Origin of the sequence: Brevibacterium sp. LS14 (assembly GCF_012027885.1) — a bacterium.
GTDB lineage: Bacteria > Actinomycetota > Actinomycetes > Actinomycetales > Brevibacteriaceae > Brevibacterium > Brevibacterium casei.
The window spans coordinates 1-57,671 of sequence record NZ_SJXG01000030.1 but is presented as its reverse complement, the minus strand read 5'-3'; the positions used below and the strand labels follow the sequence as shown (position 1 = coordinate 57,671).

The following is a 57,671-nucleotide window of genomic DNA, read 5'->3' as shown; positions in this document are numbered from 1 at the left end:
GGTCGAGGTAGAGGCCGACGATGTCGTAGACCTTCTCCACGAACAGCGGGTCGTTAGAGAGCTTGAATCCGTCCGCCTGGTGAGGTCTCAAACCGAACGCCTTCCATACCCGTCCGATCGTGGACTTCGACAGTCCGGTGCGCTCGGCCATCTTCGCCCGCGACCAATGCGTCGCGTTCGCGGGCGTCGACTCCAGCGTCGCGACCACGACATCCTCGACCTGCTCCGCAGTGATCGTCGCCGGGCGCCCCGGGCGAGGATCATCAACGAGACCGTCCAGACGGGCCTCCACGAACCGAGAGCGCCACTTCGTCACCGTGGGATCCGAGCAACCCACCAACGCGGCCACGTCCTTGTTCGACATGCCATCCCCACACGCCAACACGATCCGCGAGCGCAACGCGAGCGCCTGAGACGACTTACGACGCCGAGTCCAGCGCTCAAGCTGCTCCCGCTCCTCATCCGTCAGGATCAGTTCGGCCTTGGGTCGTCCAGTTCGCGCCATACTCCAATCCTACAACTTACAGACCGAATTTAAGGCGCAGGACACTAGGTCACCAGCATCAACTCACGTAGTCCGCAGCATGCTGGCGGAACGCTACTCTGGCCCCGAGGTGGCCACGTTTCACGTGGAACAAGGTGCACAACTCGAACATAGCTCGGACTCGTCTTGGCGTCGAACATAGGTCCAGCACATCATTGACTCGGTTTCACGTTAAACAGTGATGTCAACAGACATCCAGCCCAAGTCGCCATAGATTCCCCTAATCAAAGTTCCAGAACCACATCCCCACGAGATCTCCCGGCGTCGCTACCGACACCGTTTCATTCTGGACGCTTGGTCTCCTTCGTTTGACGTATAGGAGGATCTGGTTTCACGTCAAACGCACCGTGTTCCCTCTCTGAGATCCACGTCTGCCAGCTCACAGGAGTACGTCTAACAGCCGACGCTTCACGGAAGAACCATGAGTACAGGAGCGAAAGACTACAGCCCTCAGTCCCAATCCTTCGTCCGTGCCGACGATTGCTCAACCAATGACTTCAGCTGAATCCCGCGGTTCCGGACTTCAACAATGTCGTCCACTTGAACAGATCGACCGACCTGGGACGACTCGGTACCCTTTGGACGTTAATGATCTTTGCCCTCCCCACTAGCGTGCCCCGACAGACATTTACCCGACTCCACGTGCGTTTCACGTGAAACGCTGGTGTTGACGATCACTAAGGAAAATCGCCTGCGGTCAACCATGTTCGTCGCTGAACTTCGCGTTGATCCAAGGGTTTCCCATTGCGCCGGGAAGCGGGCCGCTGACTCGATCCCAACCGATGTTAGCAGCGCAGCACGTACATGCGCATTCGCATCTGAAAACTCATCTGAAAAGTGCACAGCGATCATTGACGAGCCAGCACGTTCACCAGCAACGGGCGGTGTGAGGTTGGCGCAACGTTTCACGTGAAACGGGCAGCAGAGAAGGGCAGATCATGCGCGAAGGAACAAGCAGATACCCGCCTACCAGTTCAATCGGGCGCTTCAAGGGGACTAGCGAACCGAGGATAGCAAGAAGACTACGGGTTCTAGCCAGCATTCGATGGTTTGAAGCGTGCGGGTGCCCGGGTCCGGACCCGATCTTCTGGCTTCATTCGATGCCTTCAACCACATCAAGTATTCTTCGCCTCCGCGGGAGGCCGGGCCCCGGGGAGGACCAGTGAAGACTGCTTGGTGGGCTGATCGATTTCGGCTTGGCGGATGATCGCGATGACATACCTTTAGAATCACCAAGATACTCGTGGAACTCGAAAACGTGCGTGGCCGGCCGTTTCACGTGAAACCAAGAGTAGAAATTGATGCGACTGGTCAGCCTCCACCAGTGCCAGCAATCCTCGTTTCTCGCGACACGCCAAGAAACTCGGTCTTCAGTCTTCGTTTCACGTGAAACGCCGCCCGGCCACGCCTACCAGCGCTCATCGCCTTCATCCAGCAGTCGAGTTGACCGGACATAAGCGGGTGGAGATCAAGCGCCAAAAAGTAGGCAGGCATGAAAAAAGACCGAACTCCATTGAATCCACGGAGAACGACCACTCATCCCACCAAATTCGGTACCAAGAATGCTGCGGCGCAATCGAACCTCGATTTCGTGCGTTCTGAGCTCAATAGTCCACCTCCCGTTTCACGTGAAACACCCTGTTCCAGTTTCACGTGAAACCTCGAACGAGTCATCCTCGAAGATCCCGAACTGGACGAGCCGGACAGAAACCTTCATTACGTCGCAATTTCATCCGACAGCGGTCTAGAACGAATCACCGGCTTCTACCGAAAGTGGAACAACCGAAAGAAGAACTAGGTCGACACGTACACCTGTCGCCTCACACTTCCGAGCCATATCACCGGGCGAATGGACCGCACAAGAAGCTGAAACCGTCGTCGAGTTGTTACAACGATGAAGTTTCCTCTGGGAAAACAATGTCGCCTTAATTCAAATGCGTTGATTGCTCTCGCTTGAGCGTCACGTTTTACGTGATACGAGAGTCTGATCGACACTACGCAGTTTGTGTGACAAGACCGTGAGTCAGTGCATCCAAGTTTCACGTGGAACATACGTACCTCCGCTTCAGGGCGAAGTGCATCAATCGGACCTCATGAAATGCCCTAGTCGAGACCACCTGATACGGGGGACATGGTGTTCAGCCGCATGACACTGAGAATGCCGTGACCGCAGGAGTTCCATCATCGTAGGCGCGAATCTGCGCAATTTGTGTCACCGGCAGCCCAAACAACGTGCTTTCAGCCGGTTTCGACGCAAAGATCAACGACTTCTGTAAAGACGAATACTTACGGGCCGCGGTAACGTTTGAACAACCGCGAGCGAACCGACCCTGCCATCACTCGACTCGGCATCGGCAGTCCCGCGGTAACCAGAGAAGTTCCTCTGACGAGTGGGCTTCGAATCAGAGGAAGATACTGAGCGACCTATTCGGGGGACTTGACGCCGAGAAGGGCGAGGATGCGGTCGAGGTCCTCCTGATTGGCGAACTCGACGCTCAGCTTGCCCTTGCGCTTGCCGACGGTGATGTTGACCTTCGTATCGAGACGATCACCCAGACGCTCGGCAACCTCGATGAACTCGGGCGCCACACGCGATGTTGCACGTGAAACATTCACCGAGTCGCCGCGGTTGAGGAGCACAACGGCTTCCTCAGAGGCACGCACAGAAAGACCCTCGGCGACTATTCGCTGAGCAAGGACTTCCATCTGCTCCGGATCCTTGAGACCGAGGATAGCGCGAGCGTGTCCGGCCGAGATCACGCCGGCTGCGACGCGACGCTGAACCAGCGGTGGGAGACGAAGCAGGCGCAGGGTGTTCGAGATCTGCGGACGGGAACGTCCGATGCGCTCCGACAGCTCCTCCTGCGTGCAGCCGAAGTCCTCGAGCAGCTGGCCGTAGGCAGCCGCCTCTTCGAGAGGGTTGAGCTCGGCACGATGGAGGTTCTCAAGCAGTGCATCGCGGAGAAGGTCCGTGTCCTCGACATACCGGACGATCGCAGGGATCGTCTCCAGACCGGCTTCCTTCGTCGCACGGAGTCGACGCTCACCCATGATGAGCTCGTATCGCTCGGCCTCACCGGGCTTCCGGCGTACGACAACAGGCTGGAGCACACCGATCTCGCGAATGCTGTGAACGAGTTCAGCGAGCTGATCCTCGTCGAAGACGGTCCGCGGCTGACGAGGGTTCGGATCGACGAGAGCGACGTCGATCTCTCCGAATGCCGTATCCGGGATCGAATCGACTCCCGACGCTTCAGCAACGCCGTCCGCCTCATCATCGGCGTCGTTGACGGCTGCGGCATCGCCGGATCCATCGTCGCCCGACGTGATCGCAACGTCTACTACATCAGTAGTAGACATTCCGGTGTCACTCGGCTGGCCTGCCGGTTCCTCAGCCGAGGCCTCTGTCTCCGGGCCGGCGTCCGCGGCAGCCTCGTCGTCGCTGAATCCCCTCGAGGTGTAGACACCAGGATGGTCTTCACGGACGTCGTCGTTCGGTGCAGTGAGGTCAACGGCGCTGGTCTCCTCGACAGCTGATGCCTGCTCAGCCGCCACCGCAGACTCCGCAGTCTCGGAGGTCGCGGGCTCGACGGACGAGCGCTTCGCCGCTGGGGACGCAGTCTTGGAACCCGACGCCTTCGCTCCGGCCGTCTTCGTCCCTGCCGCCTTCGCCGCGGATCCCGACTTCGACGTCGTGGATCCAGTGGCCTTGGACGCTGAGGACTTGGAGGCTGCGCCCTTGGCAGCAGCGGTCTTCGCACCCGCAGCCTTGCTGGCTGCGCCAGTCTTACCGCCTGCGGCCGCCTTGCCCGTCGAGGACTTCGAGGCGGCACTCTTCGTCGTTGAACTCTTCGCCGATGTGCCGGCCTTCGAACTCGCGGTCGACCGAGACCCACTCTTCGCCTGCCCGGCGCCTGACGACTTCGCCTCCGAACCCTCAGTTGCCGACTTCGGCTTGCGACGCCTCGAGGACTGCATCGTCGCCGCAGGGTCGGTACGCCGACTGCGCCCAGCCTTCGTCTCCTCACCGGCACCACGGGACTGTTCGTCGGCATTGCCGCCGGAGAAGAACACGTCGACAGGGCGATCGTTCGACGCAGCATCGGGAATGAGCGCTCCGAGACCTCGCCCCAGTCCGCGCTTCTTGCGTTCAGCCACGTTCCACTCCTCGGTTCGCGATTTCCTCAGCGGCTTCCAGGTAGGACAGAGCGCCGCTGGAATGAGGATCATAGGTGATGACAGTCTGTCCGTAGCTCGGCGCCTCGGAGATCCGCACAGATCGCGGAATCGCCGTCCCCAGCACTTGCTCCGGGAAGTGAGAGCGGACGTCTTCGGCGACCTGGGCGCTGAGGTTCGTGCGACCGTCGTACATCGTCAGGAGGATCGTCGAGACCGAGAGCTGCGGGTTGAGGTGCTTCTGGATGAGCTGGATGTTCTTGAGCAGCTGGCTCAGTCCCTCGAGCGCGTAGTACTCGCACTGGATCGGGATGAGCACTTCGCGCGCGGAGACGAATGCGTTGACGGTGAGCAGCCCCAGGCTCGGCGGGCAGTCGATGATGACGTAGTCGACGCGGTCCCCGGCCGCCGCTCGCTCCTCGAGGTAGAGTCCGAGCGACCGCTGCAGCCGCTGCTCGCGGGCGACGAGGGAGACGAGCTCGATCTCGGCACCGGCGAGGTCGATCGTCGCCGGCACGCAGACCAGGGTCTCGAAGTCCGGTGCCTGCGCCACAGCATCCCGCATCGGGACATCGTCGATGAGCACATCGTAGATGCTCGTGACGTCGGAGTAGTGGTCGATGCCGAGTGCCGTACTCGCGTTCCCCTGCGGGTCGATGTCGATGACGAGGACGTTGAGGTTCTGCTTCGCGAGTGCACCGGCGATGTTCACGGCGGTCGTCGTCTTGCCGACGCCGCCCTTCTGGTTGGCGATGGTGAAGATGCGAGTCGAATCGGGTTTGGGGAAGCTCACCTGTGCCAGTCGGTCTGCGCGACGGTTGTCGCGAGCGATCGCGGCACCTATCGGAGACGACTCGTCCATGATCGGCATTCGGCGCACTCCATCATCCATCGGGTTCACAAAGCTACTGACAGCCTAAACCAATTTCAGTTCGTTCTATTTCTTCGCTATTTCCACAACGCGGCTGGGGGTTTCGAGGATCCCCCCGTCGACGAGGTGGACCGTCGGCTGCCCGAAGCGGTACCGCTTGAGCAGCTTCTTCGCCTTGACGAGCTCACTGTCGACCGAGGCCCCCTTGAGGGCGAGGATGCGCCCTTCGGGACCGATGACCTCGTGCGTCCATTCGACGAGGGTGGCCATCGCCTTGACGGCCCGCGCGGTGACGACGGTGAACATCTCCTCATCGACGAGGTCCTCGACCCGAGCCCTGACGATGCGGACGTTCTCAAGGCCGAGGTCGTCGACGACCATCGTCAGCCAGTCGACGCGACGCTCCATCGGCTCGATGAGCACGACGGTCGCCTCAGGTCGCATGAGGGCGATCGGAATCCCCGGCAGACCGGCCCCGCTGCCGACGTCACCGACGACGTCGTCATCGCCGACGAACTCGGCGACCACCGCGCAGTTGAGGATGTGCCGCGACCACAGCCTGTCGAGTTCACGCGGGCCGATGAGGCCCCACTCGATCCCGGTAGTCGCCAAGTGCTCGACATAGCGCTGGGCGAGGGGGAACGCCTCACCGAAGTACTCCTCGGTTCCGGCCGGCGGAACCTCGACCTCCGTCAGGTCAGTCATCAGCGGGACGGACGACGACATGACGTCCGTCGCCCTCGCCTTCCGACTCGGACACGAGTCCGGCCTTCGCCACCTGATCGTGGATGATCTTGCGTTCGAAGCTGTTCATCGCCTTGAACGCGAACTCCTCGCCGCTCTCCTTGACTTCGGCGATGGCGTCCTCAGCCTTGCGGATGAGTTCGTCGCGCCGGCTCGAGCGGTAGCCGTCGATGTCGAGCATAAGCCAGGACCGCTGGCCCGTGCTCGTCTGCACGGCGAGACGGACGAGCTCCTGCAGCGCACCGAGGGTCTTGCCGTCACGGCCGACGAGCGTGCGCAGGTTCGAGTCGTCCTCGTCCTCGCAGACGATGGACAGCTGCGCCCGGCCGTCGGCGACGTCGATGTCGATGTCGCCGTCGATGTCGGCGATGTCCATGAGCTCTTCGAGATAATCCGCCGCGATCTCGCCCTCTTCCTCGAGGAGCTCGGCACGGGTCGGCTTCGCAGCCTTGTCGTCGATGGCTTCTTCTGACATGTCCTACCTCAGCGCTTCTTGTTCTTCTTGCGGTTCTTGCTCACGGGCTGCTGACGCTGACCGGTCGGCTTCGGTGCCTCGACGGTGGTCTGCGCAGACCCCTTGATCTCTGCCGACGGAACGGTCTTGCCCTTGCGCGCCTTGCGCTCGAGCATCTCCTTCTCGGCCTTCGACCCGGGTGCCGGCATGTTCCTGATGACCATGTGCTGCTGGACCATCGTCCAGGTGTTCGACACGAGCCAGTAGAAGAGGACGCCGAGCGGGAAGTAGATTCCGCCGACGCCGAAGACGACGGGCATGATGTAGAGGAGCATCTTCTGCGACTGCATCATCGGGTTGGCCATCGCGGCCTCCGACATGTTCTTCGCCATCATCTGCTTCTGCGTGATGAACATCGTCGCAGCCATGATGATGATGAGGACCGCGGTGAGCACCTTGACGGTGATGCCCGGATCCATGAACGTCGCCGAGAGGGAGACGCCGAAGACCGAGGACTCCTCGGCCTGCTGGGCGAGCTCCTGGGTGAGGCCGCCGATCGCGTCGATCTTGCCCTCAGCCACGTTCTGCATGTTGTGGATGACGCGGAAGAGCGAGAAGAAGATCGGCATCTGCACGAGGAGAGGCAGACACGACGCCCACGGGCTCGTCTTGTTGTCGCGGAACAGGGCCATCTGCTCCTCGGCCATCGCCTGGCGCGAGTACTGGTCCTTCTTGCCCTTGTACTTCGCCTGCAGACGCTGGATCTCAGGCTGGAGGAGCTGCATCTTCCGCTGGGCCCGGATCTGGTAGACGAAGAGCGGAATGAGCAGTGCGCGGATGACGACGGTCAGACCCGCGATCGAGAGCACCCAGGTCCAGCCGTTGGCTGCGGGCAGACCGAGTGCGGTAAAGATGTCATGGAAGATCGCAAGGATCCAAGCCACTACCCACTGCAGGGGGTAGAGCAAGCTGTCGATCCAGTCCATTCAGTTCTCCTCGTTGCAACGATCCATCACGATCGTTCATTGTGCCATTGTTGTCAGTCGGTCGCGACACGGGTGCGGACGCGGATCTCTCGGCTCGTATCAGGCCCTCACGGACGCTCGCCCCGCATGCCGGCATCAGCGTCATGGAGCATCTGGGACCGGGCTTCGCGGGCTGAGCCGGGAACATGGTCCACCCCGCCGTGGGAGAACGGATTGCACCTCAGCACTCGCCACCCAGTTAACACCATTCCCTTGAGAACTCCGTGTATCTCGAAGGCCTCGAGGCCGTACATCGAGCAGCTGGGATAGTACCGGCAGACCTGTCCGTAGAGCGGAGAGACGACCACCCGATACGCGCGGATGAACCACACGAAGGGCATCCTCGGTGCGATGCGGACGAACCACCACAGCCCCGGCCAGAATCCGGCCGGACGCTCGGGCACCTCGGATTCATGTCTGAGGTCGTGTTCGGCGTCCACGGTTCTGCTTCTTCCGGGCCTTCCCGATGAGGTCGTCCACCTCGGTGGCCAGCTGGGAGTACTCCGCCTCCGCGGCGTTCGGCAGCGCCCTGACCACGAACAGGCTCCCCGTGCCGAATTCGTCCAGCCGGGGCCGGACGATCTCCCGCAGCCGGCGTTTGACCCGGTTGCGCGTGACCGCGTTGCCCACGGCCTTGGATACGATGAAACCCACGCGCGCGGCGTGGGAATCATCAACGTCTCTCAGGCTGTGCGCCATGAGGTGGTCCGAGCGCACGCGGACACCGGCTCTGAAGACTCGTCTGAAGTCGTCGCCGTGCCGGAGGCGGTGCGCATCCGGAATCACATTCAGGCCGAGACTTCGGAACGTCCCTTGCGACGACGCGAAGCCAGGATGGCGCGGCCCGCGCGGGTGCGCATACGCAGACGGAAGCCGTGCTTCTTGGCGCGCTTGCGGTTGTTGGGCTGGAATGTACGCTTGCTCACTTGAGGTCTCCGATTTCTAGATCGCGGATGAACGCCTGAAGCGTTCTCACAAAAAACGGCGGTGCGAGTCTCGACCGCCGAGCACTCCTGTGCATGAGAGCTATACAGAGAATCGGATGCAGCCCGGTACACAGGACACTCCATCTTAGCCAAGGCGCTCAGGCCCGGTCAAACCGCTCAGAGATGTTCCCCGTCACGGTGCCCGGCCGTCGACTCCCATTCACCTCCGCGTCGACTCCCGTCTTCCACAAGTCACAATCATGTAGTTTTCCACACGCTTATCCACCCGTGTGGAGTATCGCCCGGCCGACTCGTCACTCCTCCACAAACTGTGGAAAACTGTGTGGAAGTCATGCACAGGTGTGGACCGTGCGACGAAGACGATCGACAGAAGAGAGGATCGACGGTGTCGAATTCCAAGAACGAGCTCATCGGCCAATGGCAGACGGTGGTCTCTACCCTGGATCAGGACGCCGACCTCACCCGACATCAGAAGAGCTTCCTCTACCTCGCTCTCCCCAAGGCTCTCGTCGACAACGCCCTCGTCCTCCTCGCCGTCCGTGACGAGCATTCGCGCCGCACCATCGAGACCCGTCTCCTCGAGCCGCTGACCAGGGAGTTCTCCAAGGTCATCGGCTTCGACGTGACCTTCGGCTTCGTCGTCGACCCTGAACTCGACGTCCCGATCCGCTTCGACGAACTCATCGACGATGCGTCCGCAGAACCCTCCACCGCTGCCGAGACCACGGCCCCGACGGCATCCGACGCCGCACCCGCCCCGGCCCCCGCCTCGGCGACGGAGATCGACGAACCTGCTGTGGCTCCTCCTGCCGCCCCGGAGCCCTCCCCTGTGGGGAACAGCGCTCCCGCACCGTCCGCGGACACCGCCACCCGACCGGCCGATTCGCGCATCGAGGTCGAGATCGCCGAGGCGACGACCACCCCGACCCCGCCCGTCGACGTTCCCGGCGTCGCCCAGCTCAACCCCAAGTACACGTTCGACACCTTCGTCATCGGCGCGTCGAACCGTTTCGCCCATGCCGCGGCCTTCGCCGTCGCCGAAGCGCCGGCGAAGGCGTACAACCCTCTCTTCATCTACGGCGACTCGGGACTGGGCAAGACCCACCTCCTCCACGCGATCGGGTTCTACGCCACCCAGCTCTTCCCCGAGATCCGCGTCAAGTACGTCTCGAGCGAGGAGTTCGTCAACGACTTCATCAACACGATCGGCTCCTCTCGGACGTCGAACGCGCTGCGCCCGGCCTTCCAGCGCCGCTACCGCGAAGTCGACATCCTCATGATCGACGACATCCAGTTCCTCCAGGGCAAGGACGCCACCGTCGAGGAGTTCTTCCACACATTCAACGCCCTCCACAACGAGGCGAAGCAGGTCGTCATCACCTCCGACCAGCCGCCGAAGATGCTCAAGGGCTTCGAAGAGCGGCTGCGGTCCCGGTTCGAATGGGGTCTGCTCACCGACGTCCAGCCCCCGGACATGGAGACCCGCTTCGCGATTCTGCGCCGCAAGGCCGCCGGCGAGCACCTCGACGTTCCCGACGACGTCCTCGAGTACATCGCCTCCCGGGTCTCATCGAACATCCGCGAACTCGAGGGCGCCCTCATCCGCGTCACCGCCTTCGCCAACCTCAACGACCAGCAGGTCGACGTGTCGCTGGCCGAGACGGTCCTCAAGGACTTCATCACCCAGGACGACACCCCCGCGATCACCGCTGCCGACATCATGGGGCAGACCGCCGCCTACTTCAGCCTCACCCTCGACGACCTCTGCGGGACCTCGCGTTCGCGGACGCTGACGACGGCCCGGCAGATCGCGATGTACCTCTGCCGCGAACTCACCGACCTCTCCCTGCCGAAGATCGGGCAGGCCTTCGGCGGCCGCGACCACACGACAGTCATGCACGCGAACAAGAAGATTCGAACGCAGATGGCCGAGCGGCGGGCGGTCTACACCCAGGTCACCGAACTCACAAACCGCATCAAACAACAGCACCGCCTATAGAAGACGCTATGCACACCTGTGGATAACTCTGGGGACAATTCGACCACAGTGGGGATAACTCTGGGGACGGAGTCCTGCAGCCACGTGGACGGATGTGAACTACACGGCTGTGCTTACCCAGGCGTCCCCGAGCACCAGCCTGCGGTTGCACATCCGATCCACACCCCGACGACGGCAGAGATCCCAGGAGTGCTCTGCGTCCTGACCGTTTCGTCCACAGGTTCCACAGGTGCTGATACTTCTGCTGAATCAATCTCAGGTGACAGGAGGGCGACCGCCATCGTCTGCTGACGATGACGTCATGGGCTCCGCGCTGCTGAGCGAACGATCAGTTCGGTATTCGAACACGTCCCGGAAACCGGTTCTCGGATCCGAGATTCCCAGGCTTCCTCCGCGTGTCCTCCCCGTTCGTTCGGCCGTCCTCGGGTATCGCGGAATCGGTTAGGCTGTGTACAGTTTTCCGAGCACCGTCACGCCGAAGCCGAACGCACATCGGGTGATATCCCGAAGGAGTAAAGTGAACGACGAAGCAACCCCTCTCAAGTTCAAAGTCAATCGCGATGTCCTCGCCGACGCCGTGACCTGGGCGACCAAGACCCTCCCCAACCGCCCCTCTGCTCCCGTCCTCACCGGAATCCTCATCACCGCCGAGACCGGCGGGACCGTTCGCCTCGCCGTCTTCGACTACGAAGTCTCCTCGCGAGTCGAGATCTCCGCCGAGGTGGTCTCGCCCGGCACCGTGCTCGTCTCCGGCCGCCTCCTCGCCGACATCTCCAAGGCCCTGCCCAACCAGGAGGTCACCCTCGAGCAGATCGGCTCGAAGGTCGACGTGACGTGCGGATCCTCGCGCTTCTCCCTGATGACGATGCCCGTGGCCGAATACCCCTCGCTGCCGCAGGTGCCCGACGACTCCGGCACCGTCTCCGCCGGCGAATTCCAGAACGCCGTCTCCCAGGTGACGATCGCGACCTCGAAAGACGACACCCTGCCGATCCTCACGAGCGTGCGCGTCGAGATCGAGGGTGAGAAGGTGACGCTGCTCGCCACCGACCGCTACCGGCTGGCCGTCCGCGAATTCACGTGGAATCCCGGGCGCCCCGACGTCTCGGCGGTCGCTCTGCTGCGCGGTCGCACCCTCTCCGACGTCTCGAAGTCCCTCGGCGGTGACGTGACGATCGGTCTGAGCACCGATTCTGGCAAGGATCTCATCTCGTTCACCTCGGCGGGACGGGTGACGACCTCGCTGCTCGTCGAGGGCGAGTACCCCAAGGTCCGTTCGCTCTTCCCCGACTCCGTGCCGATCCACGCGATCGTCGAGACCGCAGTCCTCCGCGAAGCCGTCCGCCGTGTCTCCCTCGTCGCCGAGCGCAACACCCCGCTGCGCTTCGAGGTCACCGACGGCCTGCTCACCCTCCACGCCGGCACCGGTGACGACGCGCAGGCGTCTGAGGCCGTCGAAGCCGTCCTCGAGGGAGAGCCGATCACCGTCGGCTTCAACCCGCACTACATCGCCGAGGGCCTCGCCGCCATCGAGAACCCGTACGTGAACTTCTCCTTCACCCAGCCGATGAAGCCCGTCATCATCTCCGGGCAGAAGGACCTCGAGGCCTCGGCCGACGAGTCGTATCGCTACCTGCTCATGCCCACGCGCATCTGAATGTGGATATCCCGACTCTCGCTGCGTGGCTTCCGGTCGTACCCTGAGCTCGATCTCGAGTTCGCGCCCGGGGTGACGACCTTCGTCGCCGACAACGGTACCGGCAAGACGAACGTCGTCGAGGCGGTCGGGTACCTCGCGCACCTGCGCTCGCATCGTGTGGCCTTCGACGCCCCGCTCGTCAATGAGGGCGCGAGCACGGCGACGGTCTCCGCGCTCGTCAACCGCGGGCAGCGGCATGCAACGGTCGAGGTCTCCATCCAGTCCAAGGGTGCGAACCGGGCACGGGTCAACCGGTCCCCGGTGCGGATCAGGGAGATCCTCGGGCTCGTCTCCGCCGTCGTCTTCGCCCCCGAGGACCTCAGCCTCGTCCGCGGGGAGCCGGCGGAGCGGCGTTCGTGGATCGACACCCTCGTCGTCGCCCGCAATCCCCGCTTCGCCTCGGTGATCACGGACTTCGATCGGGCCCTCAAACAGCGCAACGCCCTGCTCAAGCGGCTGCGCGAGGACCGCGATCCCGGACTCGAGGCGACCCTCGACATCTGGAACATGGCCTACGCCGACTCCGCCGCCGAACTCGTCTTCGGTCGTCAGCGGGTGCTCGCCGACATCGTCGCCCCGCTGCAGGAGAACTTCGCGTACATCGCCGCCGATGCCCGACTCGAACGGCAGGGAGTCACGGTCGCCTACGATTCGCGCATCGACTACTCGCAGGTCGCCTCGGCCGCCGAGGCGAAGGAGCTCCTCCTCGCCGCCCTGGAGAGGAGACGGACGACGGAGATCGAACGCGGACTCACTCTCCACGGACCCGGCCGCGACGACATCACCCTGATGATCGGCTCCCACCCGGCGAAGGGCTACGCCTCCCACGGGGAGACGTGGTCGCTCGCGCTCGCCATGCAGCTCGCCGGCTGGGACCTGCTCAGCGCCGACGCCGGAACGCCTGCCGAACAGCCGATCCTCGTCCTCGACGACGTCTTCGCCGAACTCGACACCGGTCGGCGCAGCCGGCTGGCCTCGCGGATCACCGAGGCCGAACAGGTCCTCGTCACCGCGGCCGTCGATGCGGACCTGCCGGACGGCCTCGGCGGTGAGCGCATCGGCCAGGCGGCCCTCCTCGGCGCGGGAGCCCAGCGATGACGGGAGGCCGGGCATGAGCGGGATCGAGCGGGATCCCTCGACCCCTGTCGCCGCCCTCGAAGCCCTCGACCGGGTGCGCCGGATGGAGGTCACCGAGGCGCGGTTCATCCGGGGGCGCCGCCGCTCCCGCGTCCGCACGGACGTCACCTACACCTCGGCGGGCAAGGACAGGCGGGACCCGACGTCGATCTCCTCGGTCCTCGGCGGCTTCATCGCCACCCAGGGATGGTCGTCGTCGATCGACATCGGCAAGGTCCTCGGCCGCTGGTCCGACCTCGTCGGCGAACAGGTCGCCCGGCACGCCACTCCCGTCGACTTCTCCCCGCCGCTGCTCGTCATCGCCGCGGACTCGACGACGTGGGCGACGCAGCTCCGTGTCCTGCGCCCGACGATCCTCCGTGCCCTCGAGGCGGGACTCGGGTCCGCGACGATCACCGAGCTCGAGATCCGGGGGCCGCAGGGACGCAGCTTCAAGAAGGGCCGGCGCAGCGTGCGCGGGCGAGGTCCGCGGGACACCTTCGGGTGAGCTCGGACGCTGCCGACGACCCCCGAACCCGGAAATCCACAGAAAGCCACCAGCGGCCATAGCCGGGTCCCATCGTGTCCGGGGGTACGTCAGCCGGTCGGAAAAAGCGGGAGAGGACGTTTCTGGGCCGCTTGCGGGCATTTCTGTCCGCCGCGCGGTAGAATGGACAGCTGATAGCGTTCATTTGCACGAGGAGTCACATGACGACCGAGGAACAGTCCCACTACGATGCCGGGGATATCACGGTACTTGAAGGTCTCGAGGCAGTCCGCAAACGTCCAGGCATGTACATCGGGTCGACCTCGGAGCGTGGTCTCCACCACCTCGTGCAGGAGATCGTCGACAACTCCGTCGACGAGGCGATGGCCGGGTACGCCGATGACATCGATGTGACGATCCTCGCCGACGGCGGCGTGCGCGTGGCCGACAACGGACGCGGAATGCCCGTGGCGATGCACCCGACCGAGCACAAGCCCACCGTCGAGGTCATCCTCACCATCCTCCATGCCGGCGGCAAGTTCGGCGGCGGCGGCTACGCCGTGGCCGGCGGTCTCCACGGCGTCGGTTCGACCGTCGTCAACGCGCTCTCCGAGCGCCTCGACGTCGAGGTCATGCGCGACGGCTACCACTGGACGATGGACTTCCGCCGGGGCGTGCCCACCGGTGAACTCCAGCGCGGAGAGCCGACGGAGGCGACCGGGACGATCGTGACGTTCTGGCCCGATGCCGAGATCTTCGAGACGACCGACTTCTCGTACGAGTACCTGCGCGCCCGCTTCCAGCAGATGGCGTTCCTCAACAAGGGCCTGAAGATCCGGCTCATCGACGAACGCCACGTCCAGGTCGACGACGACAACGTCCAGATCGACGAGGACGAAGAAGCCGAGGCGAAGCCGCGCGAGGCGACGTACCTCTACGAGCACGGGCTCCTCGACTACGTCCAGTACCTCAACTCGGCGAAGAAGGTCGACCTCATCAACCCCGACATCATCGTCTTCGAAGCCGAGGAGGCCGGGCAGACGCTGTCGCTGGAGATCGCGATGCAGTGGACGACGGCGTACAGCGAGTCCGTCCACACCTACGCCAACGTCATCAACACGCATGAGGGCGGCACCCATGAGGAGGGCTTCCGCACGGCCCTGACCTCGCTGGTCAACGCCTATGCCCGCGAGCAGAAGCTGCTGCGGGAGAAGGACCCGAACCTCACCGGCGACGACATCCGCGAGGGCCTGACCGCCGTCATCTCCGTCAAGGTCGGCGACCCCCAGTTCGAGGGCCAGACGAAGACGAAGCTCGGCAACTCCGAGGTCAAGGGCTTCGTCCAGCGCGTCGTCCGCGATGAGCTCGGCCACTGGTTCGAGTCGAACCCCGCCCAGGCCAAGGACGTCGTCCGCAAGGCGCTGCAGGCCTCGCAGGCCAGGCTCGCCGCGCGGAAGGCCCGCGAGGCGACCCGTCGCAAGGGCCTGCTCGAGACCTCCGGCATGCCCGGCAAGCTCAAGGACTGCCAGTCCAAGGACCCGGACATCTCCGAGGTCTTCATCGTCGAGGGCGACTCGGCCGGCGGGTCCGCCGTGCAGGGCCGCAACCCCTTCACGCAGGCGATCCTGCCGCTGCGCGGCAAGATCCTCAACGTCGAGAAGGCCCGCCTCGATCGGGCCCTGGGCAACAACGAGGTCCAGGCGATGATCACCGCCTTCGGTACCGGCATCGGCGAGGAGTTCGACCTCGAGAAGCTGCGCTACCACAAGATCATCCTCATGGCCGACGCCGACGTCGACGGCCAGCACATCACGACGCTGCTGCTCACGCTCATCTTCCGGTACATGAAGCCGCTCATCGAGCACGGATACGTCTACCTCGCGATGCCGCCGCTGTACAAGATCAAGTGGTCGAACGCGCACTACCAGTTCGCCTACACCGACAGGGAGCGCGATGCGCTCCTCACCGCCGGCAAGGCCGAGGGCAAGCGCCTGCCCAAGGAGCAGGCGATCCAGCGCTACAAGGGTCTGGGCGAGATGAACTACGAGGAGCTGTGGGAGACGACGATGGATCCCGACACCCGCCTGCTCAAGCAGGTCACCCTCGACGACGCGATCGTCGCCGACGAGATCTTCACCGTCCTCATGGGCGACGACGTCGACTCGCGTCGCCGCTTCATCCAGGAGAACGCGAAGGACGTCCGCTTCCTCGACATCTGAGCACGACCTCGCCGAGGTGGCCCCACCTCGGCGAGGGATCCGCTGCGCATTCCATCCGCCGCCGTTCGCGTCCGCAGAGATGACGCCAGAAGAACGGTTCGAACACAAGGGAAGAGCCCACATTGGCTGACGAATTCGAAACACCGACCGAGATCAACCGGGTCGAACAGGTCGATCTCAACCTCGAGATGCAGAGGTCGTACCTCGACTACGCGATGAGCGTCATCGTCGGGCGCGCACTGCCCGACGTCAGCGACGGCCTCAAGCCCGTCCACCGCCGCGTCCTCTACGCGATGTACGACGGCGGGTACCGTCCCGACCGGAACTTCTCGAAGTGCGCCCGCGTCGTCGGCGACGTCATGGGTCAGTACCACCCGCACGGCGACTCGGCGATCTACGACGCCCTCGTCCGCCTCGTCCAGCCGTGGACGATGCGCTACCCGCTCATCGCCGGCCAGGGCAACTTCGGCTCGCCCGGCGACGACGGTGCCGCGGCGCCCCGGTACACGGAGTGCAAGCTCGCTCCGCTGGCGATGGAGATGGTCCGCGACATCGACGAGGACACCGTCGACTTCCAGCCCAACTACGACGGCCGCAGCCTCGAACCGGTCGTCCTGCCCTCGCGGTTCCCGAACCTGCTCGCCAACGGTTCGGCCGGCATCGCCGTGGGCATGGCGACGAACATCCCGCCGCACAACCTCCGCGAACTCGCCGCCGGCGCTCAGTGGCTGCTCTCCCACCCCGAGGCGACGAAGGAAGAGGCGCTCGAAGCCCTCCTCGGCATCGTCAAAGGCCCCGACTTCCCGCTCGGCGCCACAATCCTCGGCCACAAGGGCATCGAGGACGCCTACCGGACCGGTCGCGGTTCGATCACCCAGCGCGCCGTCGTCGAGGTCGAGGAGATCCAGGGTCGGACCTGCCTCGTCGTCACCGAGCTGCCCTACATGGTCAACCCGGATACCCTCGCCGCGAAGATCGCCTCCTACGTCAAGGACGGCAAGGTCGCCGGCATCGCCGACCTCCGCGACGAGTCCTCGGGCCGCACGGGTCAGCGGCTGGTCATCGTGCTCAAGCGCGACGCCGTGGCCAAGGTCGTGCTCAACAACCTCTACAAGCACACCTCGCTGCAGGAGAACTTCTCCGCGAACATGCTCGCGCTCGTCGACAACGTGCCGCGCACCCTCTCCCTCGACTCGTTCCTGCGCCTGTGGGTCAAGCACCAGATCGAGGTCATCGTGCGCCGGACGAAGTTCCGTCTGCGCAAGGCCGAGGAGCGCGCCCACATCCTCCGCGGCTACCTCAAGGCCCTTGACGCCCTCGACGAGGTCATCGCCCTCATCCGCCGCTCCCCGTCCTCGGACGAGGCGCGGGCGGGACTGATGGAGCTCCTCGAGGTCGACGAACTCCAGGCCAACGCCATCCTCGATCTCCAGCTGCGCCGCCTCGCGGCCCTCGAGCGGCTGAAGATCCAGGAGGAGTCGGAGAAGATCGAAGCCCTCATCGCCGAGTACAACCTCATCCTCGAGACCCCCGCCCGGCAGCGGGAGATCGTCTCCGAGGAGCTCGACGAGGTCGTCGAACGCTACGGCGACGACCGGCGGACGAAGATCCTCGCCGGCTTCGATGGGGACGTGTCGATGGAGGACCTCATCCCCGAGGAGGAGGTCGTCGTCACGATCACCCGCGGCGGGTACGCCAAGCGGACCCAGTCGACGCTCTACCGCGCGCAGCACCGCGGCGGCAAGGGCATCAAGGGCGCCCAGCTGCGCGGCGACGACGTCGTCGAGCAGTTCTTCGTCACTTCGACGCACAACTGGCTCCTCTTCTTCACCAACACCGGACGCGTCTACCGGGCCAAGGCCTATGAGATCCCTGAGGGTTCCCGGGACGCGAAGGGACAGCATGTTGCGAATCTCCTGGCACTTCAGCCGGGTGAGACGATCGCGAAGGTGCTCTCGATCCGCGACTACGACGAGGCGGAATTCCTCATCCTCGCGACCAAGTCCGGAGTCGTGAAGAAGACCCGCCTGAGCGAGTACGACTCGAACCGCACCGGCGGCGTCATCGCCATCAACCTCCGCGAGTACAAGGGCGAGCCGGACGAACTCGTCTCCGCCCGCATCGTCTCCTCCGAGGACCACCTGCTCCTCATCTCGCGCAAGGGGATGTCGATCCGCTTCGCTGCCGATGACGATTCGATCCGTCCCCTCGGCCGCGTCACCGGCGGTGTCACGGGCATGAAGTTCAAGGACGACGACGAACTGCTCACCATGGACGTCGTTCAGCCGGGCACGTACGTCTTCGTCGTCACCGAGGGCGGCTACGCCAAGCGCACCCCGGTCGATGAGTACCGTGTGCAGGGCCGCGGCGGCCTCGGCATCCGAGTTGCGAAGATCACCGAACAGCGCGGAGACTTGGTGGGCGGCCTCATCGTCGACGAGGGTGAAGAGGTCCTCGTCGTCATGGAGCGCGGTAAGGTGGTGCGGTCGAACATCGACGAGGTTCCTGCGAAGGGACGCAACACCATGGGTGTGGTGTTCGCGAAGCCGGGAAAGAATGACCGTATCATCGCAGTAACCCGTGGACCCGAGACCGCGGTGGAAGACGAAGACGAAGCCGAGGCAGTCGAAGCTGAGGTCGTGGCACCGGAGGCGGAGACGCCTGAGGCCGTCGAGACCGAGACCGGCAGCGAGGATGTGGAAGAGTGAGCGACAACAAGCAGACAGGACCCGGCAAGATCATCAGGACGTCGAGCGGATCGACCCGCCTGACCGCCGGCTCCTCGAAGACCGACTCCTCGTCCGGCTCCTCAGGCTCTGCGGGCGCCGGCAACCGCTCGGGGGGATCCAAGCCCGCCGCTGCCCCGAAGACGGGCACGACGTCCACTCCCGCCTCGGCGAAGGGATCGCGGACCGACGACAAGTCGACCGTCGTCGCCCCTCCTGCCCCGAAGGCCTCACCGAAGCCCGGACGGGCCCCCTCCACGGGCTCCGGTCCTGCCACGGCCGCGGCGTCGACCGCCTCGGCGGAGACCTCAGCGGCAGGCCAGGGCACCGGCAGCGGTCCGGCCACCTCGGTGATGGGCAACGTCGCGAACACGGTCCGGGCGAGCTCCGGGGGCGTGAAGATGGGCGTGAAGAACATGGTCGACAACGGGAAGGGAAAGAAGAAGAAGGGTCCCCGGACCGTTCGCCTCACCGTTGCCGCCGTCGACCCGTGGTCGGTCATGAAGATGTCGTTCCTCATGTCCGTGGCCATCGGCATCGCCACAATCGTCGCCTTCGTCGTCCTCTGGGTCGTCCTCCAGGCCACCGGAGTGATGAGCGGACTCGAGGCCACGATGACAGAACTCGCCGGTGCGGAGTCCGCTGAGCGCCTCATCGGCATCTTCGGCTTCGGTCGGGTCGTCGCTGCCGGCTTCATCATCGCGATCATCAACATCGTGCTCATGACGGCGCTGTCGACCCTGGCTGCGTTCATCTACAACATCGGCTCTCTCATCGCCGGCGGGTTCCACCTCACCCTCACCGACGACTGACGAAGTGTCCGTCCCCGGACGGAATCGACGCGGATCCGCGGGCTGTGAGGCGTGTCACGGCTCGCGGATTTGTGCAGGGGATGACCGGTTCGGTATATTTTTACTTCGGGTTCACCCCGAAAGGGCCTATAGCTCAGGCGGTTAGAGCGCTTCGCTGATAACGAAGAGGTCCCTGGTTCAAGTCCAGGTAGGCCCACTTCCTTTCGAGGAGGATCATGAAGAAGTGGATTCTCTCCGGGCTCACGCTCGTGGGGCTGGGAGTGTTCTTCCGGTGGCGGCACACGAATCAGCGTGCCCAAGCCGAGTGGTCAAAGCACACCGATTCGGTGTAGGGTGATTACCCACCTGGGGGTATGGCGCAATTGGTAGCGCATCTGCTTTGCAAGCAGAGGGTTAGGGGTTCGAGTCCCCTTACCTCCACCCAAAGTGTCTTACGGGAACACGCGACATGCGTAGGCGTGTCGTGTTCCTGTAAGGGTTCCTCGCCTCCGTCGTCGCTGTGCTTACTTGCTTCGCGGATGATGGTGGCGAACGGCTCGGCCAGTCGTGGGCTGAGTTGTTCGTCGTCGGTGATGTCGAGCCGGGTGTAGAACCCCTGATTCGCCAAGCGGCGGTCGGCGTCGCCGGATCGGGCGTAAGCATGGTGCGCATCGGTGAGCAGCCGCAGACTGTCGTGCAGGAACGCGCGTCCTCCGGTGTGGTGCTCGTCGTGCTCCGCAAGACGCCGGTTCACGTCAGCGAGGCCCGCGCGGATGCGGTCTTGGTGCCGTTTCAGGGTGGGCAGGTCGATGGCGTCGGCGAAGTGCGCCGCGAGCAGCTTGTCGCTCTCTGATTCGAGCTTGGCGCGGTTCGCCATGAGGTCGGCTATCTCTTGGTCACGCCCCGCCATGCGTGCATCGAACGCCGCATCCACCTTCGCAGCGAGGTCACGGTAGGTCTGGTCGCTGATCGTGATGGATGCGTAGGAGTCCGCCACGAGCCGTTCCGCGACCGCGACGGGCACCGCCCGCCTCGTGCAGGTCGTCTTCTTCGCGGCGCGGCCGGAGCAGACGAAGTAGGCGTAGGTCGTGCCGCGTGGGTTGGTGGCGAAGTCGAGCAGCATCCTCGATCCGCAGGTGCCGCAATGCAGCAACCCTTTGAGGTGGTGCGCGTGCTGCACATGCCTCGTCATCTTCGCCGTGCGTGCCCGCAGGAGCGACTGCACCTGATCGAACAGGGCGGGGTCGATGAGTGGTTCGTGCGCGCCGGGATACAGGGCACCCTTGTACCGGATCACCCCGGCGTAGTAGGGGTTCGTGAGCAGCTTGTAGAGCGTGTTCTTCCCGAGCGGCTTCGACGGGCGCTTCGGCGTCGGCACGGTGAGTAGGCCGCGCGCGGTGAGGTCGCGCAGCAGCCCGGAGACCGAGGTCTCGCCGGTCGCGTATTGCTGGAACGCCCACCGGATCAGGGGTGCGCGTTCGGGATCGACTTCCACCGTCCTGACTTCCCGGCCTTGCTCGTCGGTCGTGCGGACGTTGAGGTAGCCGATGGGTGCGCGCATGGGGGTGCCGCCTTGGGCGACTTTCTGCGTGAGTCCTTTGGTGACTTCGGTGGCGAGGTTGCGGCTGTAGAACTCCGCAATCGAGGACATGATGCCGTGCACGAGCATCCCCGACGGGGTTTGGTCGATGGACTCGGTAGCCGACACCAACGTCACCCCGGCGCTGATGAGAGCTTCGTGAATCTTCACGTCATCGGCGCGGTTACGGGCGAGCCGGTCGAGCTTGTGGACGAGACAGAACTGCACGCGCGTGGCGGCGATGAACGCCAGCATCTCTTGCAGGCCGTCGCGATCCGCCGACCGCGCGGACTCTCCGGCGTCGATGAACTCGCGCACGACCCTTGCGCCCAGCTCGTCAGCCTTGCGCTGGTTGGCCTCACGCTGGGCGGGGATCGAGAAGCCTTCGTCGGTGCCGCCGCGCTCCGCTTGCTCACGGGTCGAGACGCGCAGGTAGGACACAGCCAGCAGCACCGGCATGTCGTCGGTGACGCCTGGCGACGCGGGGGTGAGGGTGGGAGCAGTGGTGGTGCTCATGCGATGCTCCGTTCGTTCGATTGCTCGGGTTCTACTTTGCCTCGTGCGTCTGACACCGGGCCGAGGGAATCGGCGGCCAGCTCGTCGGGTGGTGGGAGGTCGTAGGGGTCGGGTTCTCCGGCGCGGTGTGCGTCGTAGCGGGCCTGGGTCATGTTCAGCACCCACTCCACCAGCCGCCGCATGTCAGGCTCCGCCCGTCGCGTGACCCGCAACCGCAACTGCGGATCGTTGCTGCCCGTGCCTGGCCCGAGCGCACCCGTGCCTTGCATCGCGCGCCGCGGACGCTGGTCGATGGGTCGGTGCGGGTCACTCATCTCTCTAACTCACGCTGTGGCAGATACTCCAGTAGATGACCACCGTATCACAGATATGGCGTAGCGGCCATTGCATGAGATCGGGTAAGATCGGATGCATGGTTGAGGACTTGGAGAGCGTGCCGCTGCTGGTCGCGGCGGACTTGCCTGCGGGCTGGCAGATGCCCGACCCCTCGCTCATCGACCCGGGCCACGACAGCACCCAGATCGACCAGGCGTTGCGCTATGAACAGTGGGTCGATCCCGCGCCGGGGCTGGATCGCAAGCTCCGATCCGGCCACAACAACAACGACTCCGGGCGCTGGTTCCTGATCCAGCACACCGAGTCGAACACGCGCGTGCTGCTGCGGCTGCAACGCCAATACCTGCTGGGTGAGGAACCCAAGGGGGAGGTGCGGATCACCGGGATCGTGCACCTGCCCGAGTGGGCCGGTGACTCGGTGGCAAGCCCGATGCTGCGCAATCTCCCTACGTCGCGGATCGAGGCGGCGATCAACCGCCGCCAGTTCGCCGTGACCGGGCAGAGCCGCTTCGAGGGCGGCACCATGACCATGCCGTCGGGCCGCGTCCTGCGCTCGGCGGATGTGATGAAGCCGTTGGGGAACCCGAAGCGCACCCCGGACTTCTACGAGGTCGTCGCCCTCCAACACGCCCGCCTCGTAGACGATGGCGAACCGAACCCGACCGCGCGCATGGCCGAAATCAGCCGCGTGCCCTTGTCCACCGCGCAGGGCTGGGTCGCCCGCGCCCGCCGCAAAGGACTCCTCCCACCCGGCAGGCGAGGCCGCGCCGGATAAGACTTCCGATGTCGGCCTGACTTCCAGTTATCACCAGGTCAGCGGGTCGAGTCTGAGGTAGAAGTCCAGGCGTTCGGGGTCGAGGGTGATGCCGTACTGGGAGGCGAAGTCGTGATCCGCTTGGCGGGCGGTGTCCTCGTCGGGCCAGGTCTCGCGGGCGTTCGCCAGCAGCAGCGCGATGTCGGCGTAGGGATCAGCATGCCCAAGACGCCCGAGGTCGATGATCCCGGCGACGAGCGAGGTATCGGAGTTGATGAGGATGTTGGGGAGGCAGAAGTCTCCGTGGCAGACCACCGTATCGGCGGCTTCCTGTTCTCGACGCAACGGGAGGTCGCGTTCCAGGCCGTCGAGGATCACCGTGGGCGGGGTGTTGATGAGGTGCTGGGGAAGGAACTCGGCATGGACGCGGTTCTCGGCGACTGTCGCACGAGCCAGGCCCATCATCTCGTCCAGTGTCCTGCTGAACGGGCATGTGCTCGCAGGCAGGCTGTGCAGTCGATGCAGGGTGTCGGTGATCGACGGCCATGCCTGCGCGAGCTGGGCTGGGTTGAGCCGGTCAGCCGGGACGCCCGCGACTGCGCTGGTGATGAGGGCGGCGCTGTGCTCGGTGGCGCGCCAGTCGAGCACCCTGGGGCCGGGGATTCCGGTGCCCGAAAGCCACTCAATCCGATCGCGCTCAGCCTCTAGCGTGCTCACGGCGGCAGCGGAGACCACTTTGGCGAACCGGCCCCCGGAGCTGTGCCGCAGCATGGTCGCGCCGGACTCACCATCCGTGACGGGCGACCACGCCGAGCCATCGGGGAGTAGTCCGGTCAGTGGGACCGAGGGAGACGACATGCCTTCCATCATCTCGCGCCCAGCCGAGTGGACGCGAGTGAACTGCCCGCACGGCGCTGCATCACGACCGCCCTATCTACCCTGACTGACACCGCACCGCTGCCCTTTCGCTCAACCCCTCCGAGCGCGTTCGCTCCGGATGCCGCCGCGCATCCGCCTTGTCGTCTGCTCCCAGCTTCACCTCGGTTCTCTCCCCTGTTCTTCTGAATGAACGTATGCTAACTTCGGTAGTGGCAGATACGCCAGTTTAGGCAGGGGGTGAGTCGGATGCATGGTGGCGTGATCCCGTTCCGGGGAACCGGGGCTGACGCGCTGCGCTATGTCGAGGCCGACCGTTCCCGTGCTGACGACTACTACCTGGGCGCGGAGGCGACCGTGGCGCAGTTCGCCGCACTCGACGCCAGCGGCATGGTGACTGCCGAGGGGAGTCTTGGCCCGGCCGCGTATGCCGCGTGGGTGGATTGGACGAACCCGCTGACCGGGGAACAGATGGGCAGACCCCGCCGTGCGGGGTCGGATCGGCAGGCTTCGCCCCGGTTCATGGAGATGGTCATCAACGCCCCCAAGAGCTTGTCGATCGCTGCCGCCCTGCATCCCGAGGTGTCGGCGGCGCTGGACGTGGCGCAGCAGGACGCACTGAGCGAGATTCGCCGCTGGCTCGCGCAGCACTCGGTGACTCGTGTCGGGTCGCTCGGGGCGCAGGAGGTCGTACCGATTGAGAGCATGCAGGTCGTCGGCATCACGCACCGCACCAGCCGGGCAGGTGACCCGCACCGGCATATCCACATGCAGATCGGCACCCGCGTCTACGCGGCGGGCAAGTGGCGTGGCCTGGACACCGCCGCGCTGTTCCGGCAGCAGGGCGCGATCCGTGCCCTCGGTACCGCTGTGATCGCCGCCAGCCCTGAACTCGCGCAAGTGCTCGACCGGCATGGCCTGACTCTCGACCCCGTATCGGGTGAGGTGGTCGAGTTGGAGCCGTTCAACGCCGTCATGAGCAAGCGGGGCGAGCAGGTACACCGCAACCTCGACCGTCTCGAAGCCGAATGGAACGCCGCGCACCCCGGCGAGAGCATGGGGCCGGTGGTTGCTTCCCGGCTCAGGGCTGAGGCGTGGGCGTATCAACGCCGAGCGAAGAAGCCCACCACGCTCCGAGAAGAGGAAGCGTGGGTGTCGGAGTTACGCGAGGCGGGCTACGACCCCGAACACCTCACCCGCAAGCCGGCACCCGCGCCGCTGTTCACCGATGACCTGTCCGTGCAGCGGATCGCGTCAAGGGCATTGGATCGGTGCGCCGCCGCAGAATCGGCGTGGACTCGCCACACCGTGCAGGAGCACGCCACCGAGATCATCACCGAAGCAGGCGTGCGCGGCACCCCGGCAGAGTTGCGCGAACTGATCGCGGTGGCAACCACTCTGGCGCTTCAGGATTGCTTCTCGATCCTCCCGCCTGATGCGGCTGCGCCGGAGCATGTCGCGCACTTGACGAGTTTGCGGGTGGTGCAGGTCGAGACGGAGCTACGCGACCTTATCACCGCCCGAGCACAGGAACAGGAGCCGGAGCACGCTGACGTGCGCGAGCACTCGGCCACGCTCGGGCAGCGCCTTGATTCCGGTCAGCTCGATGCGGCCGCAGCGGTCGCATCGGCTGATCCGCTGGTGATCGTGGAGGGCGCCGCCGGTGCGGGCAAGACCACCATGCTCGCAACGGCGATCCGCGCCACCGAACAACACGGCGGCAGGGTGCGGGTGGTTGCGCCGACGAAGCGTGCCGCCGAGGTCGCGCACCAGGAACTCGGCGTGCCCGCCGAATCGGTCGCCGCCCTTGTTCACGCGCATGGGTGGCGCTGGAACGCTGACGGTGTATGGACTCGCCTCGCCATAGGCGACACCGACCCGGCGACTGGCGCGACCTATACAGGCCCACCACAAGCAGCACAGTTGCATCGTGGGGAGCGGATCGTCGTGGACGAAGCCGGGATGCTCGACCAAGACACAGCCCTCGCACTATTCACAGTCGCAGCCGAGACTGGCGCAACGCTCGCTCTCGTCGGGGATCGCGCCCAGTTGCCCGCCGTCGGGCGAGGCGGCGTGCTCGACATGGCCGCGCAACTGCGGGGTCGCACGTTCGATATGGCCGTGGTACACCGCTTCACCGACCCCGCCTATGCCGAGGTCACGGTGCAGATGCGCGACCGGCGCGATCCCGGCGAAGTGTTCGACCGGCTGCGCGAACTCGGGCTGATCCGGCTCCACACTGACGCCGACGAGCTGCGCGAACACCTCGCCACCAGCAGGCAAGACGGCGAAGCGGTCACGGTCGCATCGAACGAGGAAGCCGCACGGCAGAATGATCGCATCCGAGACGAACGCACCCGCGCGGGCGTCGTCGACGACACCACGACAACCGCGGGCAGCGACGGCCTGAACATCGGCCGCGGTGACCTGATCCAGACCCGCAAAAACCGCACCGACCTGGGCGTGGCGAACCGGCAACAGTGGATCGTGCAACACGTCGAGCAAGACGGTTCGCTCTGGGTACGCGACGCACACAGCGACCGCAAACGCGAACACTCGATCCACCTACCCGCTGAGTATGTGCGCGAGCACTCCCACTTGTCCTACGCCGCCACCGCTTACGGGGTGCAGGGGGTGACCGTGCCCGCATCGCATACCGTCCTCACCGAGAGCATGGGCGGCGCGGCCGTCTACGTCGGAATGACCCGAGGCCGAAACGAGAACACCCTGCACCTCGTCGCGGAGAGCATGGCCGACGCCTGCGCACAGTTCATCGAAGCAATGGAACGCGACCGCGCAGACCGAGGACTCGCAGAAGCCACCCAACGCGCAGCAGAAGCCGTGCGCGGCCTCGTCGCCGACGGCCCCGTGAAGCTCGTCAACGACGAAGTCGCCCGACTCATGGGTGACGCCGAGCGCGCCGAGCAGCAGGCGGCGCTGTGGCAGCAGGCCGCCGACGCGCTGACCGAGCTGCAAGCCAAGCAGCGCGACGAACGCGACCAGGCACGCCAGGCCGCCGAGACCGCAGCCCGTCAGCTCGGGCGTGTACGCACCGGCGTCGCTGCACCGTTGACCGAGCAGGCAGCGGCGGCGCTGAGCGAATGGCAGACCGCGAACAACGTGCAGCAGGCCGCCCGCGACCGCCTGAATACTGCCGAGAGGTTCGGTAAGCGCCGCGCTACCGCTGAATACCGCACCACGCAGGTTCTCGCTCAAGACGCCAAACGGCAACTGACGACCGCATGGGGTGCGCCGCCCCGGTGGAACGAGGGCAGGGCGTCCTGGGTCGAACGCGTCACCCGACCTCGGATCGACGCCGACCCGCGTGTCATCGAGGCAACCGAGCAGAACGAGGCCGCAGCGAAAGCGGTGCGCAAGGCGCTAGAATCCGCCCCGTGGCCGCGCATGCGCGTCTACGCTCGCATCTTCGGCCCCGAGGCCGTGGCGAAGAACCGGGCCGCCTACCTCGACGCCCGGCCCCGTGCCAACGCTGAGCGCCAGGCCCACGCTGCGGGAGAGGCCCGCGCCGAGGTCGAGACCCTTCGTGCCTTGTCCCCGGTTGAGGCGGTTCGGCGCATCGAGCAGGCCCGTGCCATCGAGCAGGCACAGCGCGAGGCGGCAGACCGTGCCCTGAATGAACGCCAACGACAGTTCGATCCTCGATCGCGCGCACACGACAGCGGCCCCAGCTACGGCGGACCATCCCTGGCCCGATGACGACAGCGTCAGGCGTCGGGAGTCAGAGGATCAAATCGGGTTCTCGACAGTTCCTCGTGAACGACCGCGATCAGTTCGCACTCTCCGTAGTCGCGCGCAGTTCCTCGGGTAGAAGGTCCTCATACTCCGTCCGCACGTACTGGAGGCCCTCGGTGATCGAGGGGTCGTGTTCGAGAGCGTTGGTCATGAACTCCAGCCGACGCTTGTTCTCGTCGATGACGTCCCGCCACCGACGGACATAGGCACGGACGAGAGGGCGTCCTTGCTCCTTCTGGGGGTCGAAGAACAGGCCGACCTCGAAGTCATCACCCTTGATGCGTCGCCGTACGAGGTCGTCGTAGTCGGTGACGACCAGAATGAGGTCCCAACTCGTCCGGTCGCCGGTGAAGGCCGCGGTGGACAGGATCGCATTCGCGTAATCCTCGACCTGATCGAGTTCCTTGCGTGAGGCTGTGATGCCAGGTGCTTTCAGCTCCACCACGAGGTGCCTGATCCGGTCATGCTCCTTGTTCTTGGCGGCAAGATGGAGGTCGGTCCGGCCTGTCTTTCCGTCCCAACGACGAACCGTCTCGATGTCCTTCGTGGGCAGGCCGTCGAGCTTGAGGTGATTGCGCAGGAGTTCTGTCAGGCTTCGCTCGGTGCTCATGAGGTGGTAGGACTCGCCGAAAACCCATAGTTCGTGTTCGAGCACCTTGTGAAGGTGGTCGCGCTCGCCAACTTTCCCAGAGTCATCTGGATCGAAGAGCAGATGCTCCAGTGCGACCAGGAACTTGTGCCGGCTCGCGACGACGTTGGCGGAACGGATGATTGCGGACAGCGTGGTCTCGCTGAGCAGCTTCGTGAGGGTGTCGCGGTCAGCATCGTTGAGGGCGACGACCTCATGCAGGATCGTTGTCAGCTTCCCCGGGTCGTGACGAATCGCGTCGCGAAGGAGTTCCAGCGTCAACTGCGCTTGCTTCTTGGTCTTGGAGATGTGAGGAACGAGTGTGCCGGAAACGACATCGAACACGGCACGCTCCGCGCGCTCGGTCTCGTTCGCTGGCTCACTCTTGTACGGGTACACCCCCGTTTCCTTCCAGTGCTCCACCTGTTCGCGACGCCGTTCGCGACGGCGCGCGTTGAAGTGATCGCGGATTGCCTCCCTTGCAGCCGTCCACAGTTCCCCAACGGCGTCGGGTGCCATATCGCCGAGCCCGAGTGCAGCGAGTTCATCGATGCCGAGCTTGTCCCATGTCACGTAAGCGGAGTAGGTGAACTGGTTCTCGAAGGCAGTGCCGGAGGTCTCGAACGGGAAGTGGTCTGCATCAGGACCGAAGGAGACGGCTCGATGCTTGCCCGAGCGCCACTCGATGATCCGCAGGACGGCTTCGTTCTCTCCGTTCTCTCCGAATGGAAGCGGCGATGTCGTATCATTGACCACTTCTTGCGATGGGTCGAGCGCGGAACCGTCGTAAGTGATCGTCAGCGACTGATCGTTGAGGAGGAGCGGCGCGAAGTGCGATCGCAGGGTCGGGAGCACGTCGTCTGCTTCGAGCGCGCTCAGCGACCGCTGTTCGTCGTTGTGCGCCGTGACGACTGTGCCGGTTGAGGCTGCGGTTGAAGGTGTGGCGTCCCAGCGGAACCGGTCGCGGTTGTTCCGGCTGCCGGTGATCGTGATCTGTTCGCGCTGGCCGATCGCGTTGTCGCTGATGCTGACCCAGCTCACGCGAGATCCGAGTGCGAAGGCGCGCAATCGTCCCTCGCCCAGCTTGCCGTGAAGATACCTCTTGCCGTTCTTGGACTTCTCGCTCAACGACTTCCAGGAGCCCCCGATGCGGCCGAACGTCGAGGCCACCTCGTCGGAGCTGATGCCGTGGCCGTCGTCTTCGACGCGCACCTGATTGATGGCGTCCATCGAGCTGCGTTCCATCGTCACGACGACGTTCGTCGCTTCAGCGTCGACGGCGTTCCAGATCAGCTCGATGATCGCGCGTACGGGGTCACCCTCGTGGGCGAGACGTGCGACGTGGTCGTCGCTTGCGGTGAGCACGAGGTCTTCCATGAGACAAGGTTACGGAAGAACACCGACAGTCACCCGTCTCCACGACACACTCAGCCGAGTTCTTCCGTGTAGACCGGAGTTTCCCCGAGTAGGATCGGATCAACCCGTTCATATCCGGTCGATCCCACCCTGGAGGACTTGAGTGCCTGAGCCTTGGCTGTCTGCTGACGACATCGCCGCCCACCTCGGGGTCACCAAAGACACCGTCTACACCTGGATCGCCGAGAAAGCCATGCCCGCCCACAAGATCGGGCGCTTCTGGAAGTTCCAAGCCAGCGAGATCGACGACTGGGTGAGGCGAGGTGGTGCTGCGGCACGCGATGACGCGGAGCCTGACTGAGCGGCACGGCCCCGGACCGGCAGGAATGTCGGAGGCCGGGCATATCCTGATCCACTGCCCAAAACCGGAAGGAGGCATCCCGTGACGGAAGCAACAACCGACGAGACGTTGACGCTCGCGACGCTGCGCGCGGGCCAGCGCCTCCGAGGGCTGGTGCCGGGCCAGACCGTCACGCTGATCGCCATCGACCCCATCGACGCGGGATTGTTCGAGGTGTTCTACCGTGACGATGCCGGTCGCAGCGGTGCCCGCGCGATTACCGATGCCGACGCGGCGCGGTTCGAGATCGCGGGCGACTTCGACTCTGCTCCGGCCTACGACGCAGACCCGGACGAGTTCCGGCTCGCGGCCGAGGCGCTGCGGATCAAGTACGCCGCACTGTATGACCCGATGGTCGCGGTCAACAGCTCCGACGTTGACCCGCTGCCGCACCAGATTCGGGCGGTCTATGAAGAGTTGCTGCCGCGCATCCCGCTGCGGTTCCTGCTCGCGGACGATCCCGGCGCGGGCAAGACGATCATGGCCGGCCTGTACCTGAAGGAACTGATCCTGCGCTCGGACTGCGAGCGCGCGATCATCGTCGCCCCCGGTGGTCTGGTTGAGCAGTGGCGTGAGGAGCTATCGCAGAAGTTCGATCTGCGCTTTGAGGTGTTCGGCCGCCAGATGGTCGATGACGCCCAGGGCCGCAACGTCTTCGCCGAGCACCCTCTCCTGATCGCCCGCATGGACCAACTCTCACGCAGCGAAGACCTGATCGAGCAGCTCGGCGAGGTCACCTGGGATGTCGCCGTCGTGGACGAGGCCCATCGCATGTCGGCTCACTACTCGTCGTGGGCGGGCGAGGTCGATGAGACCAAACGGTTCAAGCTCGGACGCCTGCTCTCGGAGACCGCGCACAACTTCCTGCTGATGACCGCGACCCCGCACGCGGGCAAGGAAGAAGACTTCCAGCTGTTCATGTCGCTGCTGGACCGCGATCGCTTCGAGGGCCAGTACCGCCAAGGCGTCCACCGCACCGACACCCACGGCCTGATGCGCCGGATGGTGAAGGAAGACCTGCTCACCTTCGAGGGCAAGCCACTGTTCCCCGAACGCAAGGCCTACACCGTCGAGTACGAGCTCAGCCCCGCCGAGCGAGAGCTCTATGAGTTGGTCACCGACTACGTCCGCACTGAGATGGGACGCGCCGAGCGGATCGCTCAGGCGGGCGAGAAGAAGCGCGGCAACAACGTCGGCTTCGCACTCACCGTGCTCCAGCGCCGCCTGGCATCCAGCCCGGAAGCTATCCTGCGATCGCTGGAACGACGCCAACAGCGCCTCGATACGAAGCTGCGCGACACGCAGCGAGTCACCGAGACGGCCCGCTTGACCGGCACCGTCGCCCAGCTACCGATCGACGATGCGGCGCTCCCAGCCTTCTCGATTGAGGACTTCGAGGACTTCGACGAGGAGACCACCGACGAAGAACGCGCCCAGTTCGAGGAACAAGCCGACCAGGTTGTCGATCTGGCGACGGCGGCGCAGACGATCCCTGAGCTGCGGGCAGAGATCGCGATCCTCGAAGACCTCATCAAAGTCGCGAGGCGAGTCCGGCTTCAGGATGACGACAAGAAGTGGGTGCAGCTGCGCACCATCCTCGACGAGCAGCTCCTGACCCACGACGGTTCCGGCGACGCGCGCAAGATCATCATCTTCACCGAGCACCGCGACACGCTCGACTACCTACACGCCAAGATCACGGCACAGTTCGGGCGCGCGGACTCGGTCATCACGATCCACGGCGGCACCCGCCGCGAGGATCGCAAGCTCGCCCGCGAACGTTTCACCCACAACCCCGACACCGTGGTTCTGCTCGCCACCGACGCCGCCGGGGAAGGGTTGAACCTTCAGCGTGCGCACCTGATGGTGAACTACGACCTGCCGTGGAACCCGAACCGCATCGAGCAGCGCTTCGGACGCATCCACCGCATCGGCCAGCGCGAGGTCTGCCACCTGTGGAACATGGTCGCCCGAGACACCCGCGAGGGCGACGTGTTCACCCGGCTGCTGGCGAAGATCGACCAGATGTCGATCGCCTACAACGGCAACCTGTTCAACGTGCTCGGCGACGCCGACGCCTTCCAGGAACGCTCACTGCGCGACCTGCTGATCGAGGCGATCCGCTACGGCGACCAGCCCCAGGTCAAGGCCAAGCTCGACCGCATCATCGACGCCGGAGTCTCACACGGACTCGATGAGATGCTCGCCGAACGCGCGCTCCACCCCGAGATGTTCAGCGCCCTCAACCTCGACGAGGTCCGGGCACGGATGGAGAAAGCCCGAGAACGCCGCCTCCAGCCCGGCTACATCGCCGCGTTCTTCATCCCCGCGCTTGCGCGTCTCGGCGGACGCATCCGCAAGCGCGAGAAGGGCCGCTACGAGATCACCCGCGTCCCCGCACGAGTGATCGACACCGCCCGTCGCCTCAACCGGTGGGCACCCGTTGCCGAACAGTACGAGCGCATCACCTTCGAGCTCGCGCGCATGCACCCCGATGGACTCGCCGACGCCTCCCTCATCGCACCCGGGCACCCGCTGCTGCACGCCGTGATCGAAGCCACCATCGACGACCTCGGCCCCACCCTCAAGCAAGGCACCGTGCTCATCGACCGCCGCACCAAGCAGACCGACACCCCGATGCTGATGTTCAGCGTCGAACAGCGCATCGAGAACACCGCAGCCGACGCCGACACCATCTCCCACCACTTCGACTACCCCCTCCTCGAACAAGATGGCACCGTCACCGTCTCCGCAGCACCGCCCTACCTCGACTACGACCGGCCCGAACCCGGCGAAGCCGAAGCCATCACGGAGATCGTCCGCAGTGACTGGGCGCAGCAGAACCACGAGAAGCTCGTGCGCGCCTGGGCCTACCGTGAAGGGCTCCAGCCCCGCATGGACGAGATCAAGACCCGCCTCGACATCGAAACCGCGCGGACCCGCGCTCAGGTGAAAGATCGGCTGCTGGCCGAGATCAACCACTGGGACCGCGAGCACAACCGCCTCGAAGCACTCGAACGCGCAGGAACCGTCGGCCGACTTCGCGCCGAGACCGCACTCGTCCGCGCACGCCAGCTCGACGAACGCCTCAACCACCGGCTCGAACAACTCGACGAGGCCACCAACCTCGTTGCCGTTCCCGCTGTGATCCGTGGCGCAGCGCTCGTCATCCCCAGCGACATCCTCGCCACCGACGAAGCCCCCGCACCGCAGACCTTCGCGCGACAGACCGAGGAAGTAGAACGACGTGCCGTTGACGCCGTGCTCGCCGCTGAGCGTGCGCTCGGACGAGAGCCAGTCGAGATGCCGCGCAACAACCCCGGCTACGACATCCAGTCCACCGACAGCCAAGGCTTCCTCCACTACGTCGAGGTCAAGGGCCGGATCGAGGGCTCGGACACCTTCACGATCACCACCAACGAGATCACCTTCGCCCAGACCCAGGGCGACAGACACCGGCTCGCGCTGGTCGAAGTATCCACCAGCGGACCGGAGCAAGAACAGCTGCGCTACGTCAGCGACGCCTTCGCCCACCTCGAACCATCCGCCACCACCCGTTCCTACAACGAGGTCTGGCGCGACTACTGGGAACGCGGAGGACCACCGCGATGACCCACACCACCGACAACCAGACCAACGCCAGCGAGAGAAGCGCCGTGACAGCACCCAAGAAGAAGCTCATCGAAGTCTCGCTGCCGCTTGAAGCGATCACACGCGAGACACAACGAGAAAGCAAAGTTCGTCAAGCGAAACCAGCCACCTTTCATCAGTGGTGGTCCCGTAAACCTCTAGCGACGGCACGTTCGGTTCTCTTCGCCCAGTTGGTTGACGATCCCTCGTCCAACCCAGATAAGTTCCCAAGCGCCGCTGAGCAGGATATTGAGCGTCAACGACTCCACCGACTGATGGAGAAGTTGGCATCCAGGGAAGGCGCCTCGGACCACGCTCTCATCTCGCAAGCCAGGACGGAGATTGAGAAATCCAATGGAGGGCTACCTAAATTTGTCGATCCCTTTGCGGGCGGTGGGTCAATCCCGCTCGAAGCTCAGCGTCTCGGTCTGGAGGCACACGCATCCGACCTGAATCCTGTGGCTGCACTCCTGAACATGGCCATGATTTCGATTCCTCCGAAATTCTCAGGGAGTCAACCTGTCCACCCGAATGCTTCATCGCGCACCACTCCCTGGTATCGCAATGAAGGCTTGGCCGAAGACGTACGCATGTATGGCGCGTGGCTCAACGCAACTGCGTTCGAACGCATCGGTTACATGTATCCCAAAGTCGCGACACCCCAAGGCACTGAACACACCGTTGTTGCTTGGAAGTGGGCCAGAACGGTCATCAGCCCGAACCGGCTGAACCCCGTCGAGGTCCCTCTCGTCAACTCATGGTGGCTGCGGAAGAAGAGCGGTAGAGAAGTGTATGTTGCCCCAGTCATGGAGGACGGAAAGCTGTCTTTCAGAGTCCACGACAAGAGCGACGGCTCCACGCAAGAGGCCCCGCCGGGGACGATCGACCGTCGCGGAGCCACTGTCTTCACGGACGGTACGCCAGTCTCCCTGGCCTACGTGCGAGAACAGGGGCGCTCCAACCGCATCGGCCAACGGATGATGGCTGTCGCTGCTCTCGACAAGCGAGGGCGTGTATATGTTGCGCCTGACGATACTCAGGAAAAGGCAGCGGATGTTCCCCGGCCAGAGCACGCACCCGATGAGTTGCTGCCAGAGGCGGCACTCGGTTTCCGTGTGCAGAACTATGGTGTGACCCGCTGGTCTGACCTTTTCACGAACCGACAGCTTGTGATGCTCACAACCTTCGCGGACCTTGTGAGTGAGGCGCGTGATCGAGTACTGGCAGACGCACTCGCATCTGGCATGCCGCATGGAGAAGGGCTGGAGGACGGCGGGTCAGATGCCGCTGCCTACGCCGACTCGATTGCAGTGTTCCTCGGATTGGCCGTGGACAAGCTTGTCGATCTGAACAACTCGTTTACCGCATGGGAGCCCAAAGCAGAGTGCCCGAAACACTTGCTTGGCAATCAGACCCTTTCGATGACATGGGACTTTGCTGAGGCAAACCCATTTTCGGGCGCATCGGGCTCCTTCGAAGTCATTATTGCGGGGTTTGTTCGCGCCTTTAACGGGCTCGATTTTTCTCTTGCGGATGTCAAGTCAGGTGACGTTCAGTCAGCTGATGCCGCGACGAGGAGCTACGGGGGCATGGTCGTGTCCACCGACCCGCCGTACTACGACATGATTGGCTACGCGGACCTATCCGACTTCTTCTACGTGTGGTTACGCCGGTCCTTAGGGAGCGTAGTGCCGAATGTACTCGGCACGATACTTACCCCGAAGGCAGATGAGTTGGTCGCCGATCCGAACAGGCATGGCGCTTCCGGGGCAGAGTCCTTTTTCGTGGAGGGGCTCAACCGGACCTTCCAGCGAATCCGCGAAACGATGCGTGACGATGCCCCGATGACCATCTACTACGCCTACAAGCAAAAAGACTCTGGGGGCGTCTCGCTTTCGGGGTGGCATACGCTCCTTGAAGGGCTGATCGCTTCCGGCTGGCAAGTCACAGCCACTTGGCCTATTCAGACCGAGGGCACTGGTCGACTCCACGCCCTTGGGCGAAACGCACTCGCGTCGTCCATTGTTTTGGCCTGCCGACCAAGAACCGAGGACGCTCCGGCAACAACTCGTCGCGCATTCGTAGCTGCCTTGAAGGCAGAACTTCCGGCTGCACTTCATAAGCTCATGCAGGGTTCGGTCGCCCCGGTAGACCTCGCGCAAGCGGCAATCGGTCCGGGAATTGCGGTCTTTTCTCGCTTCTCACGTGTACGTGAGGCGGACGGTTCAGATATGAGCGTGAAGGATGCGTTGCTACTCATTAACTCCACACTGGACGAGGTGATCGGTGAGCAGGAGTCCGACTTTGATCCCGATACCCGGTTCGCGGTGAAGTGGTATCGACAGTACGGCTGGGCTCAGGAGAGCGCGGGCATTGCAGACCAACTTGCGAGGTCCTCTGACACTTCGATCGGCGCGCTAGAACGTGGCGGCATCTTCGAAGCGAAGGGTGGCAAAGCCCGACTCCTGCCACCGGCGCAGCTCGATGGAGATTGGGATGCCGCATCCGACGAGCGCGTCAGCGTGTGGGAGGCGACGGTTCGTCTGGCCGCGGTGATGGCGAAGGACGGCGCCGACAAGGTGGCAGAGCTGCTGCCGTCGGTACAGACGCGGGTGAACCTGGACGCGGTGAAGGAGCTGGGCTTCCTGCTGTTCCACGAGGCGGAGAAGAAGAAGGACACCAAGGACGCGATCCTCTTCAACGGTTTGGTGAGCGCCTGGGGCGACGTGAACGAGCAGGCACGCAAGCACGCCTCAACACCGCGATCCTCGCAGCAGGAGTTCGACTTCGACGAGGACGAGGATTAGGTCATGGCTCGGAACCCGGATGAGGCCCAGATTGGTGCCACGGTGAGGCACCAATCTGACGATGGTCTTTCTCCGTTCCGTGCCATCGCGGAGTCCGTCAGCGCCGAAGGCGGCGATCTCGTGGAGCGGGTGTCTGCGCTGATCGATCAAGCGCAGTCCTTCGCGGCCGCGCAGGTGAACGCGACCTTGACACTGCGGAACTGGTACATCGGGCGCATGATCGACGTGGCCGTGCTTCACGAAGACCGTGCCGGGCACGACCAGGAAGTTGTCGCCTCACTGGGGCGACAACTGACCGCTCGGTACGGTCGAGGTTTCGAGCGGGCCAACCTCTACCGGATGGTTCAGTTCTCGCAGGCCTTCCCGGACGTCGAACTTGTCGCCTCACTGGGGCGACAAGTTAGCTGGACCCACTTCAAGACACTGTTGCCAGTGTCGAGTCCCGAGGCGAGAGCGTTCTATGTGAAGGAGACCATCGAGCGCCGACTCGGTGTTCGCGATCTGCGCCGGGCCATCGAGCGCAAAGCCTTCGAGCGTCGGGAGATCGCTGACTCGCAGATTCCAGAGGGATCGGCGGTGCCACTCGATGCCTTCCGTGATCCGATGCTGCTGGACATGCTGGGGCTTGCCGACACCTTCTTGGAGCGGGACCTCGAAGCCGCGCTCCGCCGCGATATGGAGTCCTTCCTGCTAGAGGTGGGGCGTGGGTGGGCGTTCGTTGAGCGCCAGAAGCGTATGACGTTCGACGGCGATGACTACTACCTCGACTTACTGTTCTACTCGCGCCCGCTACGCCGGTTGATCGCCGTGGAGTTGAAGGTCGGCAAGTTCAAGCCGAGCTACCAGGGGCAGATGAACTTCTATCTCAAGTGGCTGGATCGGCACGAGCGCCAGTCGGATGAGAACCCACCCATCGGTCTGATCCTGTGTACCGCGGCAAGCCGTGACCAGATCGAGCTGCTGGAGATGCACAAGGACGGGATTGTCGTCGCGGAGTACTGGACGGCACTGCCGCCGAAGGCCGAGCTTGAGGCCAAGATCAGGGAAATCTACCGAGAGGCCCAGGAGCGGCTCGCTCGTAGACAGCTCGCAGCAGGCGGAGACGACGACAGTGATGAGTAGCAGGGATTGGCCGTTGTGGGGAGTGCCCTCGATGGTCGTAGGTAGTAGGTCATAGGAGACAGCGATGGCGATGAACAACCGAGATCGAGTGGGCAAGGCGTTCGACCTGCTCTCCGAAGGGCTCCTCGACGAGGTCGATGAGGTCATGACGCGCGCCTACAAGACCCCTGACTGGCCTGCGGCGTGGGCGAAGGAGGACGCCCAGCGCCGTGGCGGGCCGTTGCGCACGATGACGAAGCACGACGTTCAGGTGCAGCTTCGCGCCATCACGGAGCAGGGCTACCACTTCAAGGATGTGCTCTCCCGCGCCCAGCAGGGCTTCGCGTCCGAGTTGCGGGAGACCCGGAACCTGTGGGCGCACAACGAGCCCTTCAGCTCCGATGATGCCGCTCGCGCGCTGGACACGATTGAGCGGCTGCTCCACGCTGTTGGCGCGGTGGATTCCGCCGAGGACGTGCGGAAGCTGCGTGTCGATCTGCAGCGGACGGTGTTTGAGGATCAGACCCGCAAGCAGGTCAAGCGCACTAAGGTGTCCCTCGATCCAGGGTCCGGGCTTCGGCCGTGGCGCGAGGTCATCCGGCCCCACGATGACGTGGCCCGTGGCGCGTTCACCGCGTCGGAGTTCGCGGCCGATCTGCACCTGGTCCACACCGGGCAGGCGACTAGCCCGGAGTATGGCGATCCTGTCGAGTTCTTCACTCGTACCTATCTCACCGAGGGTCTGCGTGATCTGCTGTCGCGTGCGCTGCGGCGGGTGAATGGTGAGGCTGGGGCGAGCCCGGTGGTGAACCTTCAGACCAACTTCGGTGGCGGCAAGACCCACTCGATGCTCGCGCTGTATCACCTGTTCAGCGGTACCTCTACGAAGGACTTCCCGCAGGAGCTCCAAGAACTGATCGCAGCGAACGGCAACCCCGACCTTGGCGCGCTCGACGTCAAGCGGGTCGCGCTCGTCGGCACCTACCTGAAGGCCGGCTCACCGATCATCAAGGACGACGGCACCGAGGTCCGCACGCTCTGGGGTGAACTCGCCTGGCAGCTCGGCGGGCGCGAAGCCTACGACCTGATCGCCGAGGACGACCGCGCCGGCACCAACCCCGGTGAAGCGTTGCGCACTCTGATCATGCGCTACTCGCCGTCGCTGATCCTGATCGACGAATGGGTCGCGTACGCCCGACAGCTCGTCACGGACAAGGAACTCCCGTCCGGCTCATTCGAGACGCAGTTCACCTTCGCGCAGTCCCTGACCGAGATCGTGCGCTCCGTGCCTGGCGTGATGCTCGTGGTCTCGATCCCGGCCTCCGACACCGGCGCCGAAGGGCGCGGCAGCGACATCGAGATTGGCGGAGCGAACGGGCAGCTCGCGCTGGAACGCCTCCAGAACGTGATCCGCCGCGTCGCGGACCAGTGGCGGCCGTCGAGCAAGGACGAGTCGTTCGAGATCGTCCGGCGTCGGCTGTTCCAGGCTCCGAACGCCGACGGACTCACGACCATCTCGGCTGTGGCGCGCAGCTTCACGAGCCTGTACCGGAACAACACCGCACTGTTCCCACGCGATGCGGCCTCGCCGAACGATGACTACGAGAAGCGCATCCGCGCCTCCTACCCGCTGCATCCCGAGCTGCTCGACCGGTTGTATGAGGACTGGTCGACGTTGGAGCGGTTCCAGCGCACCCGCGGTGTGCTGAAGCTGGTCTCGTCGATCGTGCACGAGCTGTGGGCGTCCAACGACACCTCGCCGCTGATCCTGCCGGGCAACGTGCCGCTGGATGCGACGACCGTGAACACGGACCTGACTCAGTACCTCGAAGATCAGTGGAAGCCGATCATCGACTCCGACATCGACGGCCCCGGATCGACCGCGCAGCAGATCGACCTCGACCGCCCGAACCTGGGCCAGCGGTTCATCACCCAGCGCATCGCACGCACGATCTTCATGGGCGCCGCCCCCAGGATCAAGAGCAGCCGCAAGGGACTCGACAAGCAGTACCTGTGGCTCGGCACCGCGATCCCTGGCGACACACTCGGGAACTTCGGCAGCGCCGTCGAGCTGCTCGCGCAGCGCTCGACGTACTTCTACGAAGAGCAGGGCCACTACTGGTTCGACACACAACCTTCGGTCACGAAGACCGCGAACGACTATGCCGAGCGGCTCCGCGAAGATGTCGAGACGGTCTGGAACGAGATCACCCGCCGCCTCCAAGGAGAAGAGAAGGCGCGGGGCGTGTTCGACCGCGTACACATCGCCCCGTCGTCCTCAGCGGACATTCCCGATCTTGAGGACACGCGCCTGGTGATCGCCCACCCGCGGCATGCCCGCCGTAAGCAAGACGGCGCCGACTCGGCGGCGCACGCCTGGGTCCGTGACGCTATCGAGAGCAAGGGTGCGAGCCAGCGCATCCACCGCAACACGCTGATCTTCCTGCTCGCAGACAAGAGCGAACTGGAAAGTCTCGAAGCCGCCACCCGCAGTTACCTCGGCTGGAAACGTGTCCAGGCAACCAGCGACAGCCTCAATCTCTCGGCGCAGCAGCGCAAGCAGACCGATGACTGGGTGGTGCGGCTCGATCAGACGGTCTCGGATCGCATCCGCGACACCTTCGTCTGGGCCGTCTACCCCGAGCAGTTCGATCCGACCAAGCCGTTCGAGGTGATCGCCGACCGCGTGCCCGACTCCGGCGGGCGGTCCCTCGCGGAGCGGGTCGGCACCAAACTGGGACGTGAAGACCAGCTCGTCACAGACTTCGGTGCGCCGATCCTCGGCGCCACCCTGCACCACGAGCTCGGCGCGCTGTGGCGCGACGCAGGCGAGATCACCGTCGGCGAGCTGTGGGGCTACTTCACCCGGTACACCTACCTGCCCCGCCTCGTCCGACGCGAGGTGCTCGACGGTGCGATCCAGCAAGCGCTGACCACTGTGCTCGTCGATAGCGAACGTTTCGGCATCGCGGCAGGCAAGGACACCGACACAGGCCGCTACCGCGGACTCCTCGTGCCGCCCGACCCGAACGTAAGCATCCAAATCACGAACAGCACCCTGCTCATCGACGCCGACAAGGCCCAGGAACAGCTCGACGCAGACCGGGCAGCAGCCCGAGAAGCCGCAGCTCGGCAGACAGAAGACGGCACCGAGGGTGTCGGCCCCGTGGACTTCGCATGGATAGGAGCCGGTCAGCCCACGTCCGACAGCGACTCGCTGTCTCCGGCAGAGTCTGCGTTCGAAGCAGCGCTGGCGCGATTCTTCGGCTCGGTCAAGATCGACCCCGACCGCTACTCCCGCGACATCGGCAACGTCACCCGAGAAGTCATCGACCGACTCTCCGGAGCAGGTGCACGCTTGGAGATCACCATCGACATCCAAGCCACCAAGCCAGAAGGCTTCGACGAGGCAGAGGTCCGCACCATCAGCGAGAACGCCCGCGTCCTCAAGTTCGACCCCAGCTCCGGCTTCGAGAAGAGCTGAGGCCAACGGTGGCTCGATTCGGAAACGACCAGACGAAAATCGGTCGCCTCGACGTCCGCACGACGAATGAGGATGGCCGGGTTGAGGCCTTCTTCGTTCCGACCGAGCTACCGTATGAAGAGTCCTCGGCGCACCGGCGTCTGGCTGATGGTGTGAAGCTCGTCGAGTTCGAAGCCGGGGCGGGAACCCTGAAGATTCACCCCATCAACACACTTTCAAACCACAGCGACTACCTTGGCCCGAAGTACGACCAGGTGCAGACGCTTTCCCTGGAAACGTCGTTGCTGGATGAGTACTACGAGGGCTCCGACCTGGAGTCAATCTTTGAGACGCTACCGCCCGGATTCGTCAAGGACTTCGCCTACGGCCTCGGGTTGCTCAAGGATTGCAACCGGCTGATTCGGTTGATCGAAGCCAACACTCCCTGTACAGAGATCATCTTCACCGACGGCAACAGTGCCGCCATTGACGGGACAGAGTTCCACCTCGGCTTATCGCGCTTCGCTGCCATCTGGGCCGAGATCGGTCGAATCAACGACCGAGGAAATCGTGCGGCGGGTCGAGTCAAGGACGTCTTCGTACACAACAATCTCGCTGCGGCACTTGGTCTCGCCAGCGCAGACTTCTCGCTTGGGCGACACCCGGACTCGCGCGTGATCGCGAAGGCCGCCAACGGGATCGAAGAACTCAGTGGCGTAGAACGTGATACTTTGGTCGAAGCGGTCGTGTCCGAATCGGCAGCGATAGCAGCGGAATCACCCCAGAAGTTTCAGAAACTCAAGCGAGACATCGATCTCGTCAGCCTCGACCGCCTCATCGAGGCGTACGCAGAGGCCTTGGAACAGGGCAAGGCCGAGCCGTACTGGCAGGCCTTTTTCGACGACAACGCCTTCGCGCTGCAGCAGGTCTTCGGAGCCCCGATGGTCAGTGTGCGCTCCGGAGCGACGGTAGGCGGTCGCGGCCTGTCGGGAAGCGGCGACAAGATCGCGGACTACTTGTTCAAGAACTCGCTCACGAACAACGTCGCTCTGGTGGAGATCAAGAAGCCAACCACGCAGCTGCTGGAGGCTCGTGAGTACCGTCAGGGTGTGTTCGGTCCATCGAAGGAACTCAACGGCGCAGTCTCCCAGGTGCTCGATCAGGCGTACAACCTGACGAAGAACCTCACCGGACTGAAGGAGAGCTCGCGTCAGTGGGACTTGGAGTCGTACGCAATCTCCTGCTTCGTGGTTGCCGGACGCACACCCTCTGCCAGCGATCCGGTAAGACAAAAGTCATTCGAGCTGTATCGCGCGAACTCCCGCAGCGTGACCATCGTGACCTACGACGAGATTCTTGAGCGACTGAGACTCCTCCGTGACTTCCTCACACCGGCCTCACCCGAGGCCGAGGAGGTCTGATCGAGATGGCACGTCCGCCCGCGTGGAGGCACACGCTCGACGAGGCTCGGCGACAGGCCCTCGTCGCGATCGACTTCTACAACCGTCCCGGGGACCGGCGGAGCTTCAGCGACTTCATCGTCCACATCCACCTCGCCTGGCAGAACCTACTTCACGCCGACCGAATGCGCCGCAAGACGGAAATCTTCTATCGTGAGTCAGGCGGCCGACGCCACTTCAAGAGGAACCCGGACGGCTCCAAGAAAACCTGGGACCTGAGCCAGTGCCTCAAGCACGAGTTCAAGGACAACGACCCAATCAGAGCGAACATCGAGTTCTTCGTCGGGCTTCGGAACTACGTGGAGCACCGCTTCCAAGACTCAGTCCTGGTAGCAACAGCCGCAGAGGCGCACGCCTGCATCATCAACTTCGAGGCAGAACTGATCCGGAGGTTCGGCACAAGCGAGACACTGGGTTCAGAGCTGAAGTTCCCAGTCTTCGTGCAGTCGCTGAGCCCGACAAGATACGAGGAACAACGCAATCTCCGTCGAGGTCTGCCAACTACCGTCTCCACGTTCATCACTGAGTTCCAGGGCGGCTTACCAGATGACGTGCGAAGCGATGAGCGCTACGCCTACCGGCTCTTGTTGCTTCCCATGAAGGGACCCAAGACGGAAGCAGACCTCGCTCTGAACTTCGTACGGCAAGACGAACTCAGCGAAGAGGAGCTTCAAGCTCTTCTCGGCCAGGAAGGCAGCGTCATCGTCGCGGAGAAGTACCGTGAGGCGATCCACGGCGATGAGATGCTCCCCAAGGCCGCCGCCGCCGCGGTAGAGGAGCGCATCGCCTTCAAGTTCAGCGTCAACGACTTCACGCGTATCCGCAAGGAGTGGCAGATCGGGCCAGCCAGGAGCGGCGACAAGGAACAGTTGCCCAAGTCCGACGGATACTGCCTCTACTCGCCAGCCTTCAAGCAGTTCGTCTACCGGCCCAAGCTTGTGGAGCGGATGGCCGATGCGGTGGATACCGCAGAGAAGTACCAAGCTCTGCTGGGCCGTCCACCTACCGTGAAACAGCCAGCGCAGACGTGAGGACTGCAACGGTGACTTCGTGTGTGGGGCTTTCGTCAGTCTTTCGTAGCCCGCGTCTTCGCCCACACCGTGCCCCGGTGAACCCCGAAACGGCGCGCCAGCGCGTTCACGCTGACACCCTGCGCGCGAGCTGTTCGCATAGCGTCCACTTCCTTGTTAGTGAGGCGTGTTCGAGGTCGCTTCTTTGGTTCCGCTGATGCCCCGATCAACGGGTCATCGGCTCCGCCCTCGGGGTCGGCATCTTCGCGTATGCCCTGATTCCACGCGGAAACCAGCCGCTCGACCCGTGGTCGCCTGTTCCCGTAGTGCTCCATTGCGTCCACTCGAGTAGTTTTGAGACAGCACTCGTAACACGAAGGCCCCGAACCTGATGGTTCGGGGCCTTCGTCGTGGTCGGCCAGTCGAGAGCTACGCCCGGTAGGCGATCACTCCCATCATCCCGGCCTCTCCGTGGTAGACGTTGTGGCAGTGGGTGAGCCACCGACCCGGGTTGTTCGCGTCGAAGTCGACGGTCAGGGTCGCCCCGGGCAGGACGATCGACGTGTCCTTCCGTGGGCCTCCGCCAGCGAGCTGATACGTGTGCCCGTGGAGGTGGATGGGATGCCACATGTCTGTGTCGTTGACGAAGCGCACCCGCACCCGGTCGCCCTCGGAGATGCCCCACGCGTTCTCGAGCGGTTTCGCATGGTCGAAGCGGTTCCCGTCAAAGGCCCAGTCGTATTTCGCCATCGACCCGGTGAGCCGGATGGTGATCTCCTCATCGGGCGTCTTCGACGGCAGCGCCACTGACTTGGCGGCGGTGAGCACCTCGGCCGTCAGCGGCGCGGCCCCGAACTCGCCGATCTCCCCGTCGAGGGCGGGAGGCTGCCCGGACCCCGCCCGGAGTAGAGCATGCGTGCGCTGGGTCTTGCCCTCCGCCTCGGCGACGAGGGCGAAGACACCGTCTCCGACGGTGACGATCGCGTCATACCGCTCGCCCATGCCGAGGAGCAGCGAGTCGGTCTCCGTCGGCTCGACGGGGAAGCCGTCGGTGTGGGTGACGGTGAGGCGGTGCCCGGTGAGGGCGAGACGGAACGCGGTGTCGCCGCCGGCGTTGATGATGCGCAGGCGGATCCGCTCGCCCGGCTTGGCGGTGAAGGTCTCCGGGTCGTCGGGACCGCGGCCGTTGACGAGGTAGTGCGGGTAGAACACGTCGCCGGCATCGCCGCCGAGGACATCGGAACTCGCGCCCATGAGGGTGTTGCCCATCCGCATCGGCCCGCCCATGCTGCCGTGGTCCATCCCGCCCATGTCCCCCATGCCGCGGGTGAGTTCGGTGAGGACCTCGTCCGGGGTCGCGGTGACGCCGTCGAGCCAGTCGTCGAGGATGATCACCCAGTCGCGGTCGTAGTCGAGCGTCTCCTCGGGGTCGTCGACGATGAGGGCGCCGTAGAGTCCCCGGTCGAGCTGAGCGCCGACGTGCGGATGGAACCAGTAGGTTCCCGGATGCGGGGCGATGAAGTCGTACGTGAAGTCACCGCCTGCCGGGACCGGTTCCTGAGTGACCGCGGGTACGCCGTCCATGTCGTTGCGCAGTGCGAGTCCGTGCCAGTGGATCGTCGTCTCCTCCGGCAGGCGGTTGCGCAGGGTCGCCTGGAGGCGGTCACCGGCGTTCATGCGGATGACGGGAGCGGGGATCTCCCCGAAGCTCCACGTCTCCGCGGTGGTCGTGCCGAGGGTGAGGGTCGAGGCGGCCGCGGTGAGGGTGACGGTGACGGTCTCGCCGGTGGTCTCGCGGTCGGCTTCGGCGTCGTCGACGCGCTGTGAGGCAGGGTCGAGGAAGTCGCCTCCCGAGGCCTGGGCGGCGCAGCCGGTGAGGGCGAGGACGCCGAGGGCTCCGGTGAGGAAGCCGCGACGATGCAGCGGACGCGAGTTGAGAGGTCGGTTGCCGGTCATGGTGTGTTCTCCAAATCAGTCGGATCGTGCTCACGGTGAGCGGGCGGTGCAGAGGCGCACAGGCGTGCAGCCGCTGAGGCGCGTCGGCGCGGTGTGCGGCGTGAGCCGAAAGAGGTTGGGTCGTGGTCGCTCACGGGAGCGTGATCGAGGTGTCGCCGGCCGGGAGGTGGCCGGCGACGATCACGGCCTACGTCCGACTGATGGAGAGAACGGTGAGACTCGGCGCGTGCGAGTCCGGAGGTGCAGGGATGCGCGCGATGACCGGGCGCGACCCGGCCGTGTCACCGCGCGGGAGGCGGAACACCGTCCCCCGGGACCGGGGCAGGAGGAGGGAGAGGACGATCGCGGCCAACGCGCACATGAGCATGACGATGCACGGGGTGAGCGGATCGTGGTCACCGGCGCACGGCATGTCGGCGCAGGTCACGGCGGTGATCTCGTCGTTTGCGGAGATCTGCCCGACGTCGGCAGGCTGATGCCCGCCCATCGCCGAGGCGGCTCCCGGTGCCGCAGAGCCCGACGCACCGTGGGAGGACCCCGACATCCCGTGCGCGGTCGACGTCACGGACCCCGTCATAGCGCCCGACATCTGGCCGGACATCGCGTCCGACATCTCCCCGGCGTGGGGCAGCGCGAGCAGGCCCGCGGCCATCGTCAGCGCCGCGATGAGGAAGAGGACCATGCGCACCGACGATGGGCGCCTGCGGGAACGCGAGGGCGCTCCCGAGACGCGCGCAGCGGTTGCAGATCCTGATGAACTCATACCCAGTCAGGGTATCTGCTCGCGCGGCGTCGGGCAACGACGACGCGGTCCCCGAGCCGCCGGCGGGGTCGGTTCAGCAGCCGGCTCAGCATCCGGCTCAGCTGCCGGCGAGCATGTCCTTGACCATGGGCACGACCTTCTCGCCGTAGAGGCCGATCGAGGTCTGCCGCGTCTCGTGGGTGACCTTGCTCTGGTCGTACTTGAGGTCGAAGCGGTCGATACCGAGGGCCGTGATCGTCGTCGCGATCTTCTTCGCCACCGTCTCGGGCGAGCCGACGTAGAGCGCGCCGGTCTCGATCTCGGCCTCGAAGTCGCCGGGCTGCGGGGGCGGCCACCCGCGTTCGCGGTCCATCCGCCTGCGCATCGCGGTCCACCCGGGTTCGACGATCTCGCGGGCGAGCTCATCCGACTCGGCGACGAGACCGGGCGAATGGACGGCGATCGGCCGGTGCTCGATGCCGTATTCGTCCTGGGCACGGTGGAAGAGGTCGATGTAGGGGGCGAAGCGCTCGGGCTGCCCGCCGATGATCGCGAGGAAGAGGTTGAACCCGTACTTCGCTGTGCGCACCACCGACTCGGGGCTGCCGCCGACCCCGACCCAGGCCGGGATGGGCTTCTCGGTCGAGGGGAACACCTGCTGGTTCGACAGCGCGGAGCGTGTCGTCCCCTGCCAGGTCACGGGCTGGTCCCGCAGGAGCTTCGCGAGGAGCTCGAGCTTCTCCTCGAAGAGGACCTCGTAGTCGCTCAGGTCGTATCCGAAGAGCGGGAACGATTCGATGAATGACCCGCGGCCGGCGACGATCTCCGCACGCCCGTTCGAGACCGCGTCGAGGGTCGCGAAGCGCTCGAAGACCCGCACCGGGTCATCCGAGCTGAGCACCGTGACCGCGGATCCCAGTCGGATCCGCTCAGTGCGTCCCGCGATCGCCGCGAGCACCATCTCGGGGCTGGAGACCGCGAAGTCGGGGCGGTGGTGCTCACCGACTCCGAAGAAGTCGAGCCCCACCGAATCGGCGAGCACGCCGTCGGCGACGACGTCGCGCACCGTCTGCGCATGGGTGATGAGTTCGCCGTTGTCGTCCTCTGTGAGCGCACCGAAGGTGTCGAGCCCGAATTCCACATCTGCCATGCCCTGCCAACGCCGAGGCGGGACAAAAGATTCCGTGTCCGTGCCGTGTGGGAGCCTGAAGGCTGAGCGGCCTGCGCCGGCGACGACGAGCGGAGTACTGTGAGAACGGTGGGAGAATTTCCCCACCACCCGGAATAAAGCCGCACGGACGCGCCGTTGCCTGCTGTGTCTGCCTGAAATCCGCCTCTTCCGATCGGAGACCAGACTTGTCGAGTGACAAGAACACCGCCCAAGCACCGTCGTCCCACGACGATGTGATCGACCCGGCGGGGATGCGGGTCATCTGGCTCCTCCTCGTCGCCGCGTTCGTCGCGATCCTCAACGAGACGACGATGGCGATCGCCATCCCGGAGCTCAACCGTTCGCTCCACATCCCGCCTGAACTCGGGCAGCGGCTGACGAGTGCGTTCATGCTCACCATGGCCGTCGTCATCCCGACCACAGGGTTCCTCCTCCAGCGGTTCACGACACGGCAGGTCTTCCTCACCGCGATGATCCTCTTCTGCCTGGGCACACTCATCTGTCTGCTCTCGCAGGGCTTCCCGATGCTCCTCGTCGGACGCGTCGTCCAGGCGGGCGGCACCGGCATCATGATGCCGCTGCTCATGACGACGATGATGAACGTCGTCCCGCCGCATCAGCGGGGACGCATGATGGGACGGGTGAGCCTCGTCATCTCACTGGCTCCGGCGATCGGACCGACGATGTCGGGCATCGTGCTCGACTCCCTCGGCTGGCGCTGGCTCTTCGGCATCGTCCTGCCGATCGGGCTCATCGCCCTCGGTCTCGGTGCGAAGTGGATGACCAACCTCGGCGAGACCACCCACGCCCCGATCGACGTCGTCTCGATCATCCTCTCGGCGTTCGCCTTCGGCGGCATCGTCTTCGGCCTCAGCCAGTTCGGCGGCGGCGAATTGGGTGCCGGCGCCTCGGCCGGAACGGGCCTGGCCTGGGCGTCGATCGCCGGGGGGCTCGTCTTCCTCGGACTCTTCGTGTGGCGTCAGCTCGTCCTCATCAGAGCCGATCGGGCGCTGCTCGACCTGCGCGTGTTCACCTCGCGCAACTACGTCCTCTCGGTCATCATCATGGCGGTCGTGGCGCTGTCGATGTTCGGCACGCTCTCCCTCCTGCCGCTCTACCTCCAGAGCGTCGTCGGCCTCAATGCGACCCAGTCGGGCCTCGTCCTGCTCCCGGGATCGGTGCTCATGGGCCTTCTCGGTCCGGTGATGGGCCGCATCTATGACGCGAGAGGCCCACGGACGCTGCTCATCCCCGGCACGATCCTCATCGCCTCGGCGATGTTCGCGTACTCGAACGTCGGAATCGGCACCCCGATCTGGGTCCTCGTCATCATCCAGATCGCGATGTCGCTCGGACTCGCCGGGTCGTTCACGCCGCTCTTCTCGGCATCGCTGGGATCGCTCGAACGGCGTCTGTACTCCCACGGATCCGCTGCGCTCAACACCCTGCAGCAGGTCGCCGGCGCCGCGGGCACGGCGCTGCTCATCTCGATCTACTCGGCGGCTCTGCACGCGGGCCAGGCCGCCGGCAAGAGCGTCGCGGAGGCCGGGGCTCCGGGGGCTCATTCGGCGTTCCTCCTCGCTTCGGCGATTGCGCTCGTCCCCGTCGTCCTCGCCTTCTTCATCAAGAAGCCCGAAGACCAGAAGACGCCTGACGATCACGCGGTCGCCCTCGAGAGCTGACCTCGGCGGCCTCGGCGATCGGGGCGAGCATCGACGGTGAGGCCGTCGAACTCGCCCTCGATGCTGCCGAGGCGATCCGGTTCGAGAGCTGAGGTGTCGGAGTCCGGCACCTGGTGCCAGAGGCTGGGTCAGACTCTCGGGCTCAGGCGCTGATGTCCGCGGTCACGGGAGTCTCGGCGACCGCCTGCTTCCGACGCAGCTCGCCTCCCCGACCGAGACCGGCGACGAGGAAGACGACGAGACCGGCGAGGGTGACGAGCGCTCCGGCCCACAGAGGTGAGGCGTAGCCGAGCCCTGCGGCGATCGTCAGGCCGCCGACCCATGCGCCGAAGGCATTGCCGACGTTGAAGGCCGCGATGTTCGCGCCCGAGCCGAGCGTCTGGGCACCCTCCGAGTGGCCCATGATCCGCATCTGCAGCGGCGGGACGGTTGCGAACCCGAAGCCGCCCATGAGGAAGAGGGCGACGATCGTCGCAATCTGGTTGCCGGCGACCTGCGAGAAGACGGCGAGGATGACGATGAGGCCGATGAAGAGGGTGAGCAGGGTCGCGCCGAGGTTCCTGTCCGCAGCCCTGCCGCCGAGGAAGTTGCCGACGAAGAGGCCGACGCCGAAGAGGACGAGCAGCCACGGAACCGTCGAGGCCGCGAATCCGCTCACACCGGTGAGGGTGAAGGCCATGTAGGTGAAGGCGCCGAACATGCCGCCGTAGCCGAGGATCGTGATGAGGATCGACGCCCATACCTGAGGCGAGCGGAAGATCCGGAACTCGCTGAGGATGCTGCCCGTCGAGGTCGAGTGGACGCTCTCCCTGGGGACGAGCGTGACGATGCCGATGAGGGCGATGATGCCGATGACCGAGATCGCCCAGAACGTCGAACGCCACCCGGCAGCCTGGCCGAGGAACGTGCCGAGGGGAACGCCGAGGACGTTCGCGCTGGTCAGACCCGCGAACATCATGGCGATCGCCGCAGCCTGACGGTTGGGAGCAACGAGACTCGCGGCGACGACGGAGCCGATGCCGAAGAACGCTCCGTGGCAGAGGGCCCCGACGATCCGGCCGATCATCATCATCTCGTAGCTCGGCGCCATCGCGGAGAGTGCGTTGCCAAGGATGAAGAGGACCATGAGTGCGATGAGTGCGGTCTTCCGGTTGACGCGGGTGAGCGCGACCGTGAGGAGGATGGCGCCGACGGCGACAGCGAGCGCATAGCCCGAGATGAGATAGCCGGCCACGGTCTCGGTCACCGCGAAGTCCGCCGCCACTTCGGGCAGCAGACCCATGATGACGAACTCCGTGAGTCCGATGCCGAACCCGCCGATGGCGAGGGCGAGCAGTGCGAGGGGCATGGAAGGTCCTTCCGATGGGAATGAGAAGTGGTTGGTCGGGTGGTCCGCGGACGGTGCACCCGCAATATGCGGCGTGCGCAGTAGTTGCACACGCATCGATATAGATACTTGCACACGCGTTCTATCTGCGCAAGTCGTGTATCATGGAAGGACGAACGAAGTGAGGAGAAGCACGTGGGGATCAGGGACGACGCGGTGGAGATCCGGGCCCGGGGCTGGCGCACGCTCGCGGCCCTGCACGGACTCATCGACACCGAGCTCGAGCGCAGCCTGCAGCGCGAGCACGGGCTTTCGGTCGTCGAATTCACCGTGCTCGACGCGCTGAGCAGGCAGGACGGCTGGCATATGCGGATGCGACAGCTCGCCCGCGCGGCAGCGCTGTCCTCGAGTGCGACGACGCGGCTCGTCACCCGACTCGAGGACCGCGGTCTGCTCACCCGCATCCTCTGCGCCGACGACCGGCGCGGCATCTACACCGAGCTCACTCAAGCAGGTGAGAAGCTGCTCGCCGCAGCCAAGCCGACGCATGATCGAGTCCTCGAAGAGGCGCTCGCCGAGGCACGCGAGACCCCGGAGCTCGAACCTCTCGTCTCCGCGCTCTACGCCGAAGCGCCGGTCGCCTGAGCCCGGCGGGTGCGGGCCTCGTGCAGGTGCGCACCGGTGAGGCTCTCTGCCTCCTCGGCGAGATCGACCGGGGTGCCCGTTGCGACGATCTCACCGCCGTTGTCACCGGCCCCCGGACCGAGGTCGATGATCCAGTCGACGATCGAGAGCGTCCTCAGGTCGTGATCGGCGATGACGACCGTGTTGCCCGCGTCGACGAGGAGCTGGAGCTGACCGATGAGCATGTCGATGTCGGACGGGTGGAGACCCGTCGTCGGTTCGTCGAGGATGTAGAGGCTGTGACCGCGCGCTGAGCGGTGGAGTTCGGAGACGAGCTTGATCCGCTGCGCCTCCCCGCCCGAGAGCGTCGGCGCCGACTGACCGAGGCTGACGTAGCCGAGTCCGATGTCGGCGAGCAGGGTGAGGATCTTCGCCGCCGGCGGCACATCGGAGAGGAACTCGGCCGCCTCGTCGACGGTCATCGCGAGGACATCGGCGACCGACCTCCCCCGGTAGGTGACCTCGAGGGTCTCCGGGTTGTAGCGCTTGCCGTGGCAGACCGGGCATGGGGCGGTCTCCGTGGGCATGAAGAGGAGTTCGATGCTCACGACCCCGTCTCCGAGGCAGTTCGGGCAGCGCCCCTCGGGCTGGTTGAAGGAGAACCGTCCGACGCCGAAGCGGCGTGCCTTCGCTTCCGGCTGGGCGGCGAAGAGCCTGCGGACGGTGTCGAAGAGTCCCGTGTAGGTCGCCAGCGTCGACCGGGAGGTGCGGCCGATGGGACGCTGATCGACGACGATGACGCGATCGATCGCCTCGAGGCCCGTCGTCGATGCGGTCGCCAGCTCGTCGTTGCCGAGGTCCCAGACCGGCACTCCGTGGGAGATCTCCTCGGCGATCTCGACGGACTGCGGGTTCCTCTCCTCGTCGGCGGTCACCTCGGCGAGGTCGAGGGTGGTGCGGACGGCATCGGCGAGTGCCGTGAGCACGGAGGTCTTCCCCGACCCGGAGACTCCGGTGATCGCGGTGAACGCATGGAGGGGGAGGCAGACGTCGATCCCGGTGAGATTGTGGCCGGTGACGCCGAGGAGGCCGATCCACTCGGTGAGCGCGCGGGGAGCCGGTGGCGACGGCGGCAGCGGAGGAACCGGACCGAGGTAGCGGGCGGTGACGGATTCCGCCACCTCGGCGATGCCGTCGGCCGGACCGTTGTAGAGCACGCGTCCGCCGTAGCGCCCGGCCCCGGGACCGAGGTCGACGATCCAGTCGGCGGCGCGGATGACGGGGGCGCTGTGCTCGACGACGAAGATCGTGTTGCCCTCGTCTCCGAGCCGGCGCAGGGCACCGAGGAGGAGCTCGAGGTCGGCGGGGTGGAGTCCCGCCGAGGGTTCGTCGAGGACGTAGAGGACTCCGAAGAGCCCGCTGCGCAGCTGCGTGGCGAGGTGGAGGCGTTTGAGTTCGCCGCTCGAGAGCGTCGAGGTGGGGCGGGCGACCTCGAGGTAGCCGAGGCCGAGGCCGATGAGAGTGCCGAGCTGGTCGACGAGGACGTCGATGAGGGCCTGGGCGGCCTGGTTGCGTTCGACGGAGAGCTCCCCGGTGGCCGGGTGGGTGCGGGCGTTCTCGAGGAAGGAGACGAGCCCGGTGAGCGGAAGGCGGGCCGCCTCGGCGATGTCGATGCCGGCGATCGTCACAGCCAGGGCTTCGGGGTTGAGGCGTTTGCCGTGGCACGTGGGGCAGAGCCTCTCCGTCATGAAGGATGCGGCAGTTGCGCGCATCCGCGCCGAGGCGGAGTCGGCGAAGGTGTGCTCGACCCAGCGCTTGGGGCTCATGTACGTGCCCTTGTAGCCCTCCTTGACCTCGACCGTGGGCTGGTCGTCGGTCGTGAGCACCCATTGCCGGGTGTCAGCGGGGAGGGAGTCGAAGGGGACGTTGATGTCGATGCCGAGGTCGCGGAGCACCCGACGGTTGTTCTTGCCTCCGAAGGCGCCCGGCCAGGCGACGATCGCTCCGTCGTCGATGCTCAGCGACGGGTCTCCGACGAGGCGGTCCTCGTCGACCTGGAGGAGGCGGCCCATGCCCGAGCACGTCCGGCACGCGCCGACCGCGGTGTTCGGGGAGAAGCTGTCGGAGTCGAGCGGGGCGGCGTCGCGGGGGAAGGTGCCGGCGAGGTCGGCCGGTCGATAACCCTCGGGGTATGTGCCGGAGCGGGAGTAGAGCATGCGGAGGACGTTCGAGACCCGCGAGACCGTACCGACGGTCGACCGGGTGCTGCCCGACTGCTGCTGTTGGAGGGCGACGGCGGGAGGGAGTCCGGTGATGACGCGGACGTGGGGAGCCGAGCCCTGGTCGATGAGGCGTCGGGCGTAGGGGGCGACCGACTCGAGGTAGCGCTGGCGGGACTGCGTATAGATCGTGCCGAAGGCGAGTGACGACTTGCCCGAACCCGAGATCCCGGTGAAGGCGACGATCGTGTCGCGGGGGATGTCGATGTCGACGGCCCGGAGGTTGTGCTCGCGGGCACCCCGGACGGCGATGTGTCCGGAGACGACGTCGCTGCTGAGACGATCGGCGGTCATGGCTTCGATCCTAACGGCGGGGGTCTTCATCCTATGAAGCAGGTGGAGACGACTCCGGCCGACAGCGAATCGTTCGCTGTCGGCCGGATGCGGTCGATGTCTGTTCCGTGGAGGGGAACCGTGCTTCAGGAGTTCTCGTCGCGCTCCTTGTCCGCCTGTGAGAGGTCGCTGGCGGCCACGGAGCGGACCTCCTCGGAATCTCCGTCACGGGTGAGGTCGCCGGCTTCAGAGGCGACCCAGGCACTCGTCTCGCCGCCGCGGTCGTCGGACTGACGGAGAACGCTCGCTGCGACGGAGCGCTCCTCCTCGGTGGCGTTGGGATCGGACATGATGCGAGCGGCTTCGGATGCGCTGACCGAACCGGATTCTGAGGTGTTCTCGGACATGTGCTGACCTTTCTCGACTGTGGGGCGGAAACCCCCGTGGAGCTGTGGGTCGGACCCCTGTGGATGGGTGTTCAGTCTGGCATCGGCCAACTAGGGGAGTCCACAGCTTTGAGGCAATTCACATTGTTGAATGTGAAACAGTGGCGACCCCGGTCAGACGCACAGCGTGAGTGGACAGCGATGTGCCGTGGTCCCTCAGGGGTGGACGCGGATGAGGTGCTCGTTGGTGAACGCCCGCAGAGCCCATTCGGCGTTCTCGCGGCCATAGCCGGAGCGGTTGATGCCGCCGAAGGGGTATTCCGGTCCCGACTCCATGTGGGAGTTGACGAAGCTCATGCCCGCGTTGATCTTCGCGGCGAAGCGCTCGCCCTTCTCGAGGTCGTCCGTCCACACCGAGCTCATGAGCCCGTACTCGGAGTGGTTGGCGATCTCGAGGGCGTCCGCTTCATCCTTCGCCCGGTAGATCATCACGGCCGGACCGAAGAGCTCGTTGCATCCGAGGTCGGAGTCCGGGTCGATGTCGGTGAGCAGGGCCGGGGACATGAACCAGCCGGGACGGTCGAGCTTCTGCCCGCCCGTGTGCAGTGTCGCGCCGTTCTCGACGGCCTTCGCGATGCGCTCGACGATCTCATCTCGTGCGCTCTCGGAGGACAGCGGCCCCATCCCGACCTCGGGATCGTCGAACGTCGAGACCTTCGTCGCCTCGACGGCCTTCTTCGCCTCGGCGACGAATTCGTCGTAGAGCTCGTCGACGACGATGAAGCGCTTCGGGGAGGTGCACACCTGTCCGGCGTTCGTCAGGCGGATGCCGACGACCTTCTTCGCGAGTGCGGGAACGTCCGTGGAGTCGAGGACGACGAGGGGGTCGTTGCCGCCGAGTTCGAGGACTGAGCGCTTGAGGTACTTCGCCGCGATCCCCGCGACGGAGGCGCCGGCCGCTTCGGACCCGGTGAGGGAGAAGCCCTTGACCCGAGGATCCTTGAGGACCTCCTCGGCGTGGGAGCTGTCGAGGTAGATGTTCTGGTACACGCCTTCGGGCAGGCCCGCCTCGACGAGGAGGTCGGCGAAGTACTGCGAGGACACAGGACAGATCGAGGCCTGCTTCATGATGATCGCGTTGCCGACGACGAGGTTCGGGATGACGAAGCGGGCGATCTGGTTGTAGGGGAAGTTCCACGGCATGATGCCCAGCAGCACGCCGAGCGGATCGTGGCGGACGTAGCTGCGGGCGGCGCCGGCGGAGGGCAGTTCAGTGGGGTTGAGGTATTTGTGGGCGTGGTCGGCGAACCAGCGGGCCGTGCGGGCGACCTTGTCCACCTCGGCGAGGCCCTGCTGCTTCGGCTTGCCCATCTCACGGCCGATGATGTCGGTCATCTCATCGGCGTTCTCATCGACGAGGTCGGCGAACCGTCGGAGGATCGCCGAGCGTTCGATGAGGGGTGTGTCCTTCCACGACTCAAAGGCGGTGTGGCCGCGGTCGATGTAGCCAGGGATCTCCTCGACGGGGACCGAGGGGAACTCCTCCTCGACTTCGCCGGTGTTGGCATTGGTGAGTGCGAACTTGCTCATGGACGATCCTTTCGCGATGGAGGTGGGGACCTCGGTGAGGCGGTGTCCGCAACGAGGGCGGACTCCCCGTCTGGACTCCTCGGTGGAAATCCTCGTTGAGACTCCCCTTTCGAGGGTATGCCTGCTAAGGGAACACGGGGAGAGGGTGAGGAATTCCTGAAACGCCGCTTGTCGCATTCCTCGAACCTCGCCGAGGTGATCCCGGACAGACAGCGGCACCGGCCATTGTGCGGGGCTGGGGCTCCGAGGTCACTGCGGCGATGGAGCTCCGAGCTGAATGGGCAGGGCTCGTGGAACCGCCGCGGCGTGGGCCTCCAGTGACGACGATGGGGTTCCGCGGGGACGGTCGCGGGCATAGGGTGGGCGGCATGGAGAAAGTGAACGGAATCGGCGGATATTTCCTGCGTGCCAGCGATCCCGAGGCACTGTCGGCCTGGTACCAAGGCCGGCTCGGGGTCGACACCACCGAGGGGGTGTGGCGGCAAGAGGCGGGGCCGACCGTCGTGGCGGCGTTCGAGGCGGAGACGGACTACTTCGGCGAGCGTGCCGACGGGTTCGGGCGGCAGCAGACGATGCTCAACTTCCGGGTCGACGACCTCGACGCGATGCTCGAACAGCTCCAGGCCGCCGAGGCGGACGTCGACGACGAGATCCAGGAGATGGAGGGCATCGGCCGCTTCGGTTGGGTGACCGATCCCGAGGGCAACCGGATCGAACTGTGGGAGCCGGCGCCCGAGACGCTGGGGGATCCTGACGTGGAGGGCTGAGACCGTCACAAGTGGTTCAGTCGGAGCGGTCGGCTCAGCCGACGCCGGCGGTTCGGTCGCCGCTGGCACTTGACCCCTTCTGCCGGTGTACTCGTCACCGACGGTTGAATCCACCGCCGATCTCTGATTCCGCTGTCGTCGCCTGATTCCACTGCCGAGATCACATCAACGTCGACCGATGGATATCCGGTGAGTCCGGCATCGACTCCGCTCCGCCTTGCAGATGACTGTGCAGACACGTCGACACTTCGCGACAGCGTTCATCGGCGCAATGCGGTGCCTGTTTCCTCAGAACGGTGGTGGGTCGGTGACGGGGTCGTGGTCCCAGTTGATCACCGGGGGTGGCTGTCGGGTGAAGCTGGTGTCGTACTCCGTGACAGGACCGCGAGTCACGAATCCCGGTCCGGCGTTCGCGGTGGTTGGGTTCGCGGTCGTCGGGTTCGTGTTCGTGCTCGTCGCGCTGGGATCCGGCGGCGTGGTGTCGAGATTCGCTGTCGCGGGGTGTCCCGAGGTCGACGATGCGTCGACCTTGCTCTCCCAGGGAGCACGGGTATCGCTGTCGGGATCGACGGCCAAGGTCCAGGGGTCGATGCTCGGGGGCACTTGGGGAGTCGACGCGACGGAGGACTGACGGGTCGTTGTCCTGCGGGTAGGCGACGTCGTCGGGGTAGGCGAGGTTGTTGTCGGTGTCGAGTAGCCTGTCGGGGTTCTGCGGGGTTTCGGTTTCCGTCCACCCGTTTTCCGCCGTCGGGCTGGTTGGCGTTTGGTCTCGGTGGCGGCTCGGAGTCGTTTCGCCCGCTGGGCGATCGCGTGCTTGCGCTGTTGGGCCAGGGACCGGTGTCCGGTGATCGGTTCGACCGGCCCCAACGGGCAATGCCCGAGGGGTGGATCCGTCTCACACAGACTCCTTCCCGTACACCACACCAGCGACGACGACCGTGCTGACGTGCACCCTCGCTCAGCGTCAGCGGCAGCGTAGGGGTCGCTTGTTCCTGGTGGCAGGGCCTTCATCCGCACCGGGTCATGCCCGGGAGGCAGACAGGCCGGAAAGACGGCGTGTTCCCAATCCATGGCGTGGTCGAGACGCAGACGTGCCCGTGCCGCATTCGATGCCTCGGTAGCCTCCCGCAGCGCTTGGTCACGGGCAGCGACTTCCGCGATCCGTCGCTGTTGTGCTCTGTGCTCCTTGACGTGTTCTCTCGTGGGTGGAACTTCAATGATTGCGGGTTCGTCCGGGACGTCATGGTCGGGGGTCACCCACCGGCATGGTCGCATCCGGGCCAGGTCGGCGAATGCCAGGGCGTGGTCGATGTCGATGGGTTGGTCAGGGGCCTCGATTGTGGTCATCAGCCCGTGGGGGAACTCGTAGGCGATCCGACTCGTTCCACTGCCCCGGTCGTTCATGTC

40 protein-coding genes, 2 tRNA genes and 1 pseudogene (1 of these 43 running past the window's edge) are annotated in these 57,671 nt (G+C 65.0%); 23 read left to right on the top strand and 20 right to left on the bottom strand.

Features of this window, described 5'->3' with window-relative positions:
- From EZE58_RS02850 to rpmH, 9 genes are all read right to left on the bottom strand, one after another.
- Nucleotides 1–505 carry part of the coding region annotated (locus EZE58_RS02850; protein WP_009376884.1) for an IS630 family transposase on the bottom strand (this coding region is incomplete at its 3' end). 586 nt of the annotated region lie to the left of the window's left edge, so 505 of the 1,091 annotated nt are shown.
- 2,463 nt (nt 506–2,968) lie between these two features.
- Nucleotides 2,969–4,702 carry a ParB/RepB/Spo0J family partition protein gene (locus tag EZE58_RS02845; RefSeq protein ID WP_009376886.1) on the bottom strand — a complete coding sequence of 578 codons (1,734 nt, stop codon included), beginning with the start codon at nt 4,700–4,702 and terminating at the stop codon, nt 2,969–2,971.
- The gene (locus tag EZE58_RS02840) at nt 4,695–5,591 is read right to left on the bottom strand and encodes a ParA family protein (RefSeq protein ID WP_009376888.1); all 897 of its coding nucleotides are present in this window, start codon (nt 5,589–5,591) and stop codon (nt 4,695–4,697) included. Before EZE58_RS02840 ends, EZE58_RS02845 begins: the two co-directional genes overlap by 8 nt.
- A gap of 66 nt (nt 5,592–5,657) precedes the next feature.
- On the bottom strand, nt 5,658–6,296 hold the full coding sequence (gene rsmG / locus EZE58_RS02835) for a 16S rRNA (guanine(527)-N(7))-methyltransferase RsmG (protein WP_240941080.1): 639 nt from the start codon (nt 6,294–6,296) through the stop codon (nt 5,658–5,660).
- A complete protein-coding gene (locus EZE58_RS02830) occupies nt 6,289–6,810 on the bottom strand; it encodes a R3H domain-containing nucleic acid-binding protein (protein ID WP_009376890.1) in 522 nt (173 codons plus the stop codon). The genes rsmG and EZE58_RS02830 overlap by 8 nt, the downstream gene beginning before the upstream one ends.
- Nucleotides 6,811–6,818: 8 nt before the next feature.
- Complete coding sequence (yidC, locus tag EZE58_RS02825; protein ID WP_009376891.1) at nt 6,819–7,775, bottom strand: membrane protein insertase YidC; 957 nt, start codon at nt 7,773–7,775, stop codon at nt 6,819–6,821.
- Between the two features lie 107 nt (nt 7,776–7,882).
- Nucleotides 7,883–8,254, bottom strand: coding sequence for a membrane protein insertion efficiency factor YidD (gene yidD, locus EZE58_RS02820; protein ID WP_223289831.1), 372 nt, complete (start codon nt 8,252–8,254; stop codon nt 7,883–7,885).
- Entirely contained in the window at nt 8,226–8,600 is a 375-nt protein-coding gene (gene rnpA / locus EZE58_RS02815; protein ID WP_040341370.1) for a ribonuclease P protein component, read from the bottom strand. The genes yidD and rnpA overlap by 29 nt, the downstream gene beginning before the upstream one ends.
- A 2-nt stretch (nt 8,601–8,602) precedes the next feature.
- A complete protein-coding gene (gene rpmH, locus EZE58_RS02810; RefSeq protein WP_009376895.1) occupies nt 8,603–8,740 on the bottom strand; it encodes a 50S ribosomal protein L34 in 138 nt (45 codons plus the stop codon).
- A 406-nt stretch (nt 8,741–9,146) separates the two neighbouring features.
- Here rpmH and dnaA point away from each other — a divergent pair, with 406 nt between their 5' ends.
- From dnaA to EZE58_RS17315, 10 genes are all read left to right on the top strand, one after another.
- Nucleotides 9,147–10,760, top strand: coding sequence for a chromosomal replication initiator protein DnaA (gene dnaA / locus EZE58_RS02805; protein WP_167559771.1), 1,614 nt, complete (start codon nt 9,147–9,149; stop codon nt 10,758–10,760).
- 517 nt (nt 10,761–11,277) lie between these two features.
- Entirely contained in the window at nt 11,278–12,417 is a 1,140-nt protein-coding gene (gene dnaN, locus EZE58_RS02800) for a DNA polymerase III subunit beta (protein WP_009376899.1), read from the top strand.
- Nucleotides 12,418–13,557, top strand: a complete 1,140-nt coding sequence (gene recF / locus EZE58_RS02795; RefSeq protein ID WP_009376901.1) for a DNA replication/repair protein RecF — start codon at nt 12,418–12,420, stop codon at nt 13,555–13,557.
- Nucleotides 13,558–13,570: 13 nt separating this feature from the next.
- The gene (locus EZE58_RS02790; RefSeq protein ID WP_009376903.1) at nt 13,571–14,083 is read left to right on the top strand and encodes a DciA family protein; all 513 of its coding nucleotides are present in this window, start codon (nt 13,571–13,573) and stop codon (nt 14,081–14,083) included.
- A 200-nt stretch (nt 14,084–14,283) separates the two neighbouring features.
- On the top strand, nt 14,284–16,281 hold the full coding sequence (gene gyrB, locus EZE58_RS02785) for a DNA topoisomerase (ATP-hydrolyzing) subunit B (protein WP_009376905.1): 1,998 nt from the start codon (nt 14,284–14,286) through the stop codon (nt 16,279–16,281).
- Between the two features lie 122 nt (nt 16,282–16,403).
- Nucleotides 16,404–18,989: a DNA gyrase subunit A gene (gene gyrA, locus EZE58_RS02780; RefSeq protein WP_009376908.1), complete on the top strand. Its 2,586-nt coding sequence runs from the start codon at nt 16,404–16,406 to the stop codon at nt 18,987–18,989.
- Nucleotides 18,986–19,819 carry a DUF3566 domain-containing protein gene (locus EZE58_RS17650; protein WP_009376910.1) on the top strand — a complete coding sequence of 278 codons (834 nt, stop codon included), beginning with the start codon at nt 18,986–18,988 and terminating at the stop codon, nt 19,817–19,819. The genes gyrA and EZE58_RS17650 overlap by 4 nt, the downstream gene beginning before the upstream one ends.
- Before the next feature lie 122 nt (nt 19,820–19,941).
- Nucleotides 19,942–20,015: transfer RNA gene (locus tag EZE58_RS02770), tRNA-Ile, on the top strand.
- Nucleotides 20,016–20,166: 151 nt separating this feature from the next.
- Nucleotides 20,167–20,239, top strand: a tRNA-Ala gene (locus EZE58_RS02765).
- Between the two features lie 79 nt (nt 20,240–20,318).
- Nucleotides 20,319–20,651 carry a hypothetical protein gene (locus tag EZE58_RS17315; RefSeq protein ID WP_231882268.1) on the top strand — a complete coding sequence of 111 codons (333 nt, stop codon included), beginning with the start codon at nt 20,319–20,321 and terminating at the stop codon, nt 20,649–20,651.
- 147 nt (nt 20,652–20,798) lie between these two features.
- Here EZE58_RS17315 and EZE58_RS17310 read toward each other — a convergent pair.
- Nucleotides 20,799–21,836 (bottom strand): annotated as a pseudogene (locus EZE58_RS17310) (recombinase family protein); the annotation flags it as partial.
- Nucleotides 21,837–21,889: 53 nt separating this feature from the next.
- Nucleotides 21,890–22,207 (bottom strand): hypothetical protein, encoded by a 318-nt coding sequence (locus EZE58_RS02755; protein ID WP_131248439.1) that lies wholly within the window; start codon nt 22,205–22,207, stop codon nt 21,890–21,892.
- A gap of 98 nt (nt 22,208–22,305) precedes the next feature.
- On the opposite strand from EZE58_RS02755, the gene EZE58_RS02750 reads away from it, so the two are divergent.
- Nucleotides 22,306–23,004 carry a hypothetical protein gene (locus EZE58_RS02750; protein ID WP_009376915.1) on the top strand — a complete coding sequence of 233 codons (699 nt, stop codon included), beginning with the start codon at nt 22,306–22,308 and terminating at the stop codon, nt 23,002–23,004.
- A 30-nt stretch (nt 23,005–23,034) separates the two neighbouring features.
- On the opposite strand, the gene EZE58_RS02745 is transcribed toward EZE58_RS02750, so the two are convergent.
- The gene (locus EZE58_RS02745; RefSeq protein ID WP_051995504.1) at nt 23,035–23,841 is read right to left on the bottom strand and encodes an APH(3'') family aminoglycoside O-phosphotransferase; all 807 of its coding nucleotides are present in this window, start codon (nt 23,839–23,841) and stop codon (nt 23,035–23,037) included.
- Nucleotides 23,842–24,120: 279 nt separating this feature from the next.
- On the opposite strand from EZE58_RS02745, the gene mobF reads away from it, so the two are divergent.
- A complete protein-coding gene (gene mobF / locus EZE58_RS02740) occupies nt 24,121–27,576 on the top strand; it encodes a MobF family relaxase (RefSeq protein WP_197464206.1) in 3,456 nt (1,151 codons plus the stop codon).
- Nucleotides 27,577–27,646: 70 nt separating this feature from the next.
- Here the strand turns inward: mobF and EZE58_RS02735 are convergent, their stop codons facing one another.
- Nucleotides 27,647–29,617 (bottom strand): ATP-binding protein, encoded by a 1,971-nt coding sequence (locus EZE58_RS02735; RefSeq protein ID WP_009376922.1) that lies wholly within the window; start codon nt 29,615–29,617, stop codon nt 27,647–27,649.
- Between the two features lie 142 nt (nt 29,618–29,759).
- Between EZE58_RS02735 and EZE58_RS02730 the strand changes: the two genes are divergently transcribed.
- The 7 genes from EZE58_RS02730 (at nt 29,760) to EZE58_RS02700 (ending at nt 43,488) form a co-directional block, all read left to right on the top strand.
- Complete coding sequence (locus EZE58_RS02730) at nt 29,760–29,957, top strand: helix-turn-helix domain-containing protein (RefSeq protein ID WP_009376924.1); 198 nt, start codon at nt 29,760–29,762, stop codon at nt 29,955–29,957.
- An 81-nt stretch (nt 29,958–30,038) separates the two neighbouring features.
- A complete protein-coding gene (locus EZE58_RS02725; protein ID WP_009376925.1) occupies nt 30,039–33,608 on the top strand; it encodes a helicase-related protein in 3,570 nt (1,189 codons plus the stop codon).
- Nucleotides 33,605–36,433: a DUF1156 domain-containing protein gene (locus tag EZE58_RS02720; RefSeq protein WP_167559769.1), complete on the top strand. Its 2,829-nt coding sequence runs from the start codon at nt 33,605–33,607 to the stop codon at nt 36,431–36,433. The genes EZE58_RS02725 and EZE58_RS02720 overlap by 4 nt, the downstream gene beginning before the upstream one ends.
- Nucleotides 36,434–36,436: 3 nt before the next feature.
- Nucleotides 36,437–37,555 carry a PDDEXK nuclease domain-containing protein gene (locus tag EZE58_RS02715; RefSeq protein ID WP_009381275.1) on the top strand — a complete coding sequence of 373 codons (1,119 nt, stop codon included), beginning with the start codon at nt 36,437–36,439 and terminating at the stop codon, nt 37,553–37,555.
- Nucleotides 37,556–37,619: 64 nt separating this feature from the next.
- A complete protein-coding gene (locus EZE58_RS02710; RefSeq protein WP_167559767.1) occupies nt 37,620–41,018 on the top strand; it encodes a DUF499 domain-containing protein in 3,399 nt (1,132 codons plus the stop codon).
- Nucleotides 41,019–41,026: 8 nt separating this feature from the next.
- On the top strand, nt 41,027–42,418 hold the full coding sequence (locus EZE58_RS02705; RefSeq protein ID WP_009381271.1) for a Shedu immune nuclease family protein: 1,392 nt from the start codon (nt 41,027–41,029) through the stop codon (nt 42,416–42,418).
- Between the two features lie 5 nt (nt 42,419–42,423).
- The gene (locus tag EZE58_RS02700) at nt 42,424–43,488 is read left to right on the top strand and encodes a DUF3644 domain-containing protein (protein ID WP_009381267.1); all 1,065 of its coding nucleotides are present in this window, start codon (nt 42,424–42,426) and stop codon (nt 43,486–43,488) included.
- Nucleotides 43,489–43,896: 408 nt separating this feature from the next.
- On the opposite strand, the gene EZE58_RS02695 is transcribed toward EZE58_RS02700, so the two are convergent.
- The 3 genes from EZE58_RS02695 to EZE58_RS02685 form a co-directional block, all read right to left on the bottom strand.
- Nucleotides 43,897–45,423 carry a multicopper oxidase family protein gene (locus tag EZE58_RS02695; RefSeq protein ID WP_144587792.1) on the bottom strand — a complete coding sequence of 509 codons (1,527 nt, stop codon included), beginning with the start codon at nt 45,421–45,423 and terminating at the stop codon, nt 43,897–43,899.
- A 187-nt stretch (nt 45,424–45,610) separates the two neighbouring features.
- Complete coding sequence (locus EZE58_RS02690; protein WP_167559765.1) at nt 45,611–46,105, bottom strand: hypothetical protein; 495 nt, start codon at nt 46,103–46,105, stop codon at nt 45,611–45,613.
- Nucleotides 46,106–46,283: 178 nt separating this feature from the next.
- Complete coding sequence (locus tag EZE58_RS02685; RefSeq protein ID WP_167559763.1) at nt 46,284–47,315, bottom strand: Atu2307/SP_0267 family LLM class monooxygenase; 1,032 nt, start codon at nt 47,313–47,315, stop codon at nt 46,284–46,286.
- 206 nt (nt 47,316–47,521) lie between these two features.
- Between EZE58_RS02685 and EZE58_RS02680 the strand changes: the two genes are divergently transcribed.
- A complete protein-coding gene (locus tag EZE58_RS02680; RefSeq protein ID WP_167559761.1) occupies nt 47,522–49,018 on the top strand; it encodes a DHA2 family efflux MFS transporter permease subunit in 1,497 nt (498 codons plus the stop codon).
- A 142-nt stretch (nt 49,019–49,160) separates the two neighbouring features.
- Here EZE58_RS02680 and EZE58_RS02675 read toward each other — a convergent pair whose 3' ends face one another.
- Nucleotides 49,161–50,366 (bottom strand): MFS transporter, encoded by a 1,206-nt coding sequence (locus tag EZE58_RS02675; RefSeq protein WP_144587797.1) that lies wholly within the window; start codon nt 50,364–50,366, stop codon nt 49,161–49,163.
- A 174-nt stretch (nt 50,367–50,540) separates the two neighbouring features.
- Between EZE58_RS02675 and EZE58_RS02670 the strand changes: the two genes are divergently transcribed.
- Nucleotides 50,541–50,990 (top strand): MarR family transcriptional regulator, encoded by a 450-nt coding sequence (locus EZE58_RS02670; RefSeq protein ID WP_009381257.1) that lies wholly within the window; start codon nt 50,541–50,543, stop codon nt 50,988–50,990.
- On the opposite strand, the gene EZE58_RS02665 is transcribed toward EZE58_RS02670, so the two are convergent.
- From EZE58_RS02665 to EZE58_RS02655, 3 genes are all read right to left on the bottom strand, one after another.
- Complete coding sequence (locus EZE58_RS02665) at nt 50,966–53,542, bottom strand: excinuclease ABC subunit UvrA (protein WP_144587799.1); 2,577 nt, start codon at nt 53,540–53,542, stop codon at nt 50,966–50,968. The two genes, EZE58_RS02670 and EZE58_RS02665, sit on opposite strands and share 25 nt — an antisense overlap.
- 125 nt (nt 53,543–53,667) lie before the next feature.
- Nucleotides 53,668–53,928 (bottom strand): hypothetical protein, encoded by a 261-nt coding sequence (locus tag EZE58_RS02660; RefSeq protein ID WP_009381251.1) that lies wholly within the window; start codon nt 53,926–53,928, stop codon nt 53,668–53,670.
- A gap of 195 nt (nt 53,929–54,123) precedes the next feature.
- Nucleotides 54,124–55,497 carry an NAD-dependent succinate-semialdehyde dehydrogenase gene (locus EZE58_RS02655; protein WP_009381250.1) on the bottom strand — a complete coding sequence of 458 codons (1,374 nt, stop codon included), beginning with the start codon at nt 55,495–55,497 and terminating at the stop codon, nt 54,124–54,126.
- A 368-nt stretch (nt 55,498–55,865) separates the two neighbouring features.
- On the opposite strand from EZE58_RS02655, the gene EZE58_RS02650 reads away from it, so the two are divergent.
- Both EZE58_RS02650 and EZE58_RS02645 read left to right on the top strand, forming a co-directional pair.
- A complete protein-coding gene (locus EZE58_RS02650; RefSeq protein ID WP_063250783.1) occupies nt 55,866–56,264 on the top strand; it encodes a VOC family protein in 399 nt (132 codons plus the stop codon).
- 223 nt (nt 56,265–56,487) lie between these two features.
- Nucleotides 56,488–56,895, top strand: a complete 408-nt coding sequence (locus tag EZE58_RS02645; RefSeq protein WP_167559760.1) for a hypothetical protein — start codon at nt 56,488–56,490, stop codon at nt 56,893–56,895.
- Nucleotides 56,896–57,671 lie beyond the last annotated feature (776 nt).

Excerpts from the sequence above, each read along its gene's own strand:
- EZE58_RS02695 (WP_144587792.1), bottom strand. The coding sequence starts at position 45,423 with ATGACCGGCAACCGACCTCTCAACTCGCGTCCGCTGCATCGTCGCGGC.
- rsmG (WP_240941080.1), bottom strand. The coding sequence starts at position 6,296 with ATGACTGACCTGACGGAGGTCGAGGTTCCGCCGGCCGGAACCGAGGAG.
- EZE58_RS02710 (WP_167559767.1), top strand. The coding sequence starts at position 37,620 with ATGGCGATGAACAACCGAGATCGAGTGGGCAAGGCGTTCGACCTGCTC.
- EZE58_RS02655 (WP_009381250.1), bottom strand. The coding sequence starts at position 55,497 with ATGAGCAAGTTCGCACTCACCAATGCCAACACCGGCGAAGTCGAGGAG.
- EZE58_RS02790 (WP_009376903.1), top strand. The coding sequence starts at position 13,571 with ATGAGCGGGATCGAGCGGGATCCCTCGACCCCTGTCGCCGCCCTCGAA.
- EZE58_RS02755 (WP_131248439.1), bottom strand. The coding sequence starts at position 22,207 with ATGAGTGACCCGCACCGACCCATCGACCAGCGTCCGCGGCGCGCGATG.
- EZE58_RS02690 (WP_167559765.1), bottom strand. The coding sequence starts at position 46,105 with ATGGTCCTCTTCCTCATCGCGGCGCTGACGATGGCCGCGGGCCTGCTC.
- EZE58_RS02720 (WP_167559769.1), top strand. The coding sequence starts at position 33,605 with ATGACCCACACCACCGACAACCAGACCAACGCCAGCGAGAGAAGCGCC.
- EZE58_RS02660 (WP_009381251.1), bottom strand. The coding sequence starts at position 53,928 with ATGTCCGAGAACACCTCAGAATCCGGTTCGGTCAGCGCATCCGAAGCC.
- EZE58_RS02840 (WP_009376888.1), bottom strand. The coding sequence starts at position 5,591 with ATGCCGATCATGGACGAGTCGTCTCCGATAGGTGCCGCGATCGCTCGC.
- yidC (WP_009376891.1), bottom strand. The coding sequence starts at position 7,775 with ATGGACTGGATCGACAGCTTGCTCTACCCCCTGCAGTGGGTAGTGGCT.
- EZE58_RS02745 (WP_051995504.1), bottom strand. The coding sequence starts at position 23,841 with ATGTCGTCTCCCTCGGTCCCACTGACCGGACTACTCCCCGATGGCTCG.
- EZE58_RS02700 (WP_009381267.1), top strand. The coding sequence starts at position 42,424 with ATGGCACGTCCGCCCGCGTGGAGGCACACGCTCGACGAGGCTCGGCGA.
- EZE58_RS02830 (WP_009376890.1), bottom strand. The coding sequence starts at position 6,810 with ATGTCAGAAGAAGCCATCGACGACAAGGCTGCGAAGCCGACCCGTGCC.
- EZE58_RS02665 (WP_144587799.1), bottom strand. The coding sequence starts at position 53,542 with ATGACCGCCGATCGTCTCAGCAGCGACGTCGTCTCCGGACACATCGCC.
- EZE58_RS02645 (WP_167559760.1), top strand. The coding sequence starts at position 56,488 with ATGACTGTGCAGACACGTCGACACTTCGCGACAGCGTTCATCGGCGCA.
- gyrB (WP_009376905.1), top strand. The coding sequence starts at position 14,284 with ATGACGACCGAGGAACAGTCCCACTACGATGCCGGGGATATCACGGTA.
- EZE58_RS02675 (WP_144587797.1), bottom strand. The coding sequence starts at position 50,366 with ATGCCCCTCGCACTGCTCGCCCTCGCCATCGGCGGGTTCGGCATCGGA.
- EZE58_RS02750 (WP_009376915.1), top strand. The coding sequence starts at position 22,306 with ATGGTTGAGGACTTGGAGAGCGTGCCGCTGCTGGTCGCGGCGGACTTG.
- EZE58_RS02650 (WP_063250783.1), top strand. The coding sequence starts at position 55,866 with ATGGAGAAAGTGAACGGAATCGGCGGATATTTCCTGCGTGCCAGCGAT.
- EZE58_RS02685 (WP_167559763.1), bottom strand. The coding sequence starts at position 47,315 with ATGGCAGATGTGGAATTCGGGCTCGACACCTTCGGTGCGCTCACAGAG.
- EZE58_RS02715 (WP_009381275.1), top strand. The coding sequence starts at position 36,437 with ATGGCTCGGAACCCGGATGAGGCCCAGATTGGTGCCACGGTGAGGCAC.
- recF (WP_009376901.1), top strand. The coding sequence starts at position 12,418 with ATGTGGATATCCCGACTCTCGCTGCGTGGCTTCCGGTCGTACCCTGAG.
- EZE58_RS02735 (WP_009376922.1), bottom strand. The coding sequence starts at position 29,617 with ATGGAAGACCTCGTGCTCACCGCAAGCGACGACCACGTCGCACGTCTC.